51 protein-coding genes and 1 pseudogene (2 of these 52 only partly in view) are annotated in these 57021 nt (G+C 70.8%); 30 read left to right on the top strand and 22 right to left on the bottom strand.

Translation table 11 applies throughout. The features are described from left to right. Positions 1-401 carry the beginning of a helix-turn-helix transcriptional regulator gene (locus CRP56_RS46915; protein ID WP_101924622.1) on the bottom strand. 886 nt of this gene lie to the left of the window's left edge, so the window shows 401 of its 1287 coding nt (coding positions 1-401); the start codon lies at positions 399-401; its stop codon lies off the left edge, out of view. Between the two features lie 578 nt (positions 402-979). Between CRP56_RS46915 and CRP56_RS43480 the strand changes: the two genes are divergently transcribed. The 3 genes from CRP56_RS43480 (at position 980) to CRP56_RS43470 (ending at position 2527) form a co-directional block, all read left to right on the top strand. Beyond that, complete coding sequence (locus CRP56_RS43480; protein ID WP_257042196.1) at positions 980-1645, top strand: hypothetical protein; 666 nt, start codon at positions 980-982, stop codon at positions 1643-1645. A 102-nt stretch (positions 1646-1747) separates the two neighbouring features. After that, complete coding sequence (locus CRP56_RS43475) at positions 1748-2152, top strand: SsgA family sporulation/cell division regulator (RefSeq protein WP_097275273.1); 405 nt, start codon at positions 1748-1750, stop codon at positions 2150-2152. A 69-nt stretch (positions 2153-2221) separates the two neighbouring features. Continuing rightward, entirely contained in the window at positions 2222-2527 is a 306-nt protein-coding gene (locus CRP56_RS43470; RefSeq protein WP_097275271.1) for a WhiB family transcriptional regulator, read from the top strand. Here the strand turns inward: CRP56_RS43470 and CRP56_RS43465 are convergent. Continuing rightward, positions 2428-3387 carry a PrsW family intramembrane metalloprotease gene (locus CRP56_RS43465; protein ID WP_097275269.1) on the bottom strand — a complete coding sequence of 320 codons (960 nt, stop codon included), beginning with the start codon at positions 3385-3387 and terminating at the stop codon, positions 2428-2430. The genes CRP56_RS43470 and CRP56_RS43465 overlap by 100 nt on opposite strands. 217 nt (positions 3388-3604) lie before the next feature. On the opposite strand from CRP56_RS43465, the gene ftsH reads away from it, so the two are divergent. Continuing rightward, entirely contained in the window at positions 3605-5554 is a 1950-nt protein-coding gene (gene ftsH, locus CRP56_RS43460; RefSeq protein WP_097275267.1) for an ATP-dependent zinc metalloprotease FtsH, read from the top strand. Between the two features lie 38 nt (positions 5555-5592). Here the strand turns inward: ftsH and CRP56_RS43455 are convergent, their stop codons facing one another. After that, the gene (locus tag CRP56_RS43455; protein ID WP_097275265.1) at positions 5593-6165 is read right to left on the bottom strand and encodes a transcriptional regulator; all 573 of its coding nucleotides are present in this window, start codon (positions 6163-6165) and stop codon (positions 5593-5595) included. Between the two features lie 782 nt (positions 6166-6947). Between CRP56_RS43455 and CRP56_RS43450 the strand changes: the two genes are divergently transcribed. The 3 genes from CRP56_RS43450 to CRP56_RS43440 are packed head-to-tail and all read left to right on the top strand — an operon-like array spanning position 6948 to position 9945. Continuing rightward, the gene (locus tag CRP56_RS43450) at positions 6948-8045 is read left to right on the top strand and encodes a bifunctional DNA primase/polymerase (RefSeq protein WP_097275263.1); all 1098 of its coding nucleotides are present in this window, start codon (positions 6948-6950) and stop codon (positions 8043-8045) included. Further along, on the top strand, positions 8042-9547 hold the full coding sequence (locus CRP56_RS43445) for a DNA primase family protein (protein WP_097275261.1): 1506 nt from the start codon (positions 8042-8044) through the stop codon (positions 9545-9547). The genes CRP56_RS43450 and CRP56_RS43445 overlap by 4 nt, the downstream gene beginning before the upstream one ends. Further along, on the top strand, positions 9544-9945 hold the full coding sequence (locus CRP56_RS43440) for a DUF6009 family protein (RefSeq protein ID WP_097275259.1): 402 nt from the start codon (positions 9544-9546) through the stop codon (positions 9943-9945). The genes CRP56_RS43445 and CRP56_RS43440 overlap by 4 nt, the downstream gene beginning before the upstream one ends. On the opposite strand, the gene CRP56_RS43435 is transcribed toward CRP56_RS43440, so the two are convergent. The 4 genes from CRP56_RS43435 to CRP56_RS43420 all read right to left on the bottom strand — a co-directional run bounded on the left by CRP56_RS43435 (position 9929) and on the right by CRP56_RS43420 (position 14516). Further along, complete coding sequence (locus tag CRP56_RS43435) at positions 9929-10990, bottom strand: NAD-dependent epimerase/dehydratase family protein (RefSeq protein ID WP_097275257.1); 1062 nt, start codon at positions 10988-10990, stop codon at positions 9929-9931. The two genes, CRP56_RS43440 and CRP56_RS43435, sit on opposite strands and share 17 nt — an antisense overlap. 159 nt (positions 10991-11149) lie before the next feature. Further along, positions 11150-11914 carry an SDR family oxidoreductase gene (locus CRP56_RS43430; protein ID WP_097275255.1) on the bottom strand — a complete coding sequence of 255 codons (765 nt, stop codon included), beginning with the start codon at positions 11912-11914 and terminating at the stop codon, positions 11150-11152. Positions 11915-12115: 201 nt separating this feature from the next. Further along, positions 12116-12787 carry a ScbR family autoregulator-binding transcription factor gene (locus CRP56_RS43425; protein WP_097275253.1) on the bottom strand — a complete coding sequence of 224 codons (672 nt, stop codon included), beginning with the start codon at positions 12785-12787 and terminating at the stop codon, positions 12116-12118. A gap of 757 nt (positions 12788-13544) precedes the next feature. Further along, entirely contained in the window at positions 13545-14516 is a 972-nt protein-coding gene (locus CRP56_RS43420) for a ScbA/BarX family gamma-butyrolactone biosynthesis protein (protein WP_306459474.1), read from the bottom strand. Positions 14517-14872: 356 nt separating this feature from the next. Here CRP56_RS43420 and CRP56_RS43415 point away from each other — a divergent pair, with 356 nt between their 5' ends. From CRP56_RS43415 to CRP56_RS43365, 12 genes are all read left to right on the top strand, one after another. Further along, a complete protein-coding gene (locus CRP56_RS43415) occupies positions 14873-15067 on the top strand; it encodes an acyl-CoA carboxylase subunit epsilon (RefSeq protein WP_257042187.1) in 195 nt (64 codons plus the stop codon). Between the two features lie 123 nt (positions 15068-15190). Next, positions 15191-16783, top strand: coding sequence for an acyl-CoA carboxylase subunit beta (locus CRP56_RS43410; protein WP_097275247.1), 1593 nt, complete (start codon positions 15191-15193; stop codon positions 16781-16783). A 73-nt stretch (positions 16784-16856) separates the two neighbouring features. Beyond that, the gene (locus CRP56_RS43405) at positions 16857-17483 is read left to right on the top strand and encodes a ScbR family autoregulator-binding transcription factor (RefSeq protein ID WP_097275245.1); all 627 of its coding nucleotides are present in this window, start codon (positions 16857-16859) and stop codon (positions 17481-17483) included. Positions 17484-17770: 287 nt separating this feature from the next. Further along, positions 17771-18631, top strand: coding sequence for an AfsR/SARP family transcriptional regulator (locus CRP56_RS43400; RefSeq protein WP_097275243.1), 861 nt, complete (start codon positions 17771-17773; stop codon positions 18629-18631). A gap of 319 nt (positions 18632-18950) precedes the next feature. Beyond that, positions 18951-19772 carry an AfsR/SARP family transcriptional regulator gene (locus CRP56_RS43395; protein WP_097275732.1) on the top strand — a complete coding sequence of 274 codons (822 nt, stop codon included), beginning with the start codon at positions 18951-18953 and terminating at the stop codon, positions 19770-19772. 360 nt (positions 19773-20132) lie between these two features. After that, positions 20133-21410: an NAD(P)/FAD-dependent oxidoreductase gene (locus CRP56_RS43390; protein ID WP_097275241.1), complete on the top strand. Its 1278-nt coding sequence runs from the start codon at positions 20133-20135 to the stop codon at positions 21408-21410. A 79-nt stretch (positions 21411-21489) separates the two neighbouring features. Next, positions 21490-21987, top strand: coding sequence for an NUDIX hydrolase (locus CRP56_RS43385; protein ID WP_097275239.1), 498 nt, complete (start codon positions 21490-21492; stop codon positions 21985-21987). Between the two features lie 139 nt (positions 21988-22126). Next, on the top strand, positions 22127-22879 hold the full coding sequence (locus CRP56_RS43380) for a thioesterase II family protein (RefSeq protein WP_097275237.1): 753 nt from the start codon (positions 22127-22129) through the stop codon (positions 22877-22879). Between the two features lie 189 nt (positions 22880-23068). After that, a complete protein-coding gene (locus tag CRP56_RS43375; RefSeq protein ID WP_097275235.1) occupies positions 23069-24028 on the top strand; it encodes an aromatase/cyclase in 960 nt (319 codons plus the stop codon). Between the two features lie 459 nt (positions 24029-24487). Beyond that, positions 24488-27952 carry a condensation domain-containing protein gene (locus tag CRP56_RS43370; protein WP_143665009.1) on the top strand — a complete coding sequence of 1155 codons (3465 nt, stop codon included), beginning with the start codon at positions 24488-24490 and terminating at the stop codon, positions 27950-27952. A 139-nt stretch (positions 27953-28091) separates the two neighbouring features. After that, on the top strand, positions 28092-28220 hold the full coding sequence (locus CRP56_RS48810; RefSeq protein ID WP_257042180.1) for a hypothetical protein: 129 nt from the start codon (positions 28092-28094) through the stop codon (positions 28218-28220). 111 nt (positions 28221-28331) lie between these two features. Continuing rightward, positions 28332-28658 carry a DUF6059 family protein gene (locus CRP56_RS43365; protein WP_143665008.1) on the top strand — a complete coding sequence of 109 codons (327 nt, stop codon included), beginning with the start codon at positions 28332-28334 and terminating at the stop codon, positions 28656-28658. 65 nt (positions 28659-28723) lie between these two features. Here CRP56_RS43365 and fdxA read toward each other — a convergent pair. From fdxA to CRP56_RS43305, 13 genes and pseudogenes are all read right to left on the bottom strand, one after another. Beyond that, positions 28724-28963 (bottom strand): annotated as a pseudogene (fdxA, locus tag CRP56_RS43360) (ferredoxin); the annotation flags it as partial. Continuing rightward, positions 28960-30000 (bottom strand): 2-oxoacid:ferredoxin oxidoreductase subunit beta, encoded by a 1041-nt coding sequence (locus tag CRP56_RS43355; RefSeq protein ID WP_097275227.1) that lies wholly within the window; start codon positions 29998-30000, stop codon positions 28960-28962. The pseudogene fdxA and the gene CRP56_RS43355, both read right to left, overlap by 4 nt. Next, positions 29990-31882: a 2-oxoacid:acceptor oxidoreductase subunit alpha gene (locus tag CRP56_RS43350; protein ID WP_097275225.1), complete on the bottom strand. Its 1893-nt coding sequence runs from the start codon at positions 31880-31882 to the stop codon at positions 29990-29992. Before CRP56_RS43350 ends, CRP56_RS43355 begins: the two co-directional genes overlap by 11 nt. A 38-nt stretch (positions 31883-31920) precedes the next feature. Next, positions 31921-32511, bottom strand: coding sequence for a malonic semialdehyde reductase (locus CRP56_RS43345; RefSeq protein WP_097275223.1), 591 nt, complete (start codon positions 32509-32511; stop codon positions 31921-31923). Positions 32512-32715: 204 nt separating this feature from the next. After that, positions 32716-33762: a 3-oxoacyl-ACP synthase III family protein gene (locus CRP56_RS43340; RefSeq protein WP_097275221.1), complete on the bottom strand. Its 1047-nt coding sequence runs from the start codon at positions 33760-33762 to the stop codon at positions 32716-32718. A 131-nt stretch (positions 33763-33893) separates the two neighbouring features. Then, on the bottom strand, positions 33894-35063 hold the full coding sequence (locus tag CRP56_RS43335; RefSeq protein WP_097275219.1) for a hydroxymethylglutaryl-CoA synthase: 1170 nt from the start codon (positions 35061-35063) through the stop codon (positions 33894-33896). A gap of 3 nt (positions 35064-35066) precedes the next feature. Beyond that, positions 35067-36128, bottom strand: a complete 1062-nt coding sequence (locus CRP56_RS43330; RefSeq protein WP_143665007.1) for a hydroxymethylglutaryl-CoA reductase — start codon at positions 36126-36128, stop codon at positions 35067-35069. Beyond that, positions 36125-37219, bottom strand: a complete 1095-nt coding sequence (fni, locus tag CRP56_RS43325) for a type 2 isopentenyl-diphosphate Delta-isomerase (protein ID WP_097275217.1) — start codon at positions 37217-37219, stop codon at positions 36125-36127. The genes CRP56_RS43330 and fni overlap by 4 nt, the downstream gene beginning before the upstream one ends. Continuing rightward, positions 37216-38301 carry a phosphomevalonate kinase gene (locus CRP56_RS43320; RefSeq protein ID WP_097275215.1) on the bottom strand — a complete coding sequence of 362 codons (1086 nt, stop codon included), beginning with the start codon at positions 38299-38301 and terminating at the stop codon, positions 37216-37218. Before CRP56_RS43320 ends, fni begins: the two co-directional genes overlap by 4 nt. Continuing rightward, positions 38298-39344, bottom strand: coding sequence for a diphosphomevalonate decarboxylase (gene mvaD, locus CRP56_RS43315; protein ID WP_097275213.1), 1047 nt, complete (start codon positions 39342-39344; stop codon positions 38298-38300). Before mvaD ends, CRP56_RS43320 begins: the two co-directional genes overlap by 4 nt. Beyond that, positions 39334-40320 (bottom strand): mevalonate kinase, encoded by a 987-nt coding sequence (gene mvk / locus CRP56_RS43310; protein ID WP_257042344.1) that lies wholly within the window; start codon positions 40318-40320, stop codon positions 39334-39336. The genes mvaD and mvk overlap by 11 nt, the downstream gene beginning before the upstream one ends. 328 nt (positions 40321-40648) lie before the next feature. After that, entirely contained in the window at positions 40649-40846 is a 198-nt protein-coding gene (locus CRP56_RS47325; protein WP_143665006.1) for a hypothetical protein, read from the bottom strand. Beyond that, positions 40843-41382 carry a hypothetical protein gene (locus CRP56_RS43305; protein WP_257042174.1) on the bottom strand — a complete coding sequence of 180 codons (540 nt, stop codon included), beginning with the start codon at positions 41380-41382 and terminating at the stop codon, positions 40843-40845. Before CRP56_RS43305 ends, CRP56_RS47325 begins: the two co-directional genes overlap by 4 nt. Positions 41383-41770: 388 nt before the next feature. Between CRP56_RS43305 and CRP56_RS43300 the strand changes: the two genes are divergently transcribed. The 5 genes from CRP56_RS43300 to CRP56_RS43280 all read left to right on the top strand — a co-directional run bounded on the left by CRP56_RS43300 (position 41771) and on the right by CRP56_RS43280 (position 49792). Then, complete coding sequence (locus CRP56_RS43300) at positions 41771-43930, top strand: FAD/NAD(P)-binding protein (protein ID WP_097275728.1); 2160 nt, start codon at positions 41771-41773, stop codon at positions 43928-43930. Next, positions 43927-45351 carry a 3-carboxy-cis,cis-muconate cycloisomerase gene (gene pcaB, locus CRP56_RS43295; RefSeq protein WP_097275207.1) on the top strand — a complete coding sequence of 475 codons (1425 nt, stop codon included), beginning with the start codon at positions 43927-43929 and terminating at the stop codon, positions 45349-45351. Before CRP56_RS43300 ends, pcaB begins: the two co-directional genes overlap by 4 nt. Positions 45352-45514: 163 nt before the next feature. After that, entirely contained in the window at positions 45515-47059 is a 1545-nt protein-coding gene (locus CRP56_RS43290) for an FAD-dependent oxidoreductase (protein WP_179851375.1), read from the top strand. A gap of 343 nt (positions 47060-47402) precedes the next feature. Next, positions 47403-49169 carry a cytochrome bc1 complex cytochrome b subunit gene (gene qcrB, locus CRP56_RS43285; protein WP_097275205.1) on the top strand — a complete coding sequence of 589 codons (1767 nt, stop codon included), beginning with the start codon at positions 47403-47405 and terminating at the stop codon, positions 49167-49169. Positions 49170-49435: 266 nt separating this feature from the next. Further along, on the top strand, positions 49436-49792 hold the full coding sequence (locus CRP56_RS43280; protein WP_097275204.1) for a DUF3099 domain-containing protein: 357 nt from the start codon (positions 49436-49438) through the stop codon (positions 49790-49792). An 8-nt stretch (positions 49793-49800) separates the two neighbouring features. Here CRP56_RS43280 and CRP56_RS43275 read toward each other — a convergent pair whose 3' ends face one another. Continuing rightward, complete coding sequence (locus CRP56_RS43275) at positions 49801-50532, bottom strand: helix-turn-helix domain-containing protein (RefSeq protein ID WP_097275202.1); 732 nt, start codon at positions 50530-50532, stop codon at positions 49801-49803. Between the two features lie 232 nt (positions 50533-50764). On the opposite strand from CRP56_RS43275, the gene CRP56_RS43270 reads away from it, so the two are divergent. Genes CRP56_RS43270 through CRP56_RS43260 form a run of 3 tightly spaced genes read left to right on the top strand, consistent with a single transcriptional unit; the run spans position 50765 to position 53190 of the window. Further along, the gene (locus tag CRP56_RS43270) at positions 50765-51427 is read left to right on the top strand and encodes a DUF4097 family beta strand repeat-containing protein (RefSeq protein ID WP_097275200.1); all 663 of its coding nucleotides are present in this window, start codon (positions 50765-50767) and stop codon (positions 51425-51427) included. Between the two features lie 18 nt (positions 51428-51445). After that, positions 51446-52402: an ATP-binding cassette domain-containing protein gene (locus CRP56_RS43265; RefSeq protein ID WP_097275198.1), complete on the top strand. Its 957-nt coding sequence runs from the start codon at positions 51446-51448 to the stop codon at positions 52400-52402. Continuing rightward, a complete protein-coding gene (locus CRP56_RS43260; RefSeq protein ID WP_097275196.1) occupies positions 52399-53190 on the top strand; it encodes an ABC transporter permease in 792 nt (263 codons plus the stop codon). The genes CRP56_RS43265 and CRP56_RS43260 overlap by 4 nt, the downstream gene beginning before the upstream one ends. Before the next feature lie 102 nt (positions 53191-53292). Here CRP56_RS43260 and CRP56_RS43255 read toward each other — a convergent pair whose 3' ends face one another. After that, entirely contained in the window at positions 53293-54612 is a 1320-nt protein-coding gene (locus CRP56_RS43255; protein WP_097275194.1) for a multidrug effflux MFS transporter, read from the bottom strand. A gap of 430 nt (positions 54613-55042) precedes the next feature. Here CRP56_RS43255 and CRP56_RS43250 point away from each other — a divergent pair, with 430 nt between their 5' ends. From CRP56_RS43250 to CRP56_RS43240, 3 genes are all read left to right on the top strand, one after another. After that, on the top strand, positions 55043-56107 hold the full coding sequence (locus CRP56_RS43250) for a type III polyketide synthase (RefSeq protein ID WP_179851374.1): 1065 nt from the start codon (positions 55043-55045) through the stop codon (positions 56105-56107). Positions 56108-56172: 65 nt separating this feature from the next. Next, a complete protein-coding gene (locus CRP56_RS43245) occupies positions 56173-56730 on the top strand; it encodes a cupin domain-containing protein (protein WP_097275192.1) in 558 nt (185 codons plus the stop codon). Positions 56731-56746: 16 nt separating this feature from the next. Continuing rightward, positions 56747-57021, top strand: partial view of a DegT/DnrJ/EryC1/StrS family aminotransferase gene (locus CRP56_RS43240; RefSeq protein WP_097275724.1) — the 5' end (the start) only. 874 nt of this gene lie beyond the right edge of the window; 275 of the gene's 1149 nt are visible here — the first part of the coding sequence; the start codon lies at positions 56747-56749; its stop codon lies beyond the right edge, outside the window.

The following is a 57021-nucleotide window of genomic DNA, read 5'->3' as shown; positions in this document are numbered from 1 at the left end:
TCGTCGAGGACGACGAGGACCGGCTGTTCGTGGGAGAGTTCCCGCAGGGCGTCCTCCACCGTCCGCAGTACCTCGTGCGGGGGGCCGGGCTCGGCCACCCCGGGCATCTGACGTGCCAGCGCGTCCAGCAGCGGAGCCAGCGGCGGCAGGTCGCCGCCGGCGACCCCGCCCGCGGTCAGCGGCACCGCCCCGGCCAGGGCCGCCTTCTCGGCGGCGAAGGCCAGCAGGCAGGACTTCCCGGCGTCGGCGGGGCCTTCGACCCACACCACTCCGCCCTCATGGCCGTGGACCAGCCGCAGCACCCGCCGAAGAAGCCCTTCCCGCTGTGCGCCGTGTCCCCGCGGGGTGGCCTCGGGTACGAGACGGGTGACGCCGTTCGCCGTCGGGGGGACGTCGATCATCCTGATCAAGGCAGCCTCCAGTGGTCCGTGGGCCGCATGGCCGGCCGGACCAGCACCAACAGCGGCCGTATGCGCGCCACGTCATGGCACTCACACGTGTTGTGTCCTCGGTCGGCACACCTGAGCTGCACCGTCCGTGAGACAGGATGGACCCGCTCCGCTGCCCGTGGCTGTCGAGGAGACCTCACCGCGGTGGCTGGCCCACCTGACGGATGGTGTGGGGAAAACCCGAGGGCTGCGCGTGTGCAGGCCCGTGCCGGGGCCGCCCGCGCCTACTTCTCCGCAGGTCAACGGCCCTGTGAGCGCCGCAAGGTGGGGTGGACCCTACAACGACGTGGGGGAACCCCGAGCAAGCGCGAGGGAGCGCACGACAGACCGGGGTGCGGCCCGCTCCGAGACTTGGCGCTTGGATCGGGAGTTCCCGCTGCGGCAGACGCGAGGTGCCGGGCAGCCGACACCGCTGGACATCTCTTGAGCCGGAAACCCCCACAGGAACCCAGGCATCGACGGGGTTCACCGATACGACGAGAACGCGCCGCGCATGTCGAAACACACGCGGAGACGAACGGGGAACGCACATGGCTCAACTGGAAACACCTCGGGACGAGATCCGCGACGAGGTGCGCCAGTCCGCGTACCCGTCCGTGTATCAGCCCCTGCGTCAGCCCGTCCGCCGCCCCGGCGTACGGGTGACCATCGGCCCGCACGGCGCGCTCACCCGGGCGACGATGCTGGCCAGCTCGCTGGTCTCGGCGGCCGTCGGTGGCCTGCTGGTCCTCGTGCCCGTCCCCACCCCGGCCGCGGCCGGGACGCTGTTCGGGGTGCACATCGCGGTGCAGGGAGTGCTCCAACTGCTGGCCGTGCAGCGCTCGACGACCGCCTCGGCGGCGGTGCGGTGGCTGCTGGCCGCGGGCGGCGTCGCCGCGTTGCCGCTGGGCGTGGTCCTCTTCTACGGCTGGGCCGACACGGTGTTCCTGCTCGCGCTGTGGACCGGCTGCGGCTGGCTGCTGCGGGGACTCACCATGGCTATCTCCGTCACCTCGCCCTCGGTGAGCCATGTCTTCGTCTACGACGACGTCCTCAACGCCGTGATCGTCTCGGCCGGTCTGTTCATGACCGCTTTCCCCTTCGCGTCGCCGGAGCAGCTGGCCCATGTCGGTGGCTTCGTCCTCGTGGCCACCGCGGCCTTCGAGGCGCTGGCCGCCGCCCGCCGGCATGCCCGGACGCTGCGCGCCGTCGCCTGAGTCCGGCGCGACGCGGGAGTACGCCGCGACAGCACGACGCCGGAGCACGACAACCCACGTTCCACGCCGAATGACCGGCTGAGGCCCTACTAGGAGGCGACCATGAAGAAGTGCCATCTCGCACTGGAGATCACGCACTGGGTGTTCTCGGAGCTCGACCTGCCGCTGGAGTGCGAGTTCTCCTACGACACCCAGGACCCGCTCGCCGTCACCCTGGTCCTCGACACCCAGGGTGTGCGCCCGGTGACCTGGATTCTCTCCCGCGACCTGCTGGCCGACGGCATGGCCGCCCGCGTCGGCGAGGGCGACGTGACGCTCTGGCCGGTGCTCGATCTCGACGGTGAGCCGTCCTCCTTCTGCGTCCGCGTGGGCAGCAGTCACAAGGCGGTGTTCGAGATTCCCGCCGAGCCGGTCACCAGCTGGCTGGCCAGGACCTACGAGATGGTGCCCCGGGGAACGGAGTTGGACGGCGTGGACTGGGACGAGCTGGTCCAGCTCGCGGAGTGACGGCGGCGCGCTCGGGCCGCCGTGGCCACACGGACGTGCGACAGACAGACGTAAGGAGAGAGGAAGACCATGGGAAACACTCTGCGCCCCTTGCTGACCGACTGGCAGTGGCAGCAACGTGCCGCCTGCCGCGGGATGAGCAGCTCCATCTTCTTCTCGCCCCCGGGCGAGCGGGGCCGAGCGCGTCACGCCCGCGAGGAGCGGGCCCGCGCCGTCTGCGGCCGGTGCGAGGTGGTGGACATCTGCGCGGCCATCGCCCTGAAGCAGGGGGAGAGTTACGGAGTCTGGGGCGGGCTGTCCGGCAACGAGCGTCGACAGATCGGTACGGACGTGACCGCCGAGGGGGCCGAGCCGCACGAGTCTTCCTCCCGGTGAGGGAAGCGGGCCCGGGCCCGGGAGCAGACCCCCGTGCCCGGCGAAGTGACGTGCTGGGCCCGGGACAGCCCGGCCAGCCGGTGGGTGGTGTACACCAGCAGGGACAGGCTGATGGCGGCCAGGACGGTGTAGAGGGTGTCGTCGTCGAAGCTGTCCCAGGCCGTGTGCAGGGCGACGGCGATCGCGTAGACCAGCACCAGGACTCCCACGGAGCGGCGTTGCCAGTGGTGGGACGCGGCCGACCACAGCGCGGCGCTCGTCAGCCCGGTCCACGCCATGTGGGCGGCCGGGCTCAGCAGGCCGCGCACCACCAGCAGGTGGTCCACCACATGCAGGTCACCGCCGGACTGGACGAGCTCGACGAGCGCGTATCCCATCGTCTCGAACACCGCGAAGCCCGCGCCCGACGCGACACCGATGAGCAGGCCGTCGCCGGGGGAGCGGCGCCTGATGAACAACAACAGCACCAGTGGCATGACCAGCTTCGCCACCTCCTCGATCACGCCCACGGCGATCAACGGCAGGACGTCCAGCAGCGCCAGCGTCCGATACTCCAGGAACCCGGCCGTGGTCACCCCGACGGCACCGCCGACCAGCGCCGTGATGCCGACGACGGCCGGGCCGACGCCGAAGTCGAGTCGCCGTCCCGCCACGAAGGTGACGAACGCGGCCGGTACCAGGCCCGCACCGAAGAAGAGCAGGGCCGGGACCAGGTTGGGGTTGCCGGTGGAGATCAGCGCCGAGTGGATGAGCCAGAACAGCGGCAGGCCGACGGCGAGGACGGCCAGCCATCCCCAGCGCCGGCCGATCCGGACCAGTTGGCCGCCGTTCCTGCGGGCCGGGTTCTGCGGGTCGGACACGGGGTCCTCCTCTCGGGCACGGGGTGTGCCGCGCTCCGAGGGTGGCGCGCGGGGCAGCGAACCACATCACACAAATGTGCCAAAAGGTGCATGCGGCCGATGTCGATCACCTGCCAATCACTCACATGTGTGATGCCCGGTCCAGGGGACGGCGACAGCATGTGTGTACGCAGCCGGGAGCGCCGCATCCCGTGACCCGCCGGCAAGGAGAAGAGCCATGGCCGCACCCGTACCACCCCGCCACGACCCGCGGTCCCCGTGGCGCTCCGAAGGGGTGCCGGGCGGATCGCCCACACCGAACGGCCGCCGCTCCCGTGGCGGCTGCCTGGTGCAGATCGTCGTCTTCCTCGTCATCTACCTGGGGACCGGCCTGCTCTACAACACCATGCACGGCGACGGCACCACGTCCGTCGACTACACGGCCTTCACGGCGCAGTTGGACGCGGGCAACGTCAGGACCGTCTACTCGCGGGGCTCGGAGATCCAGGGCACGCTGAAGCAGGCCCGCAAGGTGCCGGGAGCGGACGGGGCGGACGAGAGGGCGACCTACACCCGCTTCAAGACGTACAAGCCCGCCTTCGCGAACAGCGACCAGCTGTGGCGGGAGATCGAGCAGAAGAAGGTGTCGGTCTCCGCCTCCCCGGTGGCGCAGGGACCCGGGCTCGGCCAGTCCCTGCTGGTGTCGCTGCTGCCCACCGCGCTGCTGATCGGCGTCTGGGTGTTCGTGGCCCGTAAGGCGGGCGGTGGACTGGGAGGCATGAGCGGCGTGTTGGGCCGCAAGCCGCCCAAGCCGGTCGAGGCGGAGCAGGGGCGGACGAGCTTCGCCGACGTGGCCGGCATCGACGAGGTGCAGGACGAACTCAACGACGTCGTCGACTTCCTCAAGCGCCCCGACGCCTACCGCCGCATGGGCGCGAAGATGCCCCGGGGCGTGCTGCTCGCCGGTCCGCCCGGGACCGGCAAGACGCTGCTCGCGCGGGCCGTAGCGGGCGAGGCCGGGGTGCCGTTCTTCTCGGCCTCGGCATCCGAGTTCATCGAGATGATCGTCGGTGTGGGCGCCTCCCGGGTACGGGAGTTGTTCGCCGAGGCCCGCAAGGTGGCCCCGTCGATCGTCTTCATCGACGAGATCGACACCATCGGCCGGGCCCGCACCGGCTCCGCGGTCGGCGGTCACGACGAACGCGAGCAGACCCTCAACCAGATCCTCACCGAGATGGACGGCTTCTCCGCCTCCGACGGTGTCGTGGTGGTCGCCGCGACCAACCGTGCCGAGATCCTCGACCCCGCGCTGACCCGCCCCGGCCGCTTCGACCGGGTAGTGACCGTCTCCCCGCCGGACCGCGCCGGCCGCGAGGCCATCCTGCGCATCCACACCCGCTCCATGCCGCTCGCCCCGGACGTCGACCTCGCCCAGGTAGCCCGGACCACTCCGGGCATGACGGGCGCCGAGCTGGCCAACCTGGCCAACGAGGCGGCCCTCCTCGCCGTCAAGCGGGACCGGGCCCGGGTCACCGGGCACGACCTGTCCGACGCCCTGGAGAAGGTCCAGCTCGGGGCGCAGCGCCCGCTGGTGATGCCGCAGGAGGAGCGTCGTCGTACCGCGTATCACGAGAGCGGACACGCCCTGCTCGGCATGTTGCAGCCGGGCGCCGACCCGGTCCGCAAGATCACGATCGTGCCGCGCGGCCGGGCCCTCGGCGTCACCCTGTCCACCCCGGACGCGGACAAGTACGCCTACACCGAGGAGTATCTGCGCGGGCGGATCATCGGCGCCCTGGGCGGTATGGCGGCCGAGCGCGTCGTCTTCGGGGTCATCACCACAGGCGCGGAGAACGACCTGGAGCACGTCACCGGCATCGCACGCGGCATGGTGGCGCGCTGGGGGATGAGCGATCGGGTGGGCCACCTGTCCGTGCTGCCCGCCGACAGCCAGCAGCCCTACGGCATGTCCGCCGCCCCGCACACCCTGGATCTCGTGGACGACGAGGTCCGCAGGATCGTCGAGGAGTGCTACGGCGAGGCGTGCCGCGCCTTGGAGGACAACCGGGACCGCCTGGACGCCCTGGCGGCGGCCCTGCTGGAGCACGAGACGCTGGAGGAGGCGGACGCCTACCGCATCGCCGGAGTCGCGTCCCCGAGCGAGCTCACGGACCTCACCAAGGAGTGAGCGAGACCCCTCGCCGACTTGCCGTGCGGAAGGGTGGCTCAGGCCGCGAACCCGATGTTGGTGACGTACTCGTACTGGCCCCACTGCGAGCCCAGGTCCACGATCTGGTCGACCCACGCGTCGTCCAGGGCCTGGAGGTTGTCGGCGGCCCAGGCCTCGACGATGCGGTCCCAGTGGCGGATGTTGAGCGTGCGGTACTCCACCATGCGCTGGCGGGGGCGGGGGACCTGCGACTGGTTGAGGGGGTGGATCTCGACGCGGGTGCCGCGGCCCTCGCGGTTGAGGCGGGCCAGGAGGTAGCGGGCGGTGTTGTGGCGGCGGACGGTGCGGTAGGCCTGCTCGATGCGGTCGAGGTTCTTCCTGGAGGGGCTGCGCTTGCCGTCCAGCCATGCCTTCAGGGTGCGGTCGGTGACCGTCAGTCCCGCGGCGCGTGCGGCGGCCCGGGCGTGGTCGGTGCGCGTGAGGTAGTGCAGGCGGGCCAGCAGGCCGCGGCGGGCGGTGACGGGGGTGGCGATGTACCCGGCAAGCGAGTCGAGTCGGCGGGCGACGGCCTCGTGGCCCTTGATGCCGCGGGCGCCGTACATGCCGAACTGATGGGTGCGCTCCGGCATTTCGCCCTCCTCCCAGGCTCAGGGTCTCTTGCTGGAGATCAGTATGGGCCAGGAGGTGGCGAAGTTCGCCGTACGGGGTAGCGGTGTTTCCGCGTGGCCCGAGCCTGCGGCGGCAGGGCTTGGGTCGCTGGTGGCCGCGCTCGGTCGCTGTCGAGAAGTCCCAGGTCAAGGCGTTCCCGGCGGGGGGCAGCGACTGAAGCGATTGAAGGCCGGGGAATGGGCGAAGGAGACAACGCCCGCACCGGTGCTTTTCGGACGGCGCGGCTCCGGTCGGCTTCAGGTCAGATCCAGAGTCGCTTGAGTCGCTTCGGTAGCTGAGCCCGCAGGCGGCGTCCGCTTCGGTCGCTGACCCTCGATCGGCCCGGAAAGCGACCAGCGACTGAAGAGGAGCGACCCAAGTCGCTTCGGTAGCTCTTCAGTCGCTGTGAAGAAGTACCAGGTCAGATGGGGTGTACTTGGGAAAACAGCGACTGAAGCGACTCGGCGACCAGGTATATGAAGACATTGGCGCGTGCGTGCGTGTGCGCGTGTGTGCGTCATATATTCAGTCGCTGAGTCGCTTCAGTCGCTGTTTTGGTCTTTCCATCACCTCTGACCTGCGGTTTTCTCAGAGCGACTGAGTAGCTACCGAAGACGTTCAGTCGCTGGGCTTTGGTCGCTCAGTCGCTGAGCCCCCGAAGCGGAATCGAATCTTTGTTTTCCACAGGGGCCTCTCAGTTCCCACTTGCTTCGCTAGGCTGTTCCGGTCGCTCAGTCGCTTCGGTCGCTGGTGGGGGGTGCGCATGGCCTCTGAGCTGCACAACTCACGTAGCTACTCATCTCTGGCCGCCCCGGTCGCGGGCCCGTTGGTGACAGCTCGGTGGTGTGCCAGCCGGGGATGGCCCGTTCATCCCCTGGCCCCGGGGCGCAAGACCCCCGCGGGCAACTGCGAGGACTGCCGGCGGCCCGGCCATCACCACAAGGGCTGCGGCTGCCCGGCCGCGGGCCGCTGGTGCCACGGATTCCACGCCGCCACCCTGGACTTCGCCCGCATCGAGCAGTGGTGGGGCGCCAACCCGGGCTTCGGCGTGGGCATCTCCTGCGGGCCCGCGGGCCTGCTGGTCGTTGACATCGACGCGCACGAACGCCAACTGCCGGGCCGGGACCGACTGCTGCCGGGTATCGCGATCTCCGACAGCATCGACCTGACCGGGCTGGCCAACGGCTTCCACACCATCGGCGTGCTGGCCGCCCTGCGCGGTTTCACCAGCCCCGCCGACGACGAGACCACCCTGCGCGTCAGGACCCCCTCGGGCGGCCTGCACGTCTGGTACCGGGCGCACAGCGGGCACCGCTGGCAGTGCTCCACCGGCTCCGGCGTCCGCGCCCTGGCCTGGCAGGTCGACGTACGGGCGCACGGCGGGTACATCGTCGCCCCCGGCACCGTGACCGACGCCGGGGTGTACGAGCCCGTGGGCCCCGCCCGGGAGCCCGCGCCGCTGCCCGACTGGCTGGCCCGCGAACTGGAGCGCACCGGGCACCTGCCGCCCGCCTACGTCCCCGCGCCCCGGCCGGTGCCGCCACGGGCCCGGCAGGCCGTCCTGGCCGCCGGAGGGGGCCACAGGGGTGCCGGACGTGTCCTGGCCGCGCTGCTCGCCGAGGTGGCCGCCTGCGCCGCCGTGACCGAAGGAGCCGCGTTCTCGGAGAAGTTGAACCGGGCCGCCTTCACCGCGGGCGGCCTGGTGGCCGGAGGGCAGCTCGCCGCGGAGGAGGCCGAGCACGCTCTCAGGGAGGCCGCGGAGCACGCCAGGCCGGGCCAGGAGCGCCGCTACACGGCCATCATCCGCAGCGGCCTCAGTGCCGGCCGCACCCGCCCGCTGCTGCCGGGAGGTCGCGCATGACGTCCCGCCAGGAAGACACCCTCTTCGACGCCCAGGCCGTCGCCGCGCAGATCCTCGCCCAGCGCCCGCCCGCGCCGGCCCCCCGCCCAGAGGAGGCCGATCCCGTACAGGCCGAGGCCACCGCCGACGGGCTGCTGCCCGACACCCTCAGCGACCGGGGCAACGCCAAACTCTTCGTCAGGCTCTACTCCAACGACTACCGGCACGTCCCCGGGCTCGGCTGGTTCCGCTGGGACAGCACCCGCTGGCAGATGGACGAGGACGACACCGTGATGTGGGCGGCCGGCGACCTCGCCGAGTCCCTCGCGAGCAACGACCCGCGCGGCGTGTTCACCTTCTCCGCGTTGCAGCAGCACCGCCGCCGGGCGCTGAGCACCAGCGGCATGAACGCGATGCTCGCGCAGGCCAAGTCCGCGCCTGGCATGGTCCTCAACGCCGCCCGGCTGGACGCCGACCCGTACGCGCTGTGCACCCCGGCCGGAGTCGTCGACCTGCGCACCGGGCTGATCCGCACCCCCGACCCCGACAAGGACTTCCACTCCCGCTCCACCACCGCGGCGCCCCAGGCGATGCCCACCCCGCGCTGGGACCGCTTCCTCACCGACACCTTCGGCGACGGCCCCGAGGGCGTCGAGATGATCGACTTCCTGCATCTGCTGCTGGGCTACTCCATCACCGGCGACGTCGGAGGGCAGGTCATGCCGTTCCTGTTCGGCTCCGGCAAGAACGGCAAGTCGGTGCTCCTGGACGTCCTGATCAAGCTCATCGGGGACTACGCCGACGCCGCCCCGCCCGGCTTCCTGATGGCCCGCCCCTACGAGGGCCACCCCACCGACCTCGCCGAACTGCACGGCCGGCGCGTCATCGTGTGCAGCGAGGTCAAGCCCGGCGACCGCTTCGACGAGGCCCGGGTCAAGCTCCTGACGGGCGGCGACCGCATCAAGGCCCGCCGGATGCGCCAGGACTTCTTCAGCTTCCAACCCACCCACAAACTCTGGCTGCTGGGCAACCACCGGCCCGAAGTGGGCACGGGCGGCTTCGCGTTCTGGCGGCGCATGCGGCTCATCCCGTTCGAGCGGGTCGTGCCGGACGACCGCAAGGTCGACAACCTCGCGGACATCCTCGTCACCGAGGAGGGCCCCGGCATCCTGAACTGGCTGATCCTGGGCGCTCGTCGCTACCTGAGCGGCCAGAAGGACCTCAACGGCCCCGAGCGGGTGCGGATCGCCACCACGGCGTACGCGGAGACCGAGGACCACACCGGACGCTTCCTGTCGGAATCCTGCCGACTGGCACCGGAGTTGAGGGCCGAACAGGCACAGCTCTACGCGGTGTACAAGAGCTGGTGTCACAATGAGGGGGCCCCGGCGCTCTCGTCCCGGGCCTTCGCGGCGCGGGTCCGCGAGGTGGTGGGACTGGAATCGCCCAAGGCGATGATCCTGTCCAACCAGCGCAAGTACTACCCGGGCATCGGACTTGTCGCCGACGAGGAGACAGCATGAGCGCCCTCATCGCCGAGGACGAGCTCGTCCACGAGGACGAGCTCGTCTGGCTCGAGGACATCAGCACGCTCGACTACGTACGCCAGAGCCTTGACCGGCTGCCCACCCGGCGCGGCAAGCCCCCCTACCACCGCGACGGCCGCATGGTCGGCTACGCGGTGCTGGGCTCCGGGGCCAAGCCCTCCCGTTCCTCGGGCACCTTCCGCCGCCGGGTGTTCTGGCTGCTCCCGCACGACCGTGACACCGACCCCGAGGGCCTGTACTCGACGGGCGCGCCCGCCGAGGCGGTGGATCCGCGCACGCTGGCGCCGGGCAGCAAGGGCTGCAAGACGGAGCGTTCGGAGGGCGGCCCGCCGTCCTCGGCGATGCGTGCGCTGGGGATCACGCTGCCGTTGTGACGGTGCCCGGGAAGCCGAGCAGCTGTCGACCGGTGGCCGGGGGCGTGAGGGCTTCGGGAGCCCCTTGCTTGGCGTACCAGGCGGAGCAGGCGGCCAGGCGCTGCTCGAAGCCCGGGCCCGGGTGCAGACCGGTTCGCTGCCAGATGCGGCTGGTGTCGAACCAGCAGTCCTCGGTGAGCAGGGCGTACTGGTGGTCGGAGAGGTCGGGTACCAACTGCCGCACCAGCGCGCGGTGTTCCTTGGGCGGTACCTCCTGCGCCATCGGCAGCCCAAGGAAGGCGCGCATCTTCGCGTAGAGCTCGTCCATGGGCAGCGGACGGGGGTCGGCCACGTGGTACGTCTCGCCGTCGTGCCAGGACTGCCGCGTCAGCGTGACGATCACACGGGCCAGGTCCTCGGCCGCGATGACGGAGGCCCGGGGTGTGGCTCCGGCGGGCCAGTAGGGCGCCTGGCGCAGCACGCGGGCCAGGGTGGGGATGAACCAGCGGTCGCCGGCGCCGTAGATGAGGTGGGGGCGCAGGACGATGCCGCCGGCGGCTCGGACTGCCTCCTCGGCCCGCAGGCGCGAGATGCTGGCCGGTGAGGCGGGGGAGGGGGTCAACTGCCCCTCGGCAGGCCCGCGGTGGGGGCCCATGCCGTAGACCGAGGCGGTGCTGACGTAGAGGAAGCGCCGCACTCCGCTGCGGCGGGCCTCCTCCAGCAGCGCCTGGGTGCCCAGGTAGTTGATGTCGTGGCACTTCTGCAGGTCGCGGCCCACGTAACTGGCGGCGTGGATCACCGTTTCGACGCCCGCGCAGACCCCGTGCAGGGTGGAGGGATCGGTGATGTCGCCGGCCACGTGCCGTACCGCGTTGGCCGCCGTCACGTGAGGCAGCGTGCGGGACAGTACGCGGATCGCCGGTGTGGTGGTGGGCGAGGAGTGCTCGCGGGTCAGTTCCCGCAGAACGGCGCTGCCGATGAAACCGGTGCCTCCCACGACCAGGACAGGGCCGGTGTTGCTGCCGGCTGCCGTGGCAGTGCTGGGCCTCGATGTCAAAGAGAGCATGACTGGGCTCCTTGGAAAGGTAGGCATCCTGGCGCTCTAGCGAGCGCGGCCTCCACAGTCAGAAACATACCGCTTATTCGGTTTGTTTTAAAGGGGGTTCGGTCCTCGAGCCTGCGCACACAGCGGCCCGTGGTCACAGAGGGTGAGAGCGACGCACCGTCAGAGGCCGGAACCGCCACTGGCGTCGAGGCACTGACCGGTGATCCAGCGGGATGCGTCCGAGGCCAGGAATCCGACGATCTCGGCGATGTCGGAGGGCTGGCCCAGCCGGTTGAAGACGGACCAGCCGGCGAGTCGCGCCGCGGCTTCCTCGGTCGCGCGCCTGTCGGCGTTCATGTCGGTCGCGACGAACCCGGGGCCGACCGCGTTCACCGTGATGCCCCGAGGGCCGAGTTCCTTGGCCAGGGCGAGGGTGAAGGTGTTCAGGGCCCCTTTGGTCATCGAATACACGACGGACTCGGGGTACGCGATCCGGGTGGCCGCCGACGAGACGTTGATGATGCGGCCGCCGTCGCGCAGGTTCTTGAGGCCCCGCTGCACGAGGAACAGCAGGGACCTGGTGTTCACGGCGAAGAGGCGGTCGAACAGCTCGGGCGTGACTTCGTGGATCCGAGCGGACCCGCTGACGGCCGCGTTGTTGACGAGAATGTCGAGCTCGGGCCCCTGTCCCTGCTCCGCCAGGCCGGTCTCCACCTGGGAGTACAGCGTCTCGACATCGTCGGGTGCGCCCAGTTCGGCCCGGACGGCAAAGGCCCGCCCGCCGTCCCGGTCGATCAACTCGACGGTCTCACGCGCCGCTTGTTCGTTCGCACCGTAGTGAACCGCGACCAGCGCGCCCTGGCGCGCGAGTTCGCGCGCGATCCCTCTGCCGATCCCCCGGCTGGCCCCCGTGACGAGCGCCGTCTTTCCGACGAGCGACCCCATGCCCCCAACCCCCCTGCAGCAGACGGTGGATGTACCGGCCGTACATGCTTATCGGCGTGCGCTGAGGGGTGTGGGGAAACCCCTACTACCGGTACCGAGCGTCCGAACTGCCGAACGTCTCGGAACCGGATGTGACCCTCAAGCCCAATTTACACGCGGAGCGGGGGTAACAGGGGCCGGCTCAGGGCTCTGTCCTGCTGCTCAGTCGATCGACACCGGCGTCCTGTGCTCCTCCATCAGATCCTGCACCTCTTCGAACACCTCGGCGCCCCGGGACGCGGACAGCCGCAGGGAGGCGATGACCGAGGGCTGTGCCAGAGCGGGCAGCAGATGACGCATCAACTCGCTGACCCTGCCGGTCAGGTCCTGGTATCCGCTCAGAACCTGGGACATGGACTGGATTCCGGCGAAGGACCCCACGAACACGTCCGAGGAATTGTCCGGTACGACCTGCGGCAACAGCTCGCCCTGGGCCTGCGCCTGAGCCAGCAGTTCACGTGTGATCCCGCTCCAGCGCAGGAACGGACCCGTACGGTCCAGGCCGGTCGCCGTCTGGTCCATGGCCAGGCGCACACTCGCGCGCACCATGGGATCGGTCTGCAACCGGTAGGCGTGCAGCATCGCGGCGTCCACCAGCTCCTGCAGCTTGCAGGGCCTGCTGGGGATGGCGAACTGGATGTGCTGCGCGTCGAGCACGCCGAACGCCAGCTCCTCCTTGGAGTTGAAGTGGAAGTACAACGCTCCCTTGGTGACGCCCGCCGTGGAGAGGATCTCCGAGATCGTGGCGGCCTGGTAGCCGTGTTCCTCGAAGACCTTGGCCGCTGCCGTGAGGATCGCTCCACGCGTGCGGATCGCCCTGTCCTGTTTCGCCACTATCGGCGCCTCCTCTGATCCATCAGTCCGAGCCCACTAAAAAAACCGCCCAGTTTGTATCTTACAGGCAACGCGAGATCGCGCACCCTTCTGTTTGTACGGCATTCAATGAGTTGCGAAAAACCGTCGGGTCGGGCGGGGGAGGGGCGGCGGTTCGATCTCGGTGCGCGCGGGCGCCGCCCGCGAACGGGCCGGGGCAGTCGCCGGTGATCCCGGTGTCGGCGCGTGGTAGGAGCGGCGGGCGGAGATTTGGTTGGGCGGCTTCCGGCCGAACTGTGCGTTCGCGCGATGGCCAGGTGTTTCGCGCAGTCCGTGAAGGGCGCCCGCGGTGACGGGCGGCGCTACGGGCGCCTCGGGGATGTGGGCGCGCCGAGCGGGGCGGGCGGCCGGTGAGCCTCGTCGCCGTACGCGGCGGCGGTGGCCGGCGGCCTGGCTCCCGTGTCGCGGAAATGGCCGGAGTGTGACGGGTGGCAAGGCGTCCTGGCGGGTGCTGCCGCGGTGCTCCGCCAGTGGGGACGGAGCCTTCCGCGGCCGGTGCCCGCCGTGCACCGCCGGGTTCGGCGGCCCGCGTCCGTCCGGCGGGGGCGTAGTCGTGCGGCGGGTCCGTGTCGTGCCGTGGTAGGTGGTGAGGCTTCAGAACAGGCGTGGACCGCGCCGAAGGGGCATCCGCGTCCTCCGTGTGAGGGCAGGACACTCCGGCGCGGTCCACGAGACCGTCGTCCGGCGCAGCGGGCCCCGCTGCGCCGGACAAGGGCCGTTACGCGGAGAACGGCGCCATGGTCACGGTGGACCGGAACACGGGCGTCTCGTCCTGGTAGCCGGTCACGAGGACCCGCTCGCCCCGGTCCGTGCCCGAGTCTGGCAGGTGCTGTGCCTCGATCACACAAGGAGCGTCCAGTTCCACGTACTTCATGAACTCACTGCTGAAGTCCACGGGCAGGCAAGGGCAGCCCAGGAGCGCGGTCGAAGCCTGCCGGGCCGCTTCCAGCAGCACCATGCCGGGCACGTGGTCGACCGGGTGGTCGAAGAGGATGGGGTGGCGGGTGTCGACCCTCAGCAGCCAGCGGTTCGGGTCCCCTATGGGGGACAGCACGACGTCCATCGGAGAGATCCGGCCGACGTTCTGCGGCGCGACCGGGGCGGTGAGCGGCAGCTGCCGCTCGGCGAAGTCGCTGCGGTCGCCGCGCAGTCGCTCGTAGACCTTGCCGGAGGTGCAGGTGAAGTTGGCGCTTCCGGTCGCGGCGACCTGGCCGTCGCGGCGGATCACCGCGTTGTAGCGGCAGCCCGCCAGCCTGTTGCCGCGAAGCTTGACGTCCTCGCAGGTCATCTCGACGTCGACCGACGCCGGCGCGGTGCCGACCCGGAGGATCTCCGGCTGTACGGAGACGGACAGGTCCCACATCAGGAAGTGGTAGCCGAGCGGGACGCCGAACTCCGCGTGCGTCAGGAGTGTCCCGGCCTGCCGGATCGTTTCGGCTGCGATGAGCGGGTCGTGGCGACCGTCGACGTTGGCGAAGAAGCTGTGGCCACGGGGCCACTGGGCGGCGACGGTGAAGTGGTCCTTGCTCACCCGCTCCCAGTCGGTCAGCATGACTTCGGCAACGCTTGCGCGGTGGACGAGCTCCTTGGGAACAGTCGTGGTCAGAGACTGGTAGAACAGGGCACGGGCTTCGGTGGAGGCCGTCGAGCCACTGCCCCTGAAGGCCGCGCTGGGTATCGCACGATTCACGTGGAACGTACTCGTAGACACAGTTCCCCCTGAGCCGCCTCGGCTTGAATGTTGGTGGTGGATCCCTCAGGACAGCGAAGATACATACCATCCGGTTTAATTTCCAGAAGGAATCGCACAGTCAGCCGTACGATAAATGGAGCCATGCGTTCCTGAATGTGGAGACGATCACCGGACGTCTCCCCGGGGCGCGGGATCCCCCGCACGTGACCCGTTCCTGCGCCTGTCCCCATGGCCCTCCGTCTGCCGCGGTGCGGAAGTGTGGCCCGCTCCTCCTTCTCGAGCGATCTGAAAGCCGCCCTTGAGTGGCGTCCCCGACCGTGTCTGCAGGCCCGACATGAAGGGGGATCGGTCGCGTGGAGACGGGAGACGCCGTGATCAGGGTGGAGCGAGGGCGGCCTGACGAGGCAGAACTGGCCGCCGTGGTCGCGGTGCTGCTCAGCGTGCGTGCGGGCGCGGGTGAGGACGAGACGCCCGGGGAGCCGTCGGCGGCCGAAATCCGATGGTGGGCGGAGTCGGATCGCTACGCGGCGCCCGAGAGCTGGCGTTGATGGCGAGAGGCATCTCCCGATTTCCTTCACTCTTTAACCAGAAACCGCATGAGCGGTTTGTTATGATGGCTTCACGGACCCGGGGCGGGACCTCCTCGGCCTTGTCCCAGGAAGGCACCTGACATGGCTCTGAAGACTGGCCCGGTACCCAACGAACCGGGACCCGCGGACATACGCGGACGCGTGGCGGAGCTCCACAGCATCCGCGAGCAGGCTCTGGCAGGCCCCAGCCCGGAGGCGACCAAGGCGCAGCACGCCAGAGGGAAGCTGACCCCCCGGGAGCGCATCGAACTGCTGCTGGACCCGGACTCCTTCCACGAGGTCGAACCGCTGCGCCGGCACCGGGCCACCGGTTTCGGCATGGAGATGAAGAAGCCGTACACCGACGGCGTCATCACCGGCTGGGGCACGGTCGAGGGCCGTACGGTCTTCGTCTACGCACACGACTTCCGGATCTTCGGCGGCGCCCTGGGCGAGGCCCACGCCACCAAGATCCACAAGATCATGGACATGGCCCTCAGCGCCGGGGCCCCGCTGGTCTCGCTCAACGACGGCGCGGGCGCCCGTATCCAGGAGGGCGTCTCCGCGCTCGCCGGCTACGGCGGCATCTTCCAGCGCAACACCAAGGCGAGCGGGGTCATCCCGCAGATCAGCGTCATGCTCGGCCCCTGCGCCGGCGGCGCCGCCTACAGCCCGGCGCTGACCGACTTCGTGTTCATGGTCCGCGACACCTCGCAGATGTTCATCACCGGCCCGGACGTCGTCAAGGCCGTCACCGGCGAGGAGATCACGCAGAACGGCCTGGGCGGCGCCGACGTGCACGCCGAGACCTCCGGCGTCGCGCACTTCGCCTACGACGACGAGGAGACCTGCCTCGCCGAAGTGCGCTTCCTGCTCACGCTGCTGCCGCAGAACAACCGGGAGGCGGCACCGAGGGCCCGCTCCGGGGACCCCGTCGAACGGCGCTCGGAGACGCTCCTTGACCTGGTGCCGGCCGACGGCAACCGGCCGTACGACATGGTCAAGGTCATCGAGGAGATCGTCGACGACGGCGAGTACATGGAGGTCCACGAGCGCTGGGCGCGCAACATCATCTGCGCGCTGGGCCGGCTCGACGGCCAGGTCGTCGGCATCGTCGCCAACCAGCCGCAGTCCCTCGCGGGCGTCCTGGACATCGAGGCCAGTGAAAAGGCCGCGCGGTTCGTCCAGTGGTGCGACTCCTTCAACATCCCGATCGTCACGCTGCTGGACGTGCCCGGCTTCCTGCCCGGCGTCGACCAGGAGCACGGCGGCATCATCCGGCACGGCGCGAAGCTGCTGTACGCCTACTGCAACGCGACCGTCCCGCGGGTCTCGCTGATCCTGCGCAAGGCCTACGGCGGTGCCTACATCGTCATGGACTCCCAGTCCATCGGCGCCGACCTCACCTACGCGTGGCCGACGAACGAGATCGCCGTGATGGGCGCCGAGGGCGCCGCCAACGTCATCTTCCGCCGGCAGATCGCCGAGGCCGAGGACCCCGAGACCGTGCGGCAGAAGCTGGTCAAGGAGTACAAGGCCGAGCTCATGCACCCCTACTACGCCGCCGAGCGCGGTCTGGTCGACGACGTGATCGACCCGACCCGGACCCGGGAGGTTCTCATCCGCTCCCTGGCCATGCTCCGCAGCAAGCACGCAGACCTGCCGTCCCGCAAGCACGGCAATCCCCCGCAGTAGCACCACGTTCGACGGGACCGGGGATGTCGGTACGGCACCGGCTTTCGACGTCCCTGTTCTCAGGAGAGCGCAGATGGTCAAACAGGAGCGAGCCGCTCGCACCCGGCAGGCACTGATCCAGGCCGCGGCCGCGGTGTTCGCCGAGGAAGGCTTCGTCACGGCATCGCTCAGCACCATCAGTGGGCGGGCCGGCGTCAGCAACGGGGCGCTGCACTTCCACTTCGCCAACAAGAGCATGCTCGCCGACGCGGTCGAGGCGGGCGCCGCCGAGGCCGTCCGCCGGATCACCGAGGCGGCGCAGGCCAGGCAGGGCACGCCCCTGCAGGCGGTCGTGGACGCCACGCACGGGCTGATGAACGGCCTCGCCACCGACATCGTGCTGCGCGGCGGGTTCGAACTCGCCGGCGACAGCACGCGGCGCGGGGAGTCGAGCCTGCGCGCGCACTGGCAGCGCTGGGTCGAGGACACTCTCCGCCGGGCCCAGGACGAAGGGGCTCTGGCGGAAGGGGTGTCCTGGGCCGACGCCGCCCAGATCATCGTCGCCGTGACCGCGGGCTTCGAGGTCCTCGGCGGCGACGACCCCACCTGGCTGTCCCCGCAGAACGTCACCCGCTTCTGGGAGGTGATCCTGCCGTGTCTCGCCGGTCCGCAGAGTGTGGACCAGCTGACGAGCGCAGGCTCGCGGAGCCTTCAACAGTAGAAGACCATATGGTCTGTTTCCTGTTCGTTCACTTACATGCACTGCCCCCTTCCGCCCGGAGGCGCCCTGGAGTTCCGCTCCAGGGCGCCTTGCTCTTTGCTAGAGGAACAGAAGAGATGCAGGTCAGAGGGCCATCCTTGCCAGGCTTCGGCTTGGAAAATACAGGACATGCGGTTTGGTATTGACAGACCGCGCGTGCTGTTTTTAGTGTTGCCCTGGCGCCGGACTGGCATCTGTTGACGGTCGCGCACTGACCGGAGCATTCGGCACGAGACAGGGGAGATCGCGTGAACATCGAGGTACTCGGCGCATTGGCCGTGCAGGAGAACGGAGTCTCCATCACGCCCACGGCCCCCAAGCCACGTCAGGTGCTGGCGCTGCTGGCGCTGCACGCAGACCGGGTGGTGCCCGTCTCCGCCCTCATCGAGGAACTGTGGGGCGCGACCCCGCCGCGCAGCGCCCGCACCACCCTCCAGACCTACATCCTCCAGCTGCGCGAACTCATCGCCACGGCCCTGGAGAAGGACGAGTACGACGACCAGGGCGAGCAGGACGGCTCCGGTCAGACCAAGCGGCGCACCGCCAAGGACGTGCTCGTGACCATGCCCAGCGGCTATCTGCTGGCCAGCGGCGACGGCGAGAGCGACGTCCGGGCCTTCGAGCGCCTCGCAGGCGTGGGCTACCGCGCCATGGACGCGGGCGACTTCCCCGGCGCCGCACGGCAGTTGCGGGAGGCGCTGGCCCTGTGGTCCGGCACCGCCTTCGCCGACGTCCAGGCCGGGGCGCAGCTGGAGATGGAGATCCGGCGCCTGGAGGAGAGCCGGCTGTGCGCGCTGGACCAGCGCATCGAGGCCGACCTGCGGCTGGGCCGGCACCGTGAACTGCTCGCCGAGCTCACCGTTCTGGTGAATCGTTACCGCACCCACGAGAGCCTGCACGGGCAGTTCATGCTCGCCCTGTACCGCTCGGGACGGCGGGGCGAGGCCCTGGAGGTCTACCAGCGGCTGCGCGCCACCCTCGTCAGGGACCTCGGCCTGGAGCCGTCGGCGGGCCTGCGGCGCCTGCAGCGCTCCATCCTCGCCGCCAACCCCGACACCGTGGTTCCGGCCCCCACCAACGGCAAGCAGCGGCTCGTCCACACGAGCTGAGCGCGCCCCGCTCCGCGTTCGGCCACCGCACCACCCATCCCCCCACCCCGCCCTATTCCGTTCCGTGCCGTACAGCCAAGGAATTCGAGCGGAAAAGCAACCGGAAAAGAGCAATCGTGAAGTTCATTCAACGGGCGTGATTTGTTCCGGATGCCGTCCGTTTGTTCTCGAGCCGATCAATTCACCGGCCAGGGCAGTCAGTTGAAACACTCTCAAGCCCTGGTCGAGGAAAGGCGGGCGCGGCGCGGATCCCGCTAGTGTGCTGACGGTGACGGAATTCAGCCACGAGAGGAACGCGACGAAGTACGGAGGGGAAGCAGTGAAGATACAGGTACTGGGTCCGTTGAGCGCTGAGGTCAACGGGGGATCGATAGTCCCGACGGCCGGCAAGCCGCGGCAGATTCTTTCCCTGCTCGCCCTCTACCCAGGGCGGGTCATGCCCGTTCCGATGCTCATGGAGGAGATCTGGGGAACCGAGCCGCCCCAGAGCGCGCTCACCACCCTGCAGACCTACATCCTCCAGCTGCGCCGGCGCCTCGGGACCGCGATGGGACCGGACGCGCCCGGCGGAGCCAAGGAGGTGCTCGCCACCCGGCACGGCGGCTATCTGCTCCAGATCCCGCCGGAGAGCGTCGACGTGCACGAGTACGAGCGCATGGTCACGGAAGGGCGGTCCGCCTTCGAAGCCGGCGACGACGAGACCTCCGCCGACCGGTTCCGCAAGGCACTGGAGCTGTGGCGCGGCCCCGCACTGGTCGACGTACGCGTCGGACCGATCCTCGCCATAGAGGTCATGCGACTGGAGGAGAGCAGGCTCGGTACCGTCGAGCGGCGCATCGACGCCGACCTGCGGCTCGGCCGGCACTCCGAGCTGATCGCCGAGCTCACCGAACTGACGGCACGCTACCCGCAGCACGAAGGGCTGCACTCGCAGGCCATGGTGGCGCTGTACCGGTCGGGGCGGCAGGCATCGGCCCTCGCGGTCTACCGCAAGCTGCGCATCCGCCTCATCGAGGAACTGGGCGTCGAGCCCTCTCCGCAGGTGCAGCGGCTGCACGAGGCCATGCTGTCGGTCGACCCGCAACTGGACGTCGTCGCCGGGGCGCGGCGGACCTCGACCTTCGATCTCTACGCCGCCTGAGGCCGGGAGGAGCGGGGGCTGACTCGTACTCAGAACATCACGCGTGTGCCTGGAAGCGGTGGACCGCCGAGGCCGGGCACACGTCTGTGAACGCCCCGCGAGAGCGGGGGATTCCAGGGGATTGCACACCATGCGCGCTGCCCGAGCCGCAATACGCGGCCAAGGGGCAGCGCGCTTTGCCGCATCCGGATTCCGTACTGTTTCGGTAGATCCTCCCTTGAGCAATCTCGGCGATGACATGGCCTGATTGCGTCCTGCACGCTGGTGCGAGTGAACGCGCTCGACGGGGGCGGAAAGAGCGGAAGAATTCCTCACGCGACTCGCGAGTGCCAGCCGATTCAGGATTTGGGAAGGGCTCGCATGTCGTCCACTCTCTATGGGCTGTCCAACGATTACGACGTCATCATCATCGGCGGTGGTCCTGCCGGCGCCACCAGCGCGGGGCTCATCGCCAAGCAGGGACACCGTGTTCTCGTACTCGACCGTGAGCGATTCCCGCGGTATCACGTCGGGGAATCCCTCATCCCCGGCTTCATGATTCCGATGGCGGAACTCGGCCTCACCGAGCGCATGGAGGCCAAGGGCTTCGAGCGCAAGTACGGCGGCACCCTCGTCTGGGGCAACAACGAGGTCCCGTGGAACTTCTCCTTCACCACCGGCGGGAAGCTCCCCTACTCCTTCCACACCCGTCGTGCCGACCTCGACGCGCTGATCCTGGACCGGGCGCGCGAGCTCGGTGCCACCGTCGTGGAAGAGGCGACGGTCAAGGCCCCCATCGAGGAGAACGGCCGTGTCGTCGGCGTCAAGTACGCCCTGCGCGGCCGCGACGGCATCCAGGAGGCCCGGGCGTCCCTCGTCATCGACGCCTCCGGCCAGGCCCGGGTCCTCGGCCGCAAGTACTCCGAGGTCAACTGGAACGAGCGGCTGCGCAACGTCGCCGTCTGGACCTACTTCGACGGCTGCCACCGGCTGCCCGGCGACGAGTGGAGCAACATCCTCATCGAGGGCACCGCGGACGGCTGGTTCTGGGGCATCCCGATCGACAAGGGCGTCTTCAGCGTCGGCTACGTGACGCAGTCGGAGAAGGCCACCGCCAACGGCCAGCCGCTCGAGGACCTCTTCGAGGCCCAGATACAGACCACCACCAAGCTCAAGGAGCTGCTGCGCGACGCCCGCCAGGCCGCCGGCTACCGCTCCGCGCGCGACTGGTCCTACACCAACGAGCGCTTCTACGGCGACGGCTGGGTGCTGGTCGGCGACGCCGCCGCCTTCGTCGACCCGCTGTTCTCCACCGGTGTCGCGCTGGCCACGATGACCGCCATGGCCCTGTCGCGCGTCGTCGACAAGATCATCCAGCACCCGGAGATCGAGGAGAAGGCCCTCGACCGGTACGCCACCGCGTACCAGGACTTCTTCGGTGAGATCCGCACGTTCGTGGAAGGCTTCTACGACCGGTCGAAGGACAAGGGTTTCTACTTCGACCTGGCCCAGCAGATCACGGACCCGGAGAAGAAGGCCGACGCCGAGGTGGACTTCGTCAAGCTGGTCTCCGGACTCAGCGGCCGGCACGCGCTGTTCAACCTCGACCTCAGCGACCTCATCGCCGCGGACGACACCGCGGCCGTCGACGAGGGCTGACGAGGACCGACGAGGACCGACGTACAACAGGACGAAGGCCGGCCGCCCTCCAGGCCGGCCTTCATCCGTGAGGGGGGTCATGAGCGAGCTGGTGGAGCGGGTCGACGAGCGCGACGAAGTGCTGGGCGTCGTGGACCGGGACGAGGCGGTACGGCACGGCTGGGTGCACCGGGTGGTGACCATCGTCTGCCGCGACACGACGGGACGCATCCTCGTGCACCGCCGCCCCGACGACGTCTCCCGGTTCCCGGGGATGTACAACTGGCTGCTCGGCGGGGCCGTCAAGGTCGGCGAACCCTACCCGGACGCCGCCGCACGGGAGTTCAAAGAAGAGGTCGGCCTCCCCGGACAGCCGCGGTTCGTCCTCAAGTTCCTGTGCCCCGGTGTCGTCTGCCCCTACTGGAACGCCGTCCACGAGATCGTGGTCGACCAGCCGGTACGCCCCGATCCCGCCGAGATCGCCTGGTACGCCTGGCTCACCGAGGACGAACTCGCCGACCTGGCACGGCAGGAGACGTTCGTGAGCGACGGCCGCGACGCCCTCACCCGCTACCTCACCCGCAGCATCCCGACCTGACACGCGGCGCGCCGCGCTTCGATGATCCTCCACAGGACGTCGAGTGAAGGCTCGGCCCGGTTTCAAGCGGTATTTGAGGCCCTCCGGTGACTCTTGAACCCCACCCCGTGCACCCCGCGGCGGAGGTAGAGGAGGAGGCATGTCCGACGGACAGTCAGTGCGGCTTCACTGTTTCGCGCACTCCGAAGGGGGCGTCTCGGTCTTCGACCACTGGGCGGCCGACACCGGCCACGGCGTGGACGTGGCCCCGGTCCCCTTCCCCGGTGGCGGACGCCGTGACCCCGAACGCCGGGTGACCACACACGAGGCACTGCTCACCGAGTTGCTGCCCCGCTTCACCGGCCCACGCTCCGGGCCCTACGCCCTCTACGGGCACGGCCTCGGCGCCATGGTCGCCTTCACCGTGACCCGCGCCCTGCACGAGGCCGGCCTGCCCGGCCCCGCGTTCCTCGCCGTCGGCGCCTGCCCGCCCCCGCCCCACGTCCCGGCGGAACTGCCCGACGCCCGCGCGGCGACGGACGCCGAACTGCTGGACATCCTGGGCGGCAAGGGCGCCGTACCGCCCAGCAGCGACGAAGGCATCTGGCTGCGCGCCATGCTGCCGGTGCTCCGCGCCGACCTCGAACTCGCCCAGGCCCTCGACGAGGCGGCCCGCAAGCCCTCCTCGGCAGGGCCGCTGACCACTCCGATCCTCGTGGTCGCCTCGCAGGGCAACCCGCTGGCACCGGCCGGCATAGCCGACGGCTGGCAGCAGTGGACCGCGGGGCCGTCCTGGCTCCGTACCGTCCCCGACCGGCACTTCTTCGTACGCGGCCACGCACTGCCCCGGCTTCTGGGCCGGGCCTGCCGCGTCGCCCACCGCCTGACTCACGACAGCGTCCCCGTCGGCTGAGCCGGCATCCCGGACACCCGGGACACGCGCCGTGCACCGCGTCCCGCGCGGGGTACGGCGCGCGACGGCCGTGGAGCCGCCGCGGATCCACCCGACCCGCGTTCCGCTCGTCCTTGAGCGGTCCTCATCCGGCCGTCTGAATTCTGATCGCGTCCCCGTCGGCGCAAAAAAGTAAAGAGAGGTGTTCAGATGTCTGCTCAGTCTGCGGACGACCGGGCGCACCGGGTGCACGTGTCCGCGCCCGCCGGGGTGGTGTACGCGCTGACCGCCGACGCGGTGAAGTGGCCGCTGTTCTTCACGCCGAGCGTCCATGTGGAACAGCTGGAGTTCGACGGCGAGCGGGAGCGGCTGCGGGTCTGGTGCCTCATCGACGGCGAGCTGAAGTCATGGACGGCATGGCGGCACCTGGACCCGGTGCGGCGCACCGTGGAGTTCCGCCAGGAGCTGCCCTCGTCCCCCTTCCACTCGCTGCACGGCGTGTTCACCGTACGCTCCGAGGGCCCCCACGACAGCGAGCTGGAGCTGCGCTACGACTTCAGCGCCAGCGGCGGCCGGCCCGGCGAAACCGAGCGCCTGGTGGCCATCACCGAGGGCAACGCCCGCTCCGAGCTCGCCAACCTCAAGGCCGTCGCCGAACGGTGGACGCGCCTGGACGAACTCACCCTGACCTTCGAGGACTCGGTCCACATCAAGGGCCCCGCCGAGCTGGTCTACGACTTCCTCTACCGGGCCGCCGACTGGCCCGAGCTGGTGCCGCACGTCACCCGGGTCGACCTCACCGAGGACGTGCCCGGGGTGCAGCACATGACGATGGAGACGCTCACCGAGTACGGCGCCCACAGCACGGACTCGGTGCGGATCTGCTTCCCGCACGCCGAACGCATCGTCTACAAGGACACCGCGACGTCCCCGCTGGTGCAGGCACACACCGGCGAATGGTCCGTCGTCCCGGACGAGCGGGGCGTGACGGTCATCGCCCAGCACACCGTCGTACTCAGCGACAGCGCCGACGTCGTCACCTCCGTGCTCGGCGAACACGCGGACCTGGCCCACGCCCGCCAGTACGTCCGCGAGGCTCTCGGCCGCAACTGTCAGGTCCTGCTCACCCACGCCAAGACACACGCGGAGAGCGCCGTCCGCATGCTGTGACCCCAGTGGCCCCGGGCGTCGTCGCACGCTCGGGGACAGCACCTGACCTGCTTGGGCACCGCTGTACGCCCGCTCGGGAAAACGGACTCGGGGCGCGCACTGCCGTTAGCGTGCTGAGTCCGACCGTAGTGGACACAGCAGGCCGGGAGAGGCCGGGAGGCGTCATGGAAGCGAGGCAGCGCGGCACCGCGGCCACCTGCCCCGTGTCCTGCTGCCCAGGGGGCAGGGACTGTCGCCGCCGCCCGTACCGCGGCGGACGGGCCCGTGGGCCGTCCGCCCAGCCTCGGGCGACTCCCGGCTCCCGCTTCCGGCCGGGCTGCGCACGGCTTGCGGAGCCTGCGTGGGCACCGGGGTTCCCGCGGCCCGGTGAGCGTCATCCCGCAGTCCGTCCAGCGCCAACAGAGGAGAGGAGGGAGGGGGCCGAGCCCGCCACAGCGGACCGCATGTCCCCGTACACGCATGACTGCAACTCGCTCCTCACACCCGGCGGTCTCCGTGGTCGTCGACCCCGGCCCGCCCCTGCAACCGGCCGCCTGGGCCATCGAGGTGCGTGGCCCCCTCGACGTGGCCGCGCTGCGACGCGCCCTGGGCGGGCCCGCCTCCGGTGAACCGGGTCGCCGGCACCGGCTGGTCCGGCTCGGCCCCGAGCACCACAAGCTCCGCCTCACCGACACGGGAGGCGAGTCGGCGGCAACCCTCGCGGGCCGCGTCGCCGACCTGCTCACCCGGCCACCGGCTGCCGACCAGCCGCTCTCCCCGGCCCAGTGCGCGGTCCTCGCGCGCGCGGGAGCGCACCGCTACGAGGCGGTGTACCTCGAACCGGCCACAGCACCGGACGCGGCGGCGGTACGCAACGCGCTCCGCACCGTCCTGACCGCCCACCCCCAGCTGTGCGCCCGCCTCGACGCCACGGGCGCCCGCCTGACGGGCCACACCGGGGTCACGGCACCGGCGCCCGGTCAGGACCCCCTGGTGGAAGCCGACTTCGCGGACGAGGACGACTTCACCGCCGCCGTCACCGCGGTCGGCCGCACCCTCGACCCGTCCACCGGCATCAGGCTGCGCGCCCTCCTGGCGAGGGACCGCCGCCCGAGGACGCCCCGCGCCACCCCGCGTACCGACCGCCTGGCCGTCCTCGTCGACGAACTCGCGGTCGACGACACGTCCTGGCACATCCTCCTCGACGACCTGACGACGGCCCTCACGGAGAACACCACCCCGGACGCCCACGGGACCGCGCCAGACGCCGACGAGACCGAGGCGGCGGTGCAGCCCGCCCCCGAAGCCACCCCACCCACGCCCACCACCCCGCCCCCCACCCGCGGCGGACTCGGCGAATGGGTCGGCAAGTTGCGGGAGTTGGCCGCCGATCCGGAAGAGGGCCGGCACTGGGGGCGGGTCGCCGAGCGCAGGGCGCGGGTCGTCGGGGCTCGGTGGGCCGCGGCGGGGCAGCGTCGGGCCGTGGACGCAGCTGAGGGCGCAGGGCCGGCCGGGCTGTGGGACGGCGGGGACGGTACGGAGCGGCAGTTCGGGTTCGTCGTGGAGCGAGGGACCACTGAGCGGATCGTGCACGGACTCGCCCGCCGCTTCGCGCTGACCGCCGGCCAGGTGCTGACCGGTGTCTTCGCCGTGGCCCTCGCCCGCTGGCAACGCGCCGACGAGATCGGTATCGACGTACGCAGCGATCCTCGTACCGAACATCCGGGCCTACGACGGCACGTGGGCCGGCTCACCGATCTGCACCCGGTCCAGCTCACCCTCGACCCGCTCCTGGACCCGCTGGAGCAACTGGCCGCCGTTTCCGGTGCCTTGGCGGCCGGTGCCGGTCACGCCGAGGGCGGCGCCGGCTTCGGGGCCTGCCGGGAGTGGAGCCCCGACCCGCTACTGCGCGACGCCCTGCACGAACTGCCCCCCGCCCAGGCCTGCCTGACCCTGCCCGGCCCCGGGGAGACGCCCCCCGCCGTCCCCGTACGGCCCGTTCCCGGCCATGTCACCCCGCCGCCCGCGTACCCCGTGCACGCGCGGATGCGGATCGTCGGCGGGCGGCTGCACGTCGGGCTGGAGTGGACGCCCGTGCCGGCCGAGGGGATCAACGAGACCTCGGTCGGCGCGCTCACGGAGCTGCTGCGGCAGCTGCTGGGGGAGCTGGCCGACGCCTCCACCGCGCCGATCCCGTCCGCCTTCCGCGCCACCCCCCAGCAGTCCGCGCTGTACAAGGGCGGCGACGCCCGGCCCGGCACCGGCCGCCACGTCGAACAGGTCGTCTGGGTCTGGCACGGCCCCCTGGACGTCGAACGCTTCACCGCGGCCTGGCAGTCGGTCTTCGACCGCGAGACCGTTCTGCGCACCGCGTTCACCGGCGGCGCCGACCCGCAGCTGATGGTGCACAGCCGCGTCGCCCCCGAGATCACCATCCGCTTCCACCGCGGCGAGGACCTCTTCGAGCTCCTGGAGCGCGACCGGCTGCGCGGCTTCGACCTGCGCTGCCCCGGCGCGCTGCGCCTCACCCTGCTCGCCACGGACGGCGTCCCGCGTCCCGGCGCTCCGACCCGGATCGTGCTCACCTACCACCGGGCCCTGCTCGACAACTGGAGCGCGCACATCCTGCTGCGCGAGTTCTACCGCGCCTACCTCGCGGGCGGCAGCCTGCCCGGCGGTGAACGCCGACCGGACCTGCGCGACTACACCGCCTGGATCGCGGCCCAGGACCTCGGCCCCGCCCGCGGCTTCTGGGCGCTGTCCGCACCGCCCGACGGCACCGCCGCCACCCCGGGCCGGCCCGCCGGAGCCACCGGACTGACCGGCGTCGGCCGCTCCCGGCTGCGCCTGGACCCCGCAGAAACCATCCGCCTCGCCCACTGGGCGGGCCGCTGGGGCATCACCGAGAGCGGCGTCCTGCAAGCCGTGTGGGCGATGCTGATCTACCGCGCGTCCGGCGCCACCGCACCGGCCCCGGTCTGCTTCGCGGTGACCGTCCCCGGCCGCGGCATCCCCCTCGACGGCGTGTCCCGGATGCTGGGCCCGCTGCGCAACTCGCTGCCGATGTCCGTCGAGGTGGACCCGGCCGCCACCGTGCCCGCGCTGCTGCGCCAACTGCGCGACCGCGCCCTCGACATGGCCGGCTACGAATGGGTCCCCTGTGACTGGATCCACGGCCGGCCCGAGGCAGACGTCGAACCCGTCGCCACCATGATCGTCTTCGAGGACCCGCCGCACCCCGTGGAGGGCCTGGACAACGAGCTCGCCGCCCAGGGGCTCGGGGCCGACTTCCCGGGCACCGTGCCCGCCCGCTCCGTGCTGCCGATCGGGCTGCTCGCCCACCACGACAAGGCGGGCGGCCTGGTCTTCACCGGCGTCCACGACCGCGCCGTGCTGGACGAGGACGCCGCGGCCGAACTGCTCGTGCAGAGCGCCCTGCTGCTGCGCGAACTCCCTTTGTGGGCGCGGGAGTCCACCACTGTCGCGGACGCGCTGAAGCTCCTGGAGGGCAGGGCCGTACCGCCCCTGGCGGAGCCGCCCGCGGCCGACGGCCCGGACAAGCCGCTGGTGACGCTGCGCGCGGCGAAGGAGGAGCGGGCGGGCACGATCTGTCTGGTACGGCCGCCAGGGGCGCCCGCGACCTGCTACGACCTGTTCGGCGACCTCTACACCGGCCCGCAGGAGCTGCTGGTGCTGACGGCCGACGCGGCCGCGCCCGACCTGCCGGCCCTGCGAGCCGCCACGGCCGGCCGGGCCCTGTTGCTCGGCGGCTTCTCCGGCGCGGGCGCCCTCGCCTGCGACGTAGCCCGGCACCTCACCGCCGACGGCGGACGGCCCCCACGGGTGGTGCTCGCCGGAGGCTCCGCGGACGAACGCGACCGCACCCTGGACCTGGCGAGAGCCCTCACGGCCGCCGCCCGCACCGCCGCACCCGGTCAGCCCTGACCCGCCCTCGATCCGCCCTCAAGCGCGTCTCGTGTGCTTCTCGTGCGCTTCTCATGCGAAGCCGAGGATGGTGAATGTGGCACGGGTGTGACCGTGGTACGGCCACCGTCACTGTTGAGCCGACGAGCAGGAGGAGCAGGTGTACGACATCCCCGAGGACGACAGCAGACGGTCCCAGGACGCACCGGCCCTCGCCCCGCCGATCAGGCTCGCCGGCGTCGACGAGGACGACACCTGGGAACCCCACGTCGTACGCGGCATCGACTGACGCCGGACGTCGAAAACAGCCCAGGCCCGCGCCATCCGCTCTCCACCGACCCCCGAGTGAACCTTGGGAGCCTCTGTAGAGAACGACGAGCGAAGATGCGGAGGTGCAGACATGGGTCGTTTGACGCGTGGCGGGCGGCGGGTGCTCAGGAAGTACGTCGTGCGGCCGCTCTGGGAGATGCTGACGTGTTACGGAGCCGTCTATGTGGGCCCCGAGGCGATGCCGCAGCGCGAACCCCGACGCCCGTCCAAGCGCTCCGACCGCCGCCTGCTGCGCTACGCCCGCGGGAGGTTCCTGACCCTGCCACCAGGCGTCGGCGGCCCACCGCCGGCCCACCCGGAGCGCCTGTGCCAGGACAGCCCCCTGTCAGCACAGGAACTGGTCCTCGCCCGGGACCTGTGGCCGACGTACGAACCCAGGGCACGCGACAGCGCCTGACCGACGAGTACTCGCCCGCCGGCTCTGAGCCGGCGGGCGAGTCGACTGTGCTCGGACTGCGCTCAGCCCACCTCGGAGAAGACCTCCTGGTCCACCTGCCGGTAGTGCTGCCACTCCTCCGGCAGGTCGTCCTCGAAGAAGATCGCCTCCACCGGGCACACCGGCTCGCACGCCCCGCAGTCGACGCATTCGTCCGGCCGTATGTACATCGACCTCGGGCCCTCGTAGATGCAGTCCACGGGGCACTCGTCCAGGCACGCCTTGTCCTTGACGTCGGTGCACGGCTCGGCGATGACGTAGGTCATGAGGTACTCCTTCTCGAAGGCACGGTCCAGGTGTCGCCCCCGGTGAGCAGCGCCGCCAGGTCGCCCTTGCCGTTCTGCTCGACGGCCGCCTCCAACTGGTCGGCCATCAGGGCGTCGTAGACGGGCCGGTCGACGGACCGGAACACGCCGATCGGGGTGTGGTGCAGGGTCTCGGGGTCGGCGAGCCGGGAGAGGGCGAAGGCGGTGGTGGGGGAGGGGGAGTGGGCGTCGTGGACGAGGATGTCCGCCTCGTTCTCCGCTGTGACCACCACGACCTCCAGATCACCGGTCGACGGATTGCGTACGACGCCCTTCGCGCCGTCGGCGCCGAAGCGGATGGGCTGCCCGTGTTCGAGGCGGATCACTGCCTCCTCCGCCTGCTGCTTGTCCTTCAGCACCTCGAAGGCGCCGTCGTTGAAGATGTTGCAGTTCTGGTAGATCTCGATGAGTGCCGTGCCGGGGTGGGCGGCGGCCTGGCGCAGTACCGAGGTGAGGTGCTTGCGGTCGGAGTCGACCGTCCGGGCAACGAAGGAGGCCTCCGCGCCGATGGCGAGGGACACCGGGTTGAAGGGGGCGTCGAGTGAGCCCATCGGCGTCGACTTGGTGATCTTCCCGACCTCGGAGGTGGGGGAGTACTGGCCCTTGGTCAGGCCGTAGATCCGGTTGTTGAAGAGGAGGATCTTGAGGTTGACGTTGCGGCGCAGGGCGTGGATGAGGTGGTTGCCGCCGATGGAGAGGGCGTCTCCGTCGCCTGTCACGACCCACACCGACAGGTCCTGCCGGCTCGTCGCCAGTCCGGTGGCGATGGCGGGGGCGCGGCCGTGGATGGAGTGCATGCCGTACGTGTTCATGTAGTACGGGAAGCGGGAGGAGCAGCCGATGCCGGAGACGAAGACGATGTTCTCCTTGGCGAGGCCGAGTTCGGGCATGAAGCCCTGGACGGCGGCGAGGATGGCGTAGTCCCCGCAGCCGGGGCACCAGCGCACCTCCTGGTCGGACTTGAAGTCCTTGGGCAGGAGCGGCAGTTCAGTGGGCATGGATCGTCGCCTCCAGTACGCCGGCGAGCTGTTCTTCCTTGAACGGCATGCCGTTGACCTGAGTGAAGGGCTCCACGTCGACCAGGTACTTGGCCCGGATCAGCGTGGCGAGCTGCCCCAGGTTCATCTCCGGGACGACGACACGCTCGTACCGGCCGAGGACCGTGCCGAGGTTCTTCGGGAACGGGCTGATGTGCCGCAGATGGGCCTGCGCGACGGACTCGCCGGCCGCGCGCAGTCTGCGCACTGCGGCGGTGACGGGGCCGTACGTCGATCCCCAGCCCAGCACCAGCGTGCGTGCTCCGTGCGGGTCGTCGACCTCGACATCGGGTACGTCGATGCCGTCGATCTTGGCCTGCCGGGTGCGGACCATGAAGTCGTGGTTGGCGGGGTCGTAGGAGATGTTGCCGGTGCCGTCCTGCTTCTCGATGCCGCCGATGCGGTGTTCGAGGCCGGGCGTGCCGGGGACGGCCCAGGGGCGGGCCAGGGTCTGCGGGTCGCGCTTGTACGGCCAGAAGACCTCGGTGCCGTCGTCCAGGGTGTGGTTGGGGCGCTGGGCGAACTGGACGCGCAGGTCGGGGAGTTCGTCCGGGCGGGGGATGCGCCAGGGCTCGCTGCCGTTGGCGAGGTAGCCGTCGGAGAGCAGGAACACCGGGGTGCGGTAGGTGAGCGCGATGCGGGCCGCCTCCAGCGCCGCGTCGAAGCAGTCCGCCGGGGTGCGCGGGGCGACGACCGGGACCGGTGCCTCGCCGTTGCGGCCGAACATCGCCTGGAGCAGGTCCGCCTGCTCGGTCTTGGTCGGCAGGCCGGTCGACGGGCCGCCGCGCTGGATGTCGATGACGAGCAGCGGGAGCTCCAGTGACACCGCGAGGCCGATCGTCTCCGACTTCAGCGCCACCCCCGGGCCGGAGGTGGTGGTGACCGCCAGGGACCCGCCGAACGCGGCACCCAAGGCGGCGCCGATCGCGGCGATCTCGTCCTCCGCCTGGAAGGTGCGGACACCGAAGTTCTTGTGCTTGCTCAGCTCGTGCAGGATGTCGGACGCCGGGGTGATCGGGTACGAACCCAGATACAGCGGCAGGTCCGCCTGGCGGGAGGCCGCGATCAGACCGTACGACAGGGCCAGGTTCCCGGAGATGTTGCGATAGGTGCCCGCGGGGAAGGCCTCGGCGGCCGGGGCGACCTCGTAGGAGACCGCGAAGTCCTCCGTCGTCTCACCGAAGTTCCAGCCCGCCCGGAACGCCGCCAGGTTCGCCTCGGCGATCTGCGGCTTCTTCGCGAACTTCGCCCTCAGGAACTTCTCCGTGCCCTCGGTGGGCCGGTGGTACATCCACGACAGCAGGCCCAGCGCGAACATGTTCTTGCTGCGCTGTGCGTCCTTGCGGGACAGCTCGAACCGCTCCAGCGCCGCCACGGTCAGCGTCGTCAGCGGCACCCGGTGCAGGCGGAACCCGTCGAGGGAGCCGTCCTCCAGCGGACTCTCGGCGTATCCGACCTTCTGCAACGCCCGCTTGGTGAACTCGTCGGTGTCGACGATGATCTCCGCGCCCGGCGGCAGATCCCCGACGTTCGCCTTCAGCGCCGCCGGGTTCATCGCCACCAGCACGTCCGGGGCGTCGCCCGGGGTGAGGATGTCGTGGTCGGCGAAGTGCAGCTGGAACGACGAGACGCCCGGCAGCGTTCCGGCAGGGGCCCGGATCTCGGCGGGGAAGTTCGGCAACGTGGACAGATCGTTGCCGAACGATGCGGTCTCCGAGGTGAAACGGTCGCCCGTGAGCTGCATACCGTCACCCGAGTCACCGGCGAACCGGATGATCACCCGGTCCAGGCGCCGTACGTCCTTGGCGGCCTCACCCGCTGATGGACTGACCTGGCTGGTCACTGAACTGAACCTCCCTCAGACGGTGGTGGCGCGACGACTCAGACGGTGGTGACGACCTCGTCGAGGTCCAGCCGCGGGCCCCGGTCGAACCAGGCGTTCTCGCCGGGCCGCCCGATGTTCACGATCATCAGCGGGGTGTGGTCGTCGTCCAGGAACTCCTTGCGGACGCCCTCGAAGTCGAAGCCGGTCATCGGACCGGCGGCGAGCCCCGCGGCACGGATGCCGATGATGAAGTACGCGGCCTGGAGCGACCCGTTGACCAGCGCCGACCGCTCCCGCACCGGACGCTCCGCGTACAGGACGTCCTTGGCCGCCGGGAAGTGCGGGAACAGCCGGGGCAGCTCCTCGTGGAACTCGTTGTCCACGGCGAGGATCGCCACCAGCGGGGCGGCGGCCGTCTTCGCCCGGTTGGCCTCGACCAGGTACGGCAGCAGCCGCTCACGGGCCTCGGGGGAGCGGACCAGCGTGATGCGCAGCGGACTCTGGTTGGAGGCCGTCGGGCCGTACTTGACCAGGTCGTAGATCGCCGCGATCTGCTCCTCGGTCACCGGCTCGTCGGTGAAGGTGTTGGCGGTGCGGGCCTCACGGAAGAGGAGGTCCTGGGCGGCGGCGTCGAGTACCAGCGACATGTTGCGACCTTCTTGACGGGGGAGCGGGGGACCGGCGCGCACGAGTCCGGCACGGCACACGCCCGGCGTGCCGTGCGTGATCGTCCCTACGGAGCATGGCGGACCGGCCGTGAGCATCGCGGGAGCATGACTTGATGCTCCGTCGACTCCACGCCCGCGCGATCGAGCCACGAGCGCGCGACGGCCTCAGCAGAGCGGCGGCTTTCAGCAGACCGGCAGTGAGATCCTCGGCGCCGCCGGCTGCGGCTTCCCGAAGTCCGCCGACCACTCGATCAGGGCGAAGCTCGCCGCCATGCCGCCGCCGAACCCGGCCAGCAGGATCAGCTCGCCCGGCTTGAACTTCCCCTCGCGGGCGGCCGCGTCCAAGGTGATCGGGATCGAGGCGGCGCCCGTGTTGGCGTAGTGCGTCAGTGTGCGGTGCATGGTGGCGTGCGGCATGCCCAGGTCGCCGAAGACGTCGTCGAGCATGACGCCGTTGGCCTGGTGCGGGACGAAGTGGCTGATGTCGGCGGGCTCGACCCCCGCCTCGTGCAGGAACCCCTTGACCAGCTGCGGCAGTTGCTCCACCACGAAGCGGCGCACCTCGCGCCCCTCCATCGCGAAGTACTGCATGCCCGCGTCCAGCCCCGAGTGGTCCAGCGGCATCCGGCTGCCGCCCGCCGGCACCTCGATCAGGCCCGCCAGCTCACCGAACGTGTGCAGCGCGACATGCCGGACCAGCGTGCCCTTGGTGGTCGGACCCAGCACCATCGCACCGGCCCCGTCGCCGAACAGCACGACCGTGCGGCGGTCGGCCGGGTTCAGGATCCGCGAGTACACGTCCGCGCCGATCACCAGCGCGTACCCGCCGCGCCGCAGCAGTGTGCTGCCGACCGCCGACAACGCGAACACCGTGCCCGAGCACACCGCGTTGACGTCGAACGCCGCCGTACCGGTCGCCCCGAGATTGCGCTGCACATAGGCGGCCGTCGGCGGCTGCGGACGGTCCGGCGTGGAGGTGGCCACCGCGATCACGGACAGCTGCTCGCTGGTGATGCCCGCCGACTTCAGCGCGGCCCGCGCCGCCGCCGTCGCCAGGTCCGAGGTGGCCTGGCCGACCCCGGCCCAGCGCCGCTCCCGGATCGCGGTCTTACGGGTGATCCAGGCGTCGTCGACACCGGCCGGCGCGCCGACCTCGTCGTTGGAGACGATCCGGTCCGGCACGTACGCACCCGTGCCGAGAATCCTGATGTCCTTCAGGCCCTCGTTCATGCGCGTGCCCTCCTCTCGAGTGGTCTGTGCGTGGCTGTACGAAGCTGTGGTGCGCGCAAGGGCGGCGGGCCGTACGGGAAAAACCCCGGCCAGGGGCTTCCCGTACGGCCCAGCCCGTGACGGAAGGTGCCTCAGCGCGCCTGGTAGAGGCGCTTGTGGCCGCTGATGCCGGCCAGCCGGAACGGGCCGGTCGTCTGCTGCGGGGTGGCGTGGTCGCCGCCGTCGGTGGGGAACGCCCACTCGTGCAGCTCGCGGTAGCCCGCGTAGTCCACCGGCCGGCGCCGGTTGATCGCCTTGTGGTTCGCCGCGGTGCGCAGGTGCTGCTGGTAGCCGGCGACGACGGTCCCGCCGAAGAACTCGGCGACGCTGCCGGAGCCGTAGCTGAGGAAGGCGATGGGCTTGCCGGTCAGGTCGTCGGCCTGGTCGAGCAGCGCGGCCAGACCCAGGTAGACGGACGCGGTGTAGCTGTTGCCGATCACCGTGTTGTAGGCCGTCGTCAGCCCGATGGCGGCCGTGACGGCGTCGTTGTCGGTGTCGTAGCCGCAGTAGTTCAGCAGGTGCCGGTGCGCCTTGTACGCCATCTTCGTGAACGGCTGGTGGTAGCAGAACGCGGCGAACTCCTCCAGGGAGCGGCCGCCCTGCTCCGTGTAGTCCTTCCAGGTGCCCTCGGCGGCCTGGAGGTAGGCACCGATGGACTCCTGGCCGTCGACCAGGGCCGTGGTGCGGTAGTTCGGCCGCCAGAAGTCCATGACGTCGGCGGTGAACAGGCCGGACGGGTCCTCGATGCGCACCAGCGCCGGGTCCGCGCCGACGAGCATCGCGACCGCGGCCGAGCCCTGCGTGGCCTCACCGGGGCTGTCCAGGTCGTACTTGGAGACGTCACTGGCGATGACCAGGACCTGCTGGGCGGGGTCGCGCTGGACCAGGCCGATGGCGAACTGGAGGCCGGCCGTCGCCCCGTAGCAGGCCTGCTTCAGCTCCACGACCCGGGTCGCCGACGGCAGCCCGAGCAGCGAGTGGACGTAGACACCTGCCGCCTTCGCCTGGTCGATGGAGGACTCGGTGGCGAACACGACCGTACGGATGCGCTCGCTGCCGTGCCGGGCGATGATCGGCGCGGCGGCCGTCGCGGCGAGGGTCACGATGTCCTCGTCGGCGGCCGGGATGCTCATCGACTCCTGGCCGATGCCCACGTGGTACTTGCCGATCTCGGTGCCGTTGTACGCGGCGAGGGCGGTGTGCGGCAGGACGAACTCGCCGGTGGCGAACGACAGATCGTGGATTCCTATGGAGAGTGACATGCCCTAGACACCTACCTTTGCGGTCGAGTTGGCGCGCTCCAGCTGGACGTGCGCGCGCATCAGTTCCCCGGGGTTGGTCTGCGCCGCGAGCAGCGACAGCTCCCCGCACAGCACCGTGGCCGCCGCGATGACCGCGAGGCGGCGGGCGTTCTCGCCGGGCGCGCGGTCCTCCCGGCAGCCGAGCCGGTTCAGGTTCGTCTCCACGAAGGCCAGGCCCTTGCCGTTGCCGACCGAGCCGACGATCAGGTTCGGCAGGGTGCAGGCGAAGTACAGGTCGCCGTCGCGGTCCTCGGCGGTGACGACACCCTGGGAGCCCTCGACGATGTTCGCCGCGTCCTGGCCGGTCGCCAGGTAGAAGGCGAGCAGCATGTTCGCGTAGTGGGCGTTGGCCGAGCGGATGCCGCCGGCCAGCAGGGTGCCGAGCAGGTTCTTGCGCAGGTTCAGCTCGGCGACCTTCGCGGCCGTGGTGTGCAGCACGTCGGCCACCACGTCCCGCGGCACGAGCAGTTCGGTGACGACGTTCTTGCCGCGGCCGAGGATGCCGTTGATGGCGGTGGCCTTCTTGTCCGTGCAGTAGTTGCCGGAGATCGACCCGTAGGAGATGCCCGGGATCGTCTCCAGCAGGTGCTTGAGGAGCGCGTCGGAGGCGAGGGTGGCCATGTTGTGCCCGGAGGCGTCACCGGTGGAGAACTCGAAGCGGATGAACAGCAGGTTGCCGGTGATCTCGTGGCGGATGCCGATCAGCTGGGCGAACCGGCTGCACCCGCGTACCACTTCTTGCAGCTCGTCGATCCGGGCCTCGATGGTCCTGGCGGCGGTCAGCGCGGTCAGCGCGTCGGTCGCCTCCACGAGCACCGAACGGGTCATCCGCTCGTCGACGAGGGTGGCGACGATGCCCTTCTCGGCCAGCCGGGACACCTTCGCGCCCCGGCCCACCGACGGCCACAGCGGCGACTCGTAGGTGGCCAGCGGCACCTGGGTCTCGGTCGTGGCGACGTTCCCCGAGATACGGACGGGCCCCACCCATCGCATCGGGACGCCGGCGATCGCGTGTGCTTCGGTCATCGTGTGCTTCCTGTCATCTCGGAGAGGGCGTCGATGGAGCTGGAGCGCTGGGCGTACCGCCGGGTGTCGATGCCCCGGTCCTCGCAGAAGTCCCGGAGCTCGCCGTGGATCAGCAGGTCGCAGCGGGTCAGGTCGGCGGGGGTGCGGGCGCCGAGCATGGTCTGCAGGGCGGCGATCTGGTCCAGCCAGGTCGTGATCTGCGCGATCAGCGCCGAGACGTCACCGTCGATCAGCGTGCGCAGGAACCCGCCGGAGGAGCCCACGGCACGGGCGCCGAGCGCGAGGGCACGGACGACGTCGAGCGGGTTGCGGACCCCGCCGGAGGCCAGCAGCGGGAAGTCGACGTCCTGCGCGTCCAGCAGACAGGCCGGCGCCGACTGGCCCCAGCCGTGCAGGAAGGCGTAGTCGCCCAGTTCACGCCGGCCGTTCTCGATCCGGGCGAAGTCCGTGCCGCCGCGACCGCTGACGTCGGCGACCTTCACGCCCAGGTTCGGCAGCGCCAGGATGGTCTGCCGGCTCAGCCCGTTGCCGACCTCCTTGACGATCACCGGGACGTCGACGCCCGCCGCGATCTTCTCGATCTGCGCCGCCCACGACCCGAACGACCGGTCGCCCTCCGGCATCGGGGTCTCCTGCGCCGTGTTGATGTGGATCTGCAGGGCGTTCGCCTCGATCAGGTCGATGGCGCGGCGGGCGTTGTCGACGGACGCGGTCGCGTTGACGTTGGCCAGGACGAACCCGTTCGGGTTCTCGGTCCGCAGCACGCGGAAGGTGTCCGCGCACGAGGGGTCCTTGAAGTAGGCGTGCATGGAACCCGACGCGATGGCCACCCCGGTCTCCCGGGCGGCGGTGGCCAGATCCCGGTTGATCGCACCGGTCTTGAGGCTGCCGCCCGTCATCGCGTTGATGTACAGCGGCGCCTGCCAGGAGATGCCGGCGAAGGTCGTGGCCAGGGACACGTCCGGCCGGTCGATGCCGGCCAGGGCGTGGTGGACGAACGACACCTCGTCGAACTGGTTGCGTCCGCTGTGCGCGTGCTGCTGTTCCATGGCCAGCCGGACGTGGTCGTCCTTGCGCTGAGCGCTGCTCATTCCTCGATCCCTTCCAAGGCGGGGGAGAGCGGCAGGGGCAGCACCCCGGCCGCGGCCCACCGCTGACGTACGTGCGAGATGTCGTGCGGGGCGTCGGCGGCCAGCAGGGCTATGCCGCAGTCGCCGCCCCCGGCCCCCGACGGCTTGGCCGCACCGCCGACGCCTTCGGCGGCGTCGCACAGGGCCGTCAGTTCGGGGGTGAAGATGCCGAGCCGGACCTCGTCGTCGAGACGGGCCAGCTCCTGCCGGGCCCGCCGGATCTGCCGCAGCAGACCCTCGGCGTCGCCCTCCTCGAGCGCGGTGACCGCGGCGCTGACGAAGTCGCCGGTGGTCGCCACGAACTTCTGGTGCGAGGCGCTGCCCCGCCAGGTCCGCCGGTGCAGGCCCGCCACGAGGGACGTCGTGGACGCGGGGTTCCCGGTCCAGCCGACTTCCAGGCGCAGCCCGTTGGGCGCCGGCAGCCGCCGCACCGAGAAACCCGGCCAGGGCGCCCGCAGCGCCGCCTCGACGCCGCCGCGGGCCAGGCCGGCGACGACGTCACGGTCCGGCGCCGAGTAGGCGATCCAGCCGCCCCAGGTGCTCGCGGCGAGATCACCGCCGGAGCCCTTGGGTTCGACCTGGATGCTCGCGAGGACGGCCAGCCGGTAGCGCTCCTCCAGGCTGAGGTCAAGGCCGCAGTACGCCGCCACGGCCGCGACCGTCGCCACGGTCACCGCGCCGCTGGAGCCCAGGCCGAACTTGCGGCCGTCCTCGTGCAGGGTGCTGCTGATCGACACGTCCAACGGCGGTACGGGCAGCCCGCGTTCGGCGAGCAGAGCGGCGACGGTCTCGATCGCGGCCACCACGTGCGGGGTGTCCGTACCGCCCGTCAGCCGCCCGCCCTGCCACGCGTGACGCACCGCGCCCGGAGCGAGGTCGGAGGTGACGACGACCCCGGGCCCGGCGGCCTCGGACACGGTGACGGTGATGTAGCGGTCGACGGCGACCAGGATCGCCTCGTTGCCGGGCTCCACCACCGCGTACTCGCCCGCCACGAACAACTTGCCCGGCGCGCGCCGGACCACCGCGCGCCCGCCGGTCACCGTTCGTCCTCGTCCAGCAGCCGGGCGCCTCGCCCGGGACCGGCGATGTGCACCGCACGGCCGGGGGCGGCGGCCCGTACGGCCTCGGCGACCCGCTCGGCGTCCGCGCGCGGGCACAGCACCTTCACGTTGGGGCCGGCGTCCATCGTGGCGTACGCCGCCACCCCGTCCCGGCGTAGTTGCAGCACGCTGTCCAGGACGGTCAGCGAGGCCGGCGACATGTACCGCACGGCCGGGCGGGCGGCCAGCATGGTGGCGTGCATGCCGAGCGCGTTGCGCTCCGCGATCTCACCCACCGCCGCCAGGTCGCCGCGCTCCAGCGCCACCCGCATGTCCGCCAGGTCGGCGCCGCTGGAGACCGCCCACGGCTCGAACAGCGGCGAGGTGTCCATCGTGCGGCGCATGGCCACCCGGCTGGACACCTCCTTGGGCCCGGCGTTGACGACGGCGATGACCAGCGCCGGGTCGAGGTCCGCGGCCGGCACCGGTTCGGCGTACGAGCTGAGGTCCGCCTCCTCGGGGCCGGCGTCCGCCCGGCCGGCGTGCCAGACGGCGAACCCGCCGAAGATGGACCGGGACGCCGACCCGGAGCCGCGCCGCGCGAGCCGCGACAGCCCGGTGGCGTCCAGCTCCAGGCCGTACGCGGCGGCCGCGGCGACCGCCAGCGCGGCGAACCCGCTCGCCGAGGAGGCCAGCCCCGCCCCGGTCGGGACGGTGTTCCGGGTGTCGACGTCGGCCCGTTCGGTGCGCCCGGACCGCTCCCGCACCAGCTCCAGGAACGCGGTGATGCGCCGCTCGGCCTCGCCGGTGGCGGCCTCGCCGTTGAACGTCACCGTGTCCCGCGCCGCCTCGGGGGCGAGCCGGACCCGGGTGGTCGTCGGGAAGATGTCCAGGGTCATCGACAGGCTGTCGGTGCGGGGCAGGAACAGCTTCTCGTCGCTCTTGCCCCAGTACTTGATCAGCGCGATGTTCGGCTGGGCGACGGCCGTGGCGGTGCCCGCCCGAAGCCCCGGCTCCAGGGTGGCCTGCTGCTCAGAGCGCATGAGCGAGCCTCCGCAGCGGCACGACCCACGTCTGGACGGCACCGGCCTCGTGCAGCTGCCGGGCCACCTCGCGGGCCTGCTCCGGCTGGGTCATCGCCAGCACACAGCCGCCCAGACCACCGCCGGTGATCTTGGCGCCGAGGCTGCCCGCCTTCAGCGCGGCCGCCACCATCGCGTCGATCCGGTCGGTGCTCAGACCGGCGTCCCGCAGCAGCCCGTGATAGTCCGTCAGCCGCGCGCCGAGCTCCTCCGGCTCACCCTCGGCGAGGGCCTGTGTGGCGTCCTCGATGAGCTGCGAGGCGCGGCCCAGGAACCGCTCCTCCGCCCCGGCCGAACGCTGGAACCCGGCCCGCAGCAGCTCGACCGCCTCCTTGGTGCTGCCGCCGGTGCCGCTGTCCGCGATGATGAACAGGCCGTCGCAGCCGATGCTCAACTCCCGTGCCTCACCCGCCTGGAACAGCAGCGGGGCAGCCGCCCCGACCGTCATGGCGTCGACACCGCTGGCCCGGCCGTGCGTCATGTTCTCGGCCGTCTGCACCAGGTCGAACGCGACCTCGTCGGACAGCTCCCGGCCGAACAGGTCGGCCAGGGCCAGCACGATCGCCCGCGAGTTGGCGGCACTGGAGCCGAGGCCGCGGCCGGGCGGGATGGCGCCGTCGAGGATCACGTCGAGGTGCGGAGTGCCCACCACGCCCATCCGCGCCTTGAAAGCCGTCGTCAACTGCCGCAGACCGTCGGAGGCCCGTGTGATGACGGCCCGGGAGGCGGAGCCGGTCATGGTGAAGGACAGGTCGCCCTGGGCATCGGAGGCGTGGGTGGACCATCCGGCGCTCGCCGTGGCCGTCAGCTGCGGAATGGGCAGCGCCAGCGCCGGCGTCCCGTACACGACCGCGTGCTCTCCCAGCAAGATGGCCTTGGCATGGGCGCGACCGATGCCGACGGAGCGAGCCCGGTGATTTTCCGAAACCCCCTCCACTGAGGTCGGTAGAGTCAACGCACTCAGCTCCCCTTGTCGTTTCTGCGGTGAGATCGCATCGTCAGGATTTCCAGGAATGAATGAAGCGGGATATGCGAATGAGCGGAGAACCCGGCCTCTTGTGGATCGACGCAGCTCGCCACGGGTGTGCCGGTGGCGTAACGCGGATGAAAGAGTTTTCGGGCAGGGTGGATGTGCGTAAATAGTGACACGGGTCCGTCCTGGCGCCAAGGGAGCCCGAAAGTGACCTGGGTCACGGCGGCCGATCTGGAATTGAGCATGCGAAAGCCGCCCCGGGCGCACCCGGGGCGCAGCAATATTCCGGACGTCACCGCTGCGGACACGGACGGCGCCGGTTCGCTATTTCGGTGAGCTCCTCGATATCGAATTCCGAGCGGCAGTTCGGCGCACCGTAACGGGTGATCTTCCCGCGGCTCACCCATTTACGGATGGTCGCCTCGGACACCCCCACGGCGAGCGCCGCCACATTGGTGGGGACGAGTCGGTGACGGGGCGGTTTCGTCATACGGTGACCCCCTTGTGCTGCCGCTCCATGAGCTGCCTCAGATTCAGCCATTCGTGCATTTCCCACGAGTGCCCGGCGGAGCACCCGATGCTTCTGCCGCGGGCGCCCCCGCCGCTCGGCACGGCGCTGATCACCCCGCCGCAGTCCGCCACCACGCACTGCCTGACAAGGGCGTGCAGGGCGCCGGGATCCGGGTCGATCATGCCCCGCAGCTCGGCCACGAGAGCGTCCACCTCGTCCGCGAAATCCGCCGCCGGCGGCTGTCCCGCGAGCCATTCCAGATGCCGGTTGAGGAACTGTGCCAACCGCGGAACAGAACGCTTCGGAGCGGCCACCCCGAGCTGCTCCACCACGATTTCCGACCAGGATTCCAACGTGGCGAGAATGTGGTGCCTTGTGTCCAGCACCGATATGTTCAGATGATCCAGCCTGCGACTGCCCGACACCTTTGTCGGATTGCTCCGCCGAGAAGTCGGCGACACCTGGTGCAGAGACTCCTCGTGCAACACCGGAAGCGTCCGCAGATTGCTCTCCACCTGCCTGATGCAAGGAACACAGAGGAGCGAACCGGGGAGTGCTTCCCTCTCCTGGTCGTGGCTCCTCGGGCACGGGTGAACCTTCATCGAAACTCCTTCACCAGACGGCTTGTCCGCCGCTACCTGGATGAATGGCTTTGTGATTCTCACCTAGCTCTTCGCCAGAACGTACCGACCGGCGCTGGAGTCCGAATACAGCCTCGTTCGCGGCCCGCTCCATCAGCGGTCGGCACGACTTTCCGCGCGCCACGCTCCTCAAGCGGAGTTCCACCCGGATCTGAGCATTGGTTGAGTGCCTGCCGCCACGGTTGCGGAGGAAGGAGGCACTGTGGACGGTACGCATGGAGGCGAACGCGCAGTCAGCGTCGGACTCACCAGCGGGCCCCGCATGGCGGCGGCCGTACAGTTTGCCCCGGGTGACACCTACGCACCCGGCTACCCGGACACCCGGGAACCCGCCCTGTCCCACAGGGGCGAAGCAGCGGCGCACTTGGAGATCTGCCTCGTCGGCGCGGGGCCACGGGGTCTTTCCGTGCTGGAACGGCTCTGCGCGCAGGAACGCAAGTCGCCCCGCTGGGACGCGGTCACCGTCCATGTCGTCGACCCGGACCCCCCGGGCGCGGGACGGGTGTGGCGCCCCACGCAGTCGCGGCACCTGCTGATGAACACCGTGGCCTCGCAGGTCACGGTCTACACCGACGCCAGCGTCCGTATCGACGGCCCGCTGGACGAGGGACCGAGCCTGTACGAGTGGGCCAAGGCCCTCGACTCCGGCACCCTCGAACCCGGCCCGGCCGGCGGACACGGCAACCCCGCGCACGACTACGACCGCGGCAACGGCGCCGCCGTGACCTACATCCACGGCGCCCCCGTCGTCTACGACGAGGAGATCCGCGCCGAAGCAAGCCGCCTCGGCCCCGACAGCTACCCCACCCGCGCCCTGTACGGCTGCTATCTGACCTGGGCGTTCCAGCAGGTCGTGGCCAACGCCGCCGCACATGTGACGGTGCACACCCACCCCGTGCGGGCCGTCGCCCTCGAGGACGAGGTCACCGGCGGACAGGCGGGGCCGCAGACGGTCGTCCTGGAGGACGGCACCCGCCTGACCGGGCTGGCCGCCGTCGTCCTCGCCCAGGGCCATGTGTCCGTCCAACTCTCCGCAAAGGAGCGGGAGTTGGTCGACTTCGCGGACCGCAACGGGCTGACCTATCTCACCCCGTCCAACCCGGCCGACACCGACCTGTCCGGCATCCGGCCCGGCGAACCGGTACTGCTGCGCGGCCTCGGGCTCAACTTCTTCGACTACCTCGCCCTGTTCACCTACGGCCGCGGCGGCATCTTCACCCGCGTCGACGGCAAGCTGGTCTACCGGCCCTCCGGCCGCGAACCCCGCCTGTACGCGGGCTCCCGCCGCGGCGTGCCCTACCAGGCGCGCGGCGAGAACGAGAAGGGCGCGCACGGCCGCTACTACCCGCGGCTGCTGACCGCCGGCTACATCGCCAGGCTGCGCGCCCAGGCCCCCGACCGCGGAGCCATCGACTTCGCCGCCGACCTGTGGCCCCTCATCTCCAAAGAGGTGTGCGGCGTCTACTACGCGGCCCTGCTCACGGCCCGCGGTGAACTGCCCGACGTCGTCGAGGAGTTCACCGAGCACTACCTGGAGGCCGAGCCCGGCCCCGACGAGGACGCGCTCCTCGACGCGACGGGCATCACCGCCGACGAACGCTGGGACTGGGACCTGGTCGGACGCCCCTACGGCGACCGGGTCTTCACCGGCCACGCCGAGTTCCGCGCCTGGCTGCGCGGCCACCTGGACGACGACGTCCGGCTGGCCCGCCAGGGCAACGTCAGCGGACCGGTCAAGGCCGCCCTCGACGTCCTGCGCGACCTGCGCAACGAGCTGCGGCTCGCCGTCGACCACGCCGGCCTGACCGCCGACTCCCACCGCGACGACCTCGACGGCTGGTACACCCCGCTCAACGCCTATCTGTCCATCGGCCCGCCCGCCTCCCGCATCGAGGAGATGGCCGCGCTCATGGACGCCGGCATCCTCGACGTCACCGGCCCCGGCATGCGGGTCACCGCCGACGCGGACGACCCGCTCGGCCCCTGTTTCACCGGCACCTCCAGCGCGATACCGGACGTACGGATACGGGCCACCGTCCTCATCGAGGCCCGGCTGCCCGAGATCGACCTGCGGCGCACCGCCGACCCGCTGATGAGTCAGCTGCTGCGCACCGGGCAGTGCCACCCGTACCGCATCCCGGGCCCGGACGGTGCGGGCGCGCAGGACTACGAGACCGGCGGCCTCGCCGTCTCCGAGCGGCCCTACCACCTCATCGACGCGGCCGGCGTACCGCACCCGCGGCGCTTCGCCTACGGCGTGCCCACCGAGTCCGTGCACTGGGTCACCGCCGCCGGCATCCGCCCCGGCGTCGGCTCGGTCACCCTGGAGGACTCCGACGCCATCGCGGCGGCCGTCCTCGCACTGCCCGCGGTCCACGCCGCGGCACGGCAGCAGCCGGCCAAGGAGAGGGCGAGCGCATGACGTCCCTGTACGACACCCCGCACACGCGGACCCGGGACGGCCTGTCCGCCCACCTGGACGCCGGCCTGCTCTCCCCGGTGCGGGCCGGCACCCCCGTCGAGGCCGCCGTCGGCGACAGCGCCTGGCTGCAGGCGATGCTCGACGCGGAGGCGGCCCTGGCCCGCGCCCAGGCCCGCTGCGGCACGGTACCCGCCCAGGCGGCGGCGGCCATCACCGCCGCCGCCCGCGCGGACCTGCTCGACGTACGCGAACTGGCGCTGGCCGCGCGGGAGACCGCCAACCCGGTCGTCGGACTCGTCAAGGCGCTGACCGCGGTCGTCGCCGAGCGCTCCCCGCAGGCCGCCGAGTACGTGCACCGCGGCTCCACCAGCCAGGACGTCTTCGACACCGGCGCCATGCTGGTCACCCAGCGGGCGCTCAGGCTGATCGTCGCCGACCTGCGGGCCGTCGCCGACGCGTTCGGCGGGCTCGCCGCCGAGCACCGGGACACCGTGATGGTGGGCCGCACCCTCGCCCTGCACGCCGTACCCACGACGTTCGGGCTGAAGGCGGCCGGCTGGCGGCGACTGGTCCTGGACTCCGTCGAGCGCCTCGGACGCGTCGCCGACACCGGCCTGCCGGTCGCGCTCGGCGGCGCGGCCGGCACCCTCGCCGGATACCTCCAGTACGCCGGTGAGGACGCCGATCCCGCGGCCGTACTGGACGGACTCGGGGCCGCGTTCGCCGACGAGACCGGGCTGACCGAGCCCGACCTGCCGTGGCACGCCCTGCGCACCCCCGTCGCCGACGTGGCCGCGGCGCTCGCCCACACCGCGGGCGCCCTCGGCAAGGTCGCCGCCGACGTCCTGGTGCTCGCCCGCACCGAGATCGGCGAGGTGTCCGAACCGCAGGTCGCCGGGCGGGGCGCGTCCTCGGCGATGCCGCACAAGCGCAACCCGGTGCTGGCCACCCTGATCCGCTCGGCCTCGGTCCAGGTCCCGGCCCTGGCCGCCGTACTCACCCAGTGCCTGGCGACGGAGGACGAGCGGTCGGCGGGCCTGTGGCACGCGGAGTGGCAGCCGCTGCGCGAGGCCCTGCGGCTGACCGGCGGCGCCGCGCACACGGCCGTCGAGCTCGCCCGCGGGCTCATCGTCCGCCCCGACCGGATGCGCGCCAACCTCGCGGTGACCGGCGGGCAGTTGGTCACGGAGCGCATCTCGGCCGTCCTCGCACCGCGCCTGGGCAAGACGGCGGCGAAGGAACTCCTCACCCAGGCCTCGATCCTGGCCTCCCGCACCGGCCTGCCCCTGTGCGAGGTCCTCTGCGACCTGCCCCAACTGGCGGGCATCCTCACCCACGAGGAGGCCAAGGCCCTCCTGGACCCGGCCGCCTACACCGGCACGGCGGGGGCCCTGGTGGACCGGTCCCTGCGCGAGGACTGACACCAGCCGGGAGCGGACGGGGCCCCTCAAGCCCCGTCCGCCCTGGCCGTCGGCACCCCCACACGCACCTCCACACGCACCCCCACTCGACTCCAGCTAGCGCCCCCCTCGAATGCCGCTTGAGGCGGCGTCGAACCAGGTCGCGGCGGCGGAGCGGCGGCGCATGATGCAAGCACAACGCACAGGGGAGGCGGCCGAGTTGGGCGTGGACGCGCGTGTGGGTGGCGGGCACGGGCACGCCGTCGTGATCGGGGCCGGCCTCGCCGGGCTCACCGCGGCGCGGGCGCTCGCCGGATTCATGGACCGGGTCACGGTGATCGAGCGGGACTGGCTGGCGCGGGGACCCGGCCGCCGCCGGGGGGTGCCCCAGGCGCGGCACACCCACGGGCTCACGACCACCGCCCGTCAGGGACTGGAGAGGCTCTTCCCCGGCATCGGCCACGACCTCGTGCGCGCCGGAGCCGTCCACGTCCGCGTCCCCGAGGACATGCTGCTGCTCGGCCCGGCCGGCTGGCTGCCCCGCTTCGACGCCGGCCTGTCCCTGCTCAGCGCCGGCCGCGACCTGATCGACTGGACCGTACGGGACCGGTTGCGCGCCGACCCCAAGGTGACGTTCCTGTCCCGGCAGGAGGTCGTCGCCCTGGAGCCCGGCCCCCAGGACACCGTCACCGGCGTCTGGGTACGCGGCCGCGACCGCACCGCACCCGACGGCCTCACCCCCCGGCGCCTGATAGCCGCCGAGTTCGTCGTCGACGCCTCCGGCCGCGCCTCCCGCGCCCCCGAATGGCTCGCCGAACTCGGCTACGCACCACCCCCGGAGTCCCTCGCCGAGGCCGGCACGACATACGCCACCAGCCTGTACGCACCCCCCGTCGGCCATGTCGCCGACTTCAAGAGCCTGCTGCTCATGCCCACTCCCGACGACCCCCGCCAGGGCATGCTCCACCCGGTCGAGGGCGGCCGCTGGTCGGTGACGATCGGCAGCGGTGACGGCACCCCGCCGCCCACCGACCACACGGAGCTGCTGCGCGCCGCCGCCGGCCTGCGCCACCCGCTGCTGCACGAACTCGTCGAGGCCGCCACCCCGCTGGGCCCCGTCTACAGCTGCCGCACCGTCAGCCGCCGCCGGCACTACGAGAAACTGCGCCGCTTCCCCGACCAGTTCCTCGTCGTCGGCGACGGTCTCGCCGCCCTCGACCCGGCCCACGGGCACGGCATGACCCTCGCCGTGGAGTACGCCCTCGTCCTGGAGCATCTGCTCACCGCCCACGGCACCGCCGTAGGCATCGGCCACCGGCTGCGCCGCGCCCTCGCGCACCGCCTCGACCCCGCCTGGCGGGCCGGCCCCCTGGCGCCGGCATCGCCGACCGGACTGCGCGGCCGCCTCGGCCGCCGTTACGCCTCCCGGATCGCGGCCGCCGCGACCACCGACCCGAGCGCGGCGACGCTGCTCCTGCACGCCCACGAGACCCTCGCCCCGACGACGGCCGGGCCACGCGCCCTGCGCCTCGCCCTGGCCCCCCGGCGCGCTCCGGCCCCCACGGCACCGCCCAGCCTCACCCACGGCCCCGACGCCCGCCGGCGCCGCCCGGCCGTACCGGCGGCTCCCGCCATCGGCGTCTCCACCGGCTCCGCCCGGCCCCGGCCCACCGGTTCCTCCGCCCACTGGCCCGCCGCGACCCCGGCCGGCGATCGGCCCCGGCAGTGAAGTCCCGTACGAATCAAGCCACTTGGGTCGCTTCACGATCAATTCCGTCGCGGCCCGCAAGGCCCGCTCATACGCTCGGAACCATGACGGATGTGGAGCAACGAGCAGATGGCAAAGCCCACTTGAACCATCCGGTCCCACAACTCCCTCAAGAGTCGCTTGAGTCGGCACTTGAGTATCGCTTGAGCGCGGTTGTTCGGGTTCCCCGCACGTGGATAGCGTTTCCATCGCTCCAGGGCACGGGCCTGCTTGCGCCGCGGCAGGCCACCTCCACCACCGACCACACAGAGGTCGGCACCGGTGTGCCTGTGACGGCCGAGCGGCGAGGGGAGGGCGCGCGGGTATGAGCACGACCGAAAGGGCGCCGCACACAGCGCGCACCGCACCAGCCAGGGGCGAACGTATCGCCGACTGGACGGACGGGCGGCTCGGGATCTACAACTTCAGGTTCCTGATCCGCAAGGTCTTTCCCGACCACTGGTCGTTCATGTTCGGCGAGATGGCGCTCTACAGCTTCATCGTGCTGATCCTCACCGGTCTCTGGCTCACCATGTTCTTCGATCCGAGCATGACCGAGACCGTCTACCACGGGTCGCACGAACCGCTCCAGGGCATCCCGATGTCCCAGGCCTACGCCTCCACGCTCAAGATCAGCTTCGATGTGCGCGGCGGCCTGTTCATCCGTCAGCTGCACCACTGGTCGGCCCTGATCATGATCGCCTCGCTGTGCGTGCACACACTGCGGCACTTCCTCACCGGGTCGTTCCGCAAGCCGCGCGAGCTGAACTGGCTGATCGGCTTCGTCATGCTGGTCCTGGTCACCCTGGAGGGCTTCGTCGGCTACTCACTCCCCGACGACCTGCTCTCCGGCACCGGCCTGCGCATCGCGGAGGGCGTCACGCTCGCCATTCCGCTGGTCGGCACCTATCTGACGCTGTTCCTGTTCGGCGGCGAATACCCGGGCAACGAGGTCATCCAGCGGTTCTACAGCTTCCACATCCTGCTGATCCCGGGCATCGTGCTGGCGCTGGTGACCGTCCATCTGATCCTGGTCTTCTACCACAAGCACACCCAGTTCCGGGGCCCGGGCCGCACCGAGAACAACGTCGTCGGCCAGCCCCTGATGCCGCACTACACGGCCAAGGCGGGCGGGTTCTTCTTCCTCGTCTTCGGTGTGCTCGCGTTCCTGGCCGGCATCGCCCAGATCAACCCGATCTGGACCTACGGCCCCTACCGTGCGGACCAGATCTCCCAGGGCTCCCAGCCCGACTGGTACATGGGCTTCCTCGAAGGCTCCCTACGGGCCATGCCCGCCTGGGAGTTCGTCCTGCCGGGCGGCTACACCGTCAACATGGGCGTGCTCCTTCCTGCGGTCATCCTGCCCACCCTGATGATGCTGGTGATCGCCCTGTGGCCGTTCCTGGAGGCCTGGGTCACCAACGACAAGCGTGAGCACCACCTGCTGGACCACCCGCGCGACCACCCCACACGCACCGCGTTCGCCGTCTCCTTCGTCGCCCTGTATCTGGTGCTGTTCTTCGGCGGCGCCAACGACATCCTCGCCGAACGCTTCCACCTGTCCCTCAACCAGATCACCTGGTCGGTCCGGATCGGCATCTTCGTCGTACCGGCCGTGGCGTACGTCGTCACCCGGCGGATCTGCCTCGGCCTGCAACGCCGCGACCGCGACAAGCTGCTGCACGGCCGCGAGACCGGACGCATCAGGCGGCTGCCGCACGGCGAGTTCGTCGAGGTCCACGCCCGCCTGGACCGCGAGCAGGAGTACACCCTGCTGCAGCGGGACATCCGCGAGATCCTGCCGGCCCCCGAGGCCACGGACGCGGACGGCGTGCCCAACCCGCGGGCCCGCAAGGAGATGCTGCGCCACCGGGTCAGCCGCTGGCTGTACGGCAACCAGATCCCCAAGCCGACCCGCGAGGAGATGCGCCACGCCCTGGAACACCTGGACCCCGCCGCGGCCCACGGGCAGATCTCGCCCAACGGACACGGACCCGCCTCGTCGAACGGGCAGGCCTCGTCCAACGGCCATCTGACCGGCGGCGGCCACGCCGCCGCGGGGGAGCGGGAGTCGGGCCAGGAAGTCCACTGACCCGGGTTCGAGCGGAGGACCGGGCCGGATGAGGCGGCGCGGGTGACAGGGGACGGTCACCCGCGCCGCCGTCTTTCCCACCGTCGGCCGCGCGCCCGCACGGCTGTCCTTCCACCGGCGACCGCGGGCCCGTGCGGCTGTCCTTCACCGTCGGCCGCGCACCTGTGCGGCTGTCCTTCACCGGCGACCGCGAGGGGGCCGCAGCCGCTGTTCCACCGTCGGCCGCGCGCTCGCGCCCGGCGTCCCGACCATCCACGGGAGACCCGATGAGCCGAACCACCTGGCGCCGTGCGGAACCCCGGGCCGAGTCCATCACCCGGGCGCGCACCGGCCTTTCGCAGGACCTGCGCGGCCGTCAGCGCCGCTATGTCACGGCCATGCTGGTGCGCAGCGCCTGCGTGGTGCTGATGGCGCTCACCTGGGACCGCTGGCCCGTCGTCGCGGTCTGCGCGCTCGTCGGCGGGGTTGTCATCCCGTACGTCGCGGTCGTCGCCGCCCAGGCCGGGTGGCGCCAGCAGCGGGGCGTACGGCCCGAACTGGCCCGGCCCGACGACGAGCCCGCCCCGCGTGTCGTCCTCGAAGGCACCCTGATCCTGCCGCCGGAACGCAACACGGCGGCCTGATCCCTTCGTCAGCTGTCCGGGGCCGCCGGTTCGGGCTTGGTGTGGAGGATCTCGCGTGCCTGGTCCGCGGCGCGGGCGGTGTTCTCGGCGACGAAGTCGAGGAAGCGGGCGATGTTCTCCAGGCGGGTGCCGGCCTGGGTGCCGGAGCCGAGGATGTCGACGCCCTGCCGGGCCGTCTCGGCGACCTGGGCCATGGACCGGGCGCTGGCCATCATTCCCTCGTACATGATGTCGTTGTCGACGACATAGCGCTCCCGGCGCCGCTCGTCGCGCTCCCGGCGCACCATGCCCTGGCTGTCGAGGAACGAGATCGCCTTGGACACGGACGCGGGGCTGACCTGAAGACGCGCGACGAGCTCGGCCGCGGTGAGGCTGCCCGTGTCGCTGATGGTGAGACAGGCCATCACCCGGGCCATCATCTTGGGCGTGCCGGACGCTATGAAGACGGTCGTCAGCGTCTCCTCGTACTCACGCACCGCCTCGGCGTCGCGGCCGTGGGCGTCCTGGGCCGCCTCCGGCCCGCGCGGCGCGGACTGCTTGCGGCGGTGGGCGCGGCGTTCGGTCGCGCGGTGGGCCAGGTCGGCACGGTAGGAGGTGGGGCCGCCGTTGCGCATCACCTCGCGGGTGACGGTCGAGGTGGGGCGCTCCAGGCGGCGGGCGATCTCCGCGTAGGCGAGCCCGTCGGCCAGTCCCAGCGCGATCTGCTGACGTTCTTGCTGGGTGAGCCTGCCTCCGGGCATCGCGGTCTCCTTCTGTGTGCTCCTCGGGTGCCCTCAGTATAGCGTTCACCTTCGAGTCATTGCAACGCTTTACGGAGGCGCGTTGCGTTAATCGCCAAGCCCGTTGCAATGATTTTCCTGCTTCTAGCTGCGCTGATGTCATTTCTGCGCAACGAGCGCGTTGCCAACATTGTGAACGCAACGTAGCTTTTCCGTTGTCAGAAACCGCAGCGAACGCAGGAGACAGACCGCGATGCAGACCTTCGGCACCACCGCCCCGATCACCGCCCGCCTCGACATCCCGGCCGGCCGCATCCAGTTCATCGCCGCCGACCGCACCGACACCACCGTCGACGTCCGCCCCGCCAACCCCGCCAAGAACCGCGACGTGCAGGCCGCCGAGCACGTGCAGGTCGACTACGCCGACGGCGTCCTGCACATCGCCGCCCCGTCGCCCCAGAACCGGCTCCTGGGCCACACCGGCTCCGTCGAGGTGACCGTCCAGCTGCCCGCCGGCTCCCACGTCCAGGCCAAGGCCGCCGCCGCCGGACTGCGCGGAGTCGGACGCCTCGGCGACATCGCCTTCGACGGCGCCGACGGTGCCGTGAAGATCGACGAGGCCGCGAGCCTGCGCCTGACCGCCTACGGCGACGTCACCGTCGGACGCCTGACCGGCCCCGCCGAGATCAGCACCCAGAAGGGCGACATCCGCATCGCCGAGGCGGTGCGCGGCGCCCTCGAACTGGCCACCCAGAGCGGCGACATCACCGTCGACGCCGCCCACGGCGCCTCCGCCTCCCTGGACGCCGGCACCGGCTACGGCCGCATCAGCAACACCCTCAGGAACGACGGCACCGCCGACCTCACCATCCACGCCACCACCCAGCACGGCGACATCACCGCCCGCAGCCTCTGACATCGGAGCGAGCCCACCATGACGAACCCCGCCATCGCCGCACACCACCTACGCAAGTCCTACGGCGACAAGCTCGTCCTCGACGGCATCGACCTCGCCGTCGAGGAGGGCACGGTCTTCTCCCTGCTCGGCCCGAACGGCGCCGGCAAGACCACCGCCGTAAAGATCCTCTCCACCCTGATCAGCGCCGACGAAGGCACGGCCCGCGTCGGCGGCCACGACCTCGCCACCGCACCCCAGTCGGTGCGGGCGGCGATCGGGGTCACCGGCCAGTTCTCCGCCGTCGACGGCCTGATCACCGGCGAGGAGAACATGCTCCTCATGGCCGACCTGCACCACCTGCCCAAGGCGGAGGGGCGGCGGGTCACCGCCGAGCTGCTGGAGCGCTTCGACCTCACGGAGGCGGCGAAGAAGCCCGCCTCCACCTACTCCGGCGGCATGAAGCGCCGCCTCGACATCGCCATGACCCTGGTCGGCAGCCCGCGGATCATCTTCCTCGACGAGCCGACCACCGGCCTCGACCCGCGCTCCCGCCACAACATGTGGCAGATCATCCGTGAGCTGGTCACCGGCGGCGTCACCGTCTTCCTCACCACCCAGTACCTGGAGGAGGCCGACGAACTCGCCGACCGCATCGCGGTGTTGAACGGCGGCAAGATCGTGGCCGAGGGGACCGCCGAGGAACTCAAGCGGATCGTCCCCGGCGGACACATCCGCCTCCGCTTCACCGACCCCGCCGCCTACCAGGCCGCCGCCTCCGCGCTCGGCGACATCACCCGCGACGACGAGGCCCTCGCCCTGCGGGTGGCCAGCGACGGCAGCCAGCGCGAACTGCGGTCTGTGCTCGACCTGTTGGACGAGGCCGGCGTCGAGGCGGAGGAGCTGACCGTGCACACCCCCGACCTCGACGACGTGTTCTTCGCCCTCACCGACAGCGCCGCCGTCCCCCACCAGCCCAAGGAGACCGTCCGATGAGCAACCTCTCCCTCGCCGTGCGCGACTCGTCCACGATGCTGCGCCGCAACCTCCTGCACGCCCGCCGCTATCCGTCGCTCACCCTGAACCTGCTGCTCACGCCGATCATGCTGTTGCTGCTGTTCGTCTACATCTTCGGCGACACCATGAGCGCGGGCATCGACGGCGGCGGCGCGGACCGCTCCGCCTACATCGCCTACCTCGTCCCCGGCCTGCTGCTGATGACCATCGGCTCCACCACGATCGGCACCGCGGTCTCCGTCTCCAACGACATGACCGAGGGCATCATCGCCCGCTTCCGCACCATGGCCATCCACCGCGGCTCGGTGCTCGTCGGACACGTCATCGGCAGCGTCCTGCAGTCCCTCATCAGCGTGGTCCTGGTCGGCGCGGTCGGCGTGGCCATCGGCTTCCGTTCCACCGACGCCACCGTCCTGGAATGGCTCGCCGCGTTCGGGCTCCTCACGCTCTTCGCCCTGGCGCTGACCTGGATCGCGGTCGGCATGGGACTGGTCAGCCCCAACGCCGAGGCCGCCTCCAACAACGCCATGCCCCTGATCTTCCTGCCGCTGATCTCCAGCACCTTCGTGCCGGTCGACGCGATGCCCGGCTGGTTCCAGCCCATCGCCGAGTACCAGCCCTTCACCCCCGCCATCGAGACCCTGCGCGGCCTGCTCCTCGGCACCGAGATCGGTCACAACGGCTGGCTCGCCCTCGCCTGGTGCCTCGGCCTCGCCGCCCTCGGCTACCGCTGGTCCACCGCCAAGTTCAACCAGGACCCGAAGTAAGAGCCGGCGTCATGACAGCGCCACGAACCACCAAAGGGCGGCGTACCCGACTCCCGTCGGAAGTACGCCGCCCCGCCGGCGTCTCGGGCCGGTGCCTGACGGTCAGCGCCGCAGCTGTTCCGCCGGGCGGGTCCGCCACGGGCGGGCCAGCGCCAGCAGGCAGCCCAGCGCCGTGACCGCGCTCGCCAGCTGCACGATCGCCATCGGCACCGCCGTGTCCTTCGCCGCGGCACCCATGACCGCCGAGGCGACGGCACCCATCACGAACCCGGACGTGCCCAGCAGCGCGGACGCCGAACCCGCGGCGTGCGGAGTGCGGTTGAGGGCGAGCGCGTTGGCGTTGGGCAGCACCAGACCGAGCGCGGAGATCATGACGAACAGACAGGCCGACACCGTCACCGTGTCCGCCGTGCCGATGACACCTTCCGTCACCAGCAGCAGCACCACACCGCCCGCACTGATCGCCGCGAGCCCCCAGCCGAGCGCCTTGTCCAGCCGCACCCGGCCCACGAGCAGCCGGCGGTTGAGCTGCCCGACCAGCATCAGCCCGAACGAGTTCAGCCCGAACAGCAGCGAGTACTCCTGCGCCGAAGCCCCGTAGATCTCCTGGATGACGAACGGCGAAGCGGTGATGTACGAGAACAGCGCACCGTAGGCGAACCCGCCCGCCAGCATGTACCCGGTGAAGATCCGGTCCGCGAACAGCCCCCGCATCAGCCACAGCGCCCCGCGCACCCCGCCGATCTGCCGCCGCCCCGGCGACAGCGTCTCCGGCAGCCGGCGCCACACCAGCATGGTGAGCACGACCCCGATCGAGGCCAGCGCCAGGAACACCCCACGCCAGTTGGTGAAGTGCAGCACCTGCCCGCCGAGGACCGGCGCGACGATCGGGGCGACACTGGTGATCAGCATCAGCGTCGAGAAGAACCGGGCCATCTCCAGACCGTCGAACAGATCCCGTACGACCGCCCGCGCGATGACGATGCCGGCCGCACCCGCGAGACCCTGCAGCAACCGGGCGACGACCAGCACCTCCGCGCTCGGCGCCAGCGCACACAGCACGCTCGCCACGACATAGGCGACCAGCCCCGTCAACAGCGGCCCGCGCCGCCCCCACTTGTCGCTCATCGGGCCGATGACCAGCTGCCCGACCGCCATGCCGACGAAGTACGCGGTCAGCGTCAGCTGGAGAGTGCCGGCCGTCGAACCGAGCGCGTGGGTGGCCTCCGGCAGCGCCGGAAGGTACATGTCCATCGACAACGGCGAGATCGCGGTCAGTCCACTGAGCAGGAACGTGACGAGGAGGCCGGTCCGGCGCGCGGACGCACCCGGGTCGGCGGCCTGACGTCTGCGCCGCGCCAGGGACAGCACCCCGCGATAGCGCTTGCTCCCGGCGGTGGCTTCCTCGGCTTCCTGAGACATGGGCCCTCCGCGTCCAGTCGTTACATGGCTATTCGCCGATGTTTGCAGCAGACCGCTAAAGAACCGGCAGGGTGCTGGTGGCGCCCCCGCGTCATCAAGCGTTCACCAAGCGGCTGAGGTGCCGAAGTCGAGCGAATCCGGGGCGCGGCTTGAGTCTCCCTCGAAATGACCCAGGTCACTTTCTGACGGCCTTGGCGAGGCCACTTGGGGCGTGTCACTCTTTCTGCACGCCTTCCCTGCCCGAAAACAATTCTGGGGCAGCGGATCAAATCCCAGCGCGCCAAGGCGCTTTCATGTCCGGCCGTCTCTTGGCCGCACTTCAGGGAATTAGCGCCGTTTCGGCGCCGAGCGACCTGTCGGAACCGCTCCGGAAGCTGTGCGCAGATTCGTCACGTACAGAGGCAGACTCTCGAGAAAGTAGAGCCCCCATATGCCCAGGCTATGCAAGCCCGCAGTGAGCGCCCCGGAATACGTCATCACGCTGGAAGAGACCCTGGAGTTCGCCGAGCAGGCGCACGCAGGGAAGCCGCAACTCCCTTTGGCGCTCCGCCTGATCCGTAACACCGGGGTGCTGAAGCGGCACATCGTGCAGCCCATCGAGAAGACCCTCGGACACCCGGGCCTGACCGAGCGCAACCGCATCTACGAGGCCGAGTCGAAGAACCTGACCCCCCGGGTCATCGAGGAGGCCCTGAAGAACGCCGACGTGGCGGCCCGTGACATCGACGCGATCATCTACGTGTCCTGCACCGGCTTCTCCATGCCGTCGCTGACCGCCTGGCTCATCAACAAGCTGGGCTTCCGGCCGGACACCCGCCAGATACCGATCGCCCAGCTCGGCTGCGCGGCGGGCGGCGCGGCCGTCAACCGGGCCCACGACTTCTGCCTGGCCCACCCCGGCAGCAACGTCCTCATCGTCTCCTGCGAGCTGTGCTCGCTGTGCTACCAGCCCGACGCCGACGACATCGGTTCGCTGCTGTCCGACGGCCTGTTCGGCGACGCCGTCGCGGCCGCCGTCGTCCGCGGCAACGGCGGTGTCGGCATCGAGCTGGAGCGCAACGCCTCCTACCTCATCCCCAACACCGAGGACTGGATCTCCTACGCCGTCAAGGACACCGGCTTCCACTTCCAGCTGGACCGCCGGGTGCCGGGCACCATGGAGCCGCTCGCGCCGGTGCTGCGCGAGTTCGCCAAGGACCACAGCTGGGACGCCGGCAAGCTCGACTTCTACATCGTCCACGCCGGCGGCCCGCGCATCCTCGACGACCTCGCCAAGTTCCTCGAGGTGGACCGCCAGGTCTTCCGCCACAGCTGGGCGACGCTGACCGAGTACGGCAACATCGCCAGCGCCGTCGTCTTCGACGCGGCCCGCCGCCTGTTCGAGGAGGACAAGCCCGAGCAGGACGCCACCGGCCTGATCGCCGGCTTCGGCCCCGGCATCACCGCCGAGATGGGCCTGGGCCGCTGGAGCGAGGACGCTCCGGCGGAGTACTGAACCACCGGCAGGCACCGGAACCCGCGCTCAAGTGAAAATCTGCCCGGACGAAGGAAGCTGACCGCATGACTGGCTTGATTCTCCCGCCCGGTCAGGGGCGAAAGCTGATCACCAAGGCGCAGGAAGTGACCTTCAAGGCCACCGAGGCGCACGGCTCCTCCATTTCGATATTCGAAGTGGTCGTGCCGCCCGGGTTCGATGTCGGCGCGCATGTCCACAGCGAGGCACAGGAATTCTTCTACGTCCTGGACGGGGAGCTCCAGCTCCTGGCTTTCGAGCCGACCCAGCGTACGGAGAAGGACTGGCACGACTGGGAGTCGCCCGACGGGGAAAAGGTCGTCCGGGCAACCGAGGGCGCCTTCATGTTCGTACCCCCGGGAACCCCGCATGCATTCAGGAACGCGTCGGACAAACCGGCACGCATGCTGTTCCAGTGCCTGCCGTCACCCATTCACGAGGACTACTTCGAGGAGATCGCGGAGATCTGGTCGTCCGGCAAGGGAATCGACCAGGAAGCCATCGAGGAGATGCGTCGGCGTTACGACGTCAGTCAGATCACGCCGCTGCGCTTCGAACCTCCGACTCCTGTCGGTTCCCCGTCGGCCCCAGCGCGCGGAGCGTGACCAAGAGATGAGCGACATCAACAAGATCCCCCTGGTTTTCGCGAGCCTCGGGGAGCAGGAACTGGCCGCCGTCGCCGAGGTGTTCGCCTCGGGCTGGCCGGCCGGTCAGGGTCCCAAGGGCAAGGCCCTGGAGGCCCAGCTGAAGGAACGGTACGGCGCGGGCGACGCGGTCGCGGTCAGCAACTGCGGCGCCGCACTGCACCTGGCGATGCTCGCGTTCGGCGTCAAGCCGGGCGACGAGGTCATCGTCGCCGACTACACCTTCCCCGCCCCCGCCCACGCGGTGCGCTA

The organism is Streptomyces sp. TLI_55 (genome assembly GCF_900206255.1).
Classification (GTDB): Bacteria; Actinomycetota; Actinomycetes; order Streptomycetales; family Streptomycetaceae; genus Streptomyces; species Streptomyces aquilus.
This window is presented reverse-complemented; position numbering and strand designations above follow the sequence as displayed.

Bases quoted from the DNA above. Each gene is read 5' to 3' on its own strand.
- CRP56_RS43480 (WP_257042196.1), top strand. From the start codon at position 980: ATGGCTCAACTGGAAACACCTCGGGACGAGATCCGCGACGAGGTGCGC.
- CRP56_RS43475 (WP_097275273.1), top strand. From the start codon at position 1,748: ATGAAGAAGTGCCATCTCGCACTGGAGATCACGCACTGGGTGTTCTCG.
- CRP56_RS43470 (WP_097275271.1), top strand. From the start codon at position 2,222: ATGGGAAACACTCTGCGCCCCTTGCTGACCGACTGGCAGTGGCAGCAA.
- ftsH (WP_097275267.1), top strand. From the start codon at position 3,605: ATGGCCGCACCCGTACCACCCCGCCACGACCCGCGGTCCCCGTGGCGC.
- CRP56_RS43455 (WP_097275265.1), bottom strand. From the start codon at position 6,165: ATGCCGGAGCGCACCCATCAGTTCGGCATGTACGGCGCCCGCGGCATC.
- CRP56_RS43450 (WP_097275263.1), top strand. From the start codon at position 6,948: ATGGCCTCTGAGCTGCACAACTCACGTAGCTACTCATCTCTGGCCGCC.
- CRP56_RS43445 (WP_097275261.1), top strand. From the start codon at position 8,042: ATGACGTCCCGCCAGGAAGACACCCTCTTCGACGCCCAGGCCGTCGCC.
- CRP56_RS43440 (WP_097275259.1), top strand. From the start codon at position 9,544: ATGAGCGCCCTCATCGCCGAGGACGAGCTCGTCCACGAGGACGAGCTC.
- CRP56_RS43435 (WP_097275257.1), bottom strand. From the start codon at position 10,990: ATGCTCTCTTTGACATCGAGGCCCAGCACTGCCACGGCAGCCGGCAGC.
- CRP56_RS43430 (WP_097275255.1), bottom strand. From the start codon at position 11,914: ATGGGGTCGCTCGTCGGAAAGACGGCGCTCGTCACGGGGGCCAGCCGG.
- CRP56_RS43410 (WP_097275247.1), top strand. From the start codon at position 15,191: ATGGCTCTGAAGACTGGCCCGGTACCCAACGAACCGGGACCCGCGGAC.
- CRP56_RS43405 (WP_097275245.1), top strand. From the start codon at position 16,857: ATGGTCAAACAGGAGCGAGCCGCTCGCACCCGGCAGGCACTGATCCAG.
- CRP56_RS43390 (WP_097275241.1), top strand. From the start codon at position 20,133: ATGTCGTCCACTCTCTATGGGCTGTCCAACGATTACGACGTCATCATC.
- CRP56_RS43385 (WP_097275239.1), top strand. From the start codon at position 21,490: ATGAGCGAGCTGGTGGAGCGGGTCGACGAGCGCGACGAAGTGCTGGGC.
- CRP56_RS43380 (WP_097275237.1), top strand. From the start codon at position 22,127: ATGTCCGACGGACAGTCAGTGCGGCTTCACTGTTTCGCGCACTCCGAA.
- CRP56_RS43375 (WP_097275235.1), top strand. From the start codon at position 23,069: ATGTCTGCTCAGTCTGCGGACGACCGGGCGCACCGGGTGCACGTGTCC.
- CRP56_RS43370 (WP_143665009.1), top strand. From the start codon at position 24,488: ATGACTGCAACTCGCTCCTCACACCCGGCGGTCTCCGTGGTCGTCGAC.
- CRP56_RS43365 (WP_143665008.1), top strand. From the start codon at position 28,332: ATGGGTCGTTTGACGCGTGGCGGGCGGCGGGTGCTCAGGAAGTACGTC.
- CRP56_RS43355 (WP_097275227.1), bottom strand. From the start codon at position 30,000: ATGCCCACTGAACTGCCGCTCCTGCCCAAGGACTTCAAGTCCGACCAG.
- CRP56_RS43345 (WP_097275223.1), bottom strand. From the start codon at position 32,511: ATGTCGCTGGTACTCGACGCCGCCGCCCAGGACCTCCTCTTCCGTGAG.
- CRP56_RS43340 (WP_097275221.1), bottom strand. From the start codon at position 33,762: ATGAACGAGGGCCTGAAGGACATCAGGATTCTCGGCACGGGTGCGTAC.
- CRP56_RS43335 (WP_097275219.1), bottom strand. From the start codon at position 35,063: ATGTCACTCTCCATAGGAATCCACGATCTGTCGTTCGCCACCGGCGAG.
- CRP56_RS43330 (WP_143665007.1), bottom strand. From the start codon at position 36,128: ATGACCGAAGCACACGCGATCGCCGGCGTCCCGATGCGATGGGTGGGG.
- fni (WP_097275217.1), bottom strand. From the start codon at position 37,219: ATGAGCAGCGCTCAGCGCAAGGACGACCACGTCCGGCTGGCCATGGAA.
- mvaD (WP_097275213.1), bottom strand. From the start codon at position 39,344: ATGCGCTCTGAGCAGCAGGCCACCCTGGAGCCGGGGCTTCGGGCGGGC.
- CRP56_RS47325 (WP_143665006.1), bottom strand. From the start codon at position 40,846: ATGACGAAACCGCCCCGTCACCGACTCGTCCCCACCAATGTGGCGGCG.
- CRP56_RS43300 (WP_097275728.1), top strand. From the start codon at position 41,771: ATGGCGGCGGCCGTACAGTTTGCCCCGGGTGACACCTACGCACCCGGC.
- pcaB (WP_097275207.1), top strand. From the start codon at position 43,927: ATGACGTCCCTGTACGACACCCCGCACACGCGGACCCGGGACGGCCTG.
- CRP56_RS43290 (WP_179851375.1), top strand. From the start codon at position 45,515: ATGATGCAAGCACAACGCACAGGGGAGGCGGCCGAGTTGGGCGTGGAC.
- qcrB (WP_097275205.1), top strand. From the start codon at position 47,403: ATGAGCACGACCGAAAGGGCGCCGCACACAGCGCGCACCGCACCAGCC.
- CRP56_RS43280 (WP_097275204.1), top strand. From the start codon at position 49,436: ATGAGCCGAACCACCTGGCGCCGTGCGGAACCCCGGGCCGAGTCCATC.
- CRP56_RS43275 (WP_097275202.1), bottom strand. From the start codon at position 50,532: ATGCCCGGAGGCAGGCTCACCCAGCAAGAACGTCAGCAGATCGCGCTG.
- CRP56_RS43270 (WP_097275200.1), top strand. From the start codon at position 50,765: ATGCAGACCTTCGGCACCACCGCCCCGATCACCGCCCGCCTCGACATC.
- CRP56_RS43265 (WP_097275198.1), top strand. From the start codon at position 51,446: ATGACGAACCCCGCCATCGCCGCACACCACCTACGCAAGTCCTACGGC.
- CRP56_RS43260 (WP_097275196.1), top strand. From the start codon at position 52,399: ATGAGCAACCTCTCCCTCGCCGTGCGCGACTCGTCCACGATGCTGCGC.
- CRP56_RS43255 (WP_097275194.1), bottom strand. From the start codon at position 54,612: ATGTCTCAGGAAGCCGAGGAAGCCACCGCCGGGAGCAAGCGCTATCGC.
- CRP56_RS43250 (WP_179851374.1), top strand. From the start codon at position 55,043: ATGCCCAGGCTATGCAAGCCCGCAGTGAGCGCCCCGGAATACGTCATC.
- CRP56_RS43245 (WP_097275192.1), top strand. From the start codon at position 56,173: ATGACTGGCTTGATTCTCCCGCCCGGTCAGGGGCGAAAGCTGATCACC.